Annotated in this window: 58 protein-coding genes, 1 tRNA gene, 1 other RNA gene and 1 pseudogene (1 of these 61 running past the window's edge); 24 read left to right on the plus strand and 37 right to left on the minus strand. The window is 59.2% G+C overall.

Annotated features, from left to right (window positions below; translation table 11 throughout):
• Positions 1–127: 127 nt before the first annotated feature.
• The 6 genes from AC2VNM_RS00445 to AC2VNM_RS00470 all read right to left on the minus strand — a co-directional run bounded on the left by AC2VNM_RS00445 (position 128) and on the right by AC2VNM_RS00470 (position 4902).
• Complete coding sequence (locus AC2VNM_RS00445; RefSeq protein WP_486912690.1) at positions 128–886, minus strand: MBL fold metallo-hydrolase; 759 nt, start codon at positions 884–886, stop codon at positions 128–130.
• Positions 868–1665: a TatD family hydrolase gene (locus AC2VNM_RS00450; RefSeq protein WP_483167224.1), complete on the minus strand. Its 798-nt coding sequence runs from the start codon at positions 1663–1665 to the stop codon at positions 868–870. Before AC2VNM_RS00450 ends, AC2VNM_RS00445 begins: the two co-directional genes overlap by 19 nt.
• Before the next feature lie 25 nt (positions 1666–1690).
• Positions 1691–2443, minus strand: coding sequence for a 23S rRNA (guanosine(2251)-2'-O)-methyltransferase RlmB (gene rlmB / locus AC2VNM_RS00455; RefSeq protein ID WP_486912691.1), 753 nt, complete (start codon positions 2441–2443; stop codon positions 1691–1693).
• Between the two features lie 65 nt (positions 2444–2508).
• A complete protein-coding gene (locus AC2VNM_RS00460; protein WP_483165981.1) occupies positions 2509–2925 on the minus strand; it encodes a hypothetical protein in 417 nt (138 codons plus the stop codon).
• A gap of 17 nt (positions 2926–2942) precedes the next feature.
• The gene (locus tag AC2VNM_RS00465) at positions 2943–4004 is read right to left on the minus strand and encodes an AI-2E family transporter (protein ID WP_483165980.1); all 1062 of its coding nucleotides are present in this window, start codon (positions 4002–4004) and stop codon (positions 2943–2945) included.
• A 19-nt stretch (positions 4005–4023) separates the two neighbouring features.
• Positions 4024–4902 (minus strand): PHP domain-containing protein, encoded by an 879-nt coding sequence (locus tag AC2VNM_RS00470; RefSeq protein ID WP_483165979.1) that lies wholly within the window; start codon positions 4900–4902, stop codon positions 4024–4026.
• 81 nt (positions 4903–4983) lie between these two features.
• On the opposite strand from AC2VNM_RS00470, the gene AC2VNM_RS00475 reads away from it, so the two are divergent.
• Genes AC2VNM_RS00475 through hemG form a run of 3 tightly spaced genes read left to right on the plus strand, consistent with a single transcriptional unit; the run spans position 4984 to position 8127 of the window.
• A complete protein-coding gene (locus AC2VNM_RS00475; protein ID WP_486912692.1) occupies positions 4984–5709 on the plus strand; it encodes a hypothetical protein in 726 nt (241 codons plus the stop codon).
• Positions 5710–5760: 51 nt separating this feature from the next.
• Positions 5761–6816, plus strand: a complete 1056-nt coding sequence (locus AC2VNM_RS00480) for an AI-2E family transporter (RefSeq protein WP_483165977.1) — start codon at positions 5761–5763, stop codon at positions 6814–6816.
• A 3-nt stretch (positions 6817–6819) separates the two neighbouring features.
• Positions 6820–8127 (plus strand): protoporphyrinogen oxidase, encoded by a 1308-nt coding sequence (gene hemG, locus AC2VNM_RS00485; RefSeq protein WP_483165976.1) that lies wholly within the window; start codon positions 6820–6822, stop codon positions 8125–8127.
• Between the two features lie 54 nt (positions 8128–8181).
• Here the strand turns inward: hemG and AC2VNM_RS00490 are convergent, their stop codons facing one another.
• The 10 genes from AC2VNM_RS00490 to AC2VNM_RS00535 form a co-directional block, all read right to left on the minus strand.
• Positions 8182–8949: a L,D-transpeptidase family protein gene (locus AC2VNM_RS00490; RefSeq protein ID WP_483165975.1), complete on the minus strand. Its 768-nt coding sequence runs from the start codon at positions 8947–8949 to the stop codon at positions 8182–8184.
• 141 nt (positions 8950–9090) lie between these two features.
• Positions 9091–9168, minus strand: coding sequence for a type II toxin-antitoxin system YoeB family toxin (locus AC2VNM_RS00495; RefSeq protein WP_483165984.1), 78 nt, complete (start codon positions 9166–9168; stop codon positions 9091–9093).
• A 13-nt stretch (positions 9169–9181) separates the two neighbouring features.
• Positions 9182–11233 carry an ATP-dependent DNA helicase RecG gene (gene recG / locus AC2VNM_RS00500; RefSeq protein ID WP_486912693.1) on the minus strand — a complete coding sequence of 684 codons (2052 nt, stop codon included), beginning with the start codon at positions 11231–11233 and terminating at the stop codon, positions 9182–9184.
• 4 nt (positions 11234–11237) lie between these two features.
• The gene (locus AC2VNM_RS00505) at positions 11238–11450 is read right to left on the minus strand and encodes a DUF1858 domain-containing protein (protein ID WP_483165973.1); all 213 of its coding nucleotides are present in this window, start codon (positions 11448–11450) and stop codon (positions 11238–11240) included.
• Entirely contained in the window at positions 11437–11838 is a 402-nt protein-coding gene (locus tag AC2VNM_RS00510) for a RidA family protein (RefSeq protein WP_483165972.1), read from the minus strand. The genes AC2VNM_RS00505 and AC2VNM_RS00510 overlap by 14 nt, the downstream gene beginning before the upstream one ends.
• 17 nt (positions 11839–11855) lie before the next feature.
• Positions 11856–14123, minus strand: a complete 2268-nt coding sequence (locus AC2VNM_RS00515; RefSeq protein WP_483165971.1) for a RelA/SpoT family protein — start codon at positions 14121–14123, stop codon at positions 11856–11858.
• Positions 14107–14382, minus strand: coding sequence for a DNA-directed RNA polymerase subunit omega (gene rpoZ, locus AC2VNM_RS00520; RefSeq protein ID WP_483165970.1), 276 nt, complete (start codon positions 14380–14382; stop codon positions 14107–14109). Before rpoZ ends, AC2VNM_RS00515 begins: the two co-directional genes overlap by 17 nt.
• Before the next feature lie 28 nt (positions 14383–14410).
• Positions 14411–15043, minus strand: coding sequence for a guanylate kinase (gene gmk, locus AC2VNM_RS00525; protein WP_483165969.1), 633 nt, complete (start codon positions 15041–15043; stop codon positions 14411–14413).
• Between the two features lie 8 nt (positions 15044–15051).
• Entirely contained in the window at positions 15052–15915 is an 864-nt protein-coding gene (locus tag AC2VNM_RS00530) for a YicC/YloC family endoribonuclease (RefSeq protein WP_483165968.1), read from the minus strand.
• 89 nt (positions 15916–16004) lie between these two features.
• Positions 16005–16547, minus strand: a complete 543-nt coding sequence (locus AC2VNM_RS00535; protein WP_483165967.1) for a Slp family lipoprotein — start codon at positions 16545–16547, stop codon at positions 16005–16007.
• Positions 16548–16754: 207 nt separating this feature from the next.
• Between AC2VNM_RS00535 and AC2VNM_RS00540 the strand changes: the two genes are divergently transcribed.
• The 5 genes from AC2VNM_RS00540 (at position 16755) to AC2VNM_RS00560 (ending at position 22213) form a co-directional block, all read left to right on the plus strand.
• The gene (locus AC2VNM_RS00540; protein ID WP_483165966.1) at positions 16755–18953 is read left to right on the plus strand and encodes a TonB-dependent receptor; all 2199 of its coding nucleotides are present in this window, start codon (positions 16755–16757) and stop codon (positions 18951–18953) included.
• A gap of 50 nt (positions 18954–19003) precedes the next feature.
• Positions 19004–19678 (plus strand): MotA/TolQ/ExbB proton channel family protein, encoded by a 675-nt coding sequence (locus AC2VNM_RS00545; RefSeq protein WP_483165965.1) that lies wholly within the window; start codon positions 19004–19006, stop codon positions 19676–19678.
• A gap of 5 nt (positions 19679–19683) precedes the next feature.
• Positions 19684–20088: an ExbD/TolR family protein gene (locus tag AC2VNM_RS00550; RefSeq protein WP_483165964.1), complete on the plus strand. Its 405-nt coding sequence runs from the start codon at positions 19684–19686 to the stop codon at positions 20086–20088.
• 180 nt (positions 20089–20268) lie between these two features.
• Entirely contained in the window at positions 20269–20805 is a 537-nt protein-coding gene (locus tag AC2VNM_RS00555) for an energy transducer TonB (RefSeq protein ID WP_486912694.1), read from the plus strand.
• Positions 20806–20824: 19 nt separating this feature from the next.
• On the plus strand, positions 20825–22213 hold the full coding sequence (locus AC2VNM_RS00560; protein ID WP_483165962.1) for an alkaline phosphatase D family protein: 1389 nt from the start codon (positions 20825–20827) through the stop codon (positions 22211–22213).
• Here the strand turns inward: AC2VNM_RS00560 and AC2VNM_RS00565 are convergent.
• Positions 22198–22890 carry a response regulator gene (locus tag AC2VNM_RS00565; protein WP_483165961.1) on the minus strand — a complete coding sequence of 231 codons (693 nt, stop codon included), beginning with the start codon at positions 22888–22890 and terminating at the stop codon, positions 22198–22200. The genes AC2VNM_RS00560 and AC2VNM_RS00565 overlap by 16 nt on opposite strands.
• 631 nt (positions 22891–23521) lie before the next feature.
• Here AC2VNM_RS00565 and orn point away from each other — a divergent pair.
• A complete protein-coding gene (gene orn / locus AC2VNM_RS00570) occupies positions 23522–24097 on the plus strand; it encodes an oligoribonuclease (protein WP_483165960.1) in 576 nt (191 codons plus the stop codon).
• A gap of 3 nt (positions 24098–24100) precedes the next feature.
• Here orn and AC2VNM_RS00575 read toward each other — a convergent pair whose 3' ends face one another.
• Positions 24101–24343: a hypothetical protein gene (locus AC2VNM_RS00575; RefSeq protein WP_483165959.1), complete on the minus strand. Its 243-nt coding sequence runs from the start codon at positions 24341–24343 to the stop codon at positions 24101–24103.
• Between the two features lie 15 nt (positions 24344–24358).
• Between AC2VNM_RS00575 and AC2VNM_RS00580 the strand changes: the two genes are divergently transcribed.
• Both AC2VNM_RS00580 and AC2VNM_RS00585 read left to right on the plus strand, forming a co-directional pair.
• The gene (locus tag AC2VNM_RS00580; RefSeq protein ID WP_483165958.1) at positions 24359–25444 is read left to right on the plus strand and encodes an LLM class flavin-dependent oxidoreductase; all 1086 of its coding nucleotides are present in this window, start codon (positions 24359–24361) and stop codon (positions 25442–25444) included.
• Positions 25441–26382 (plus strand): NAD-dependent epimerase/dehydratase family protein, encoded by a 942-nt coding sequence (locus AC2VNM_RS00585; RefSeq protein WP_483165957.1) that lies wholly within the window; start codon positions 25441–25443, stop codon positions 26380–26382. The genes AC2VNM_RS00580 and AC2VNM_RS00585 overlap by 4 nt, the downstream gene beginning before the upstream one ends.
• On the opposite strand, the gene AC2VNM_RS00590 is transcribed toward AC2VNM_RS00585, so the two are convergent.
• Complete coding sequence (locus AC2VNM_RS00590) at positions 26331–27233, minus strand: uracil-DNA glycosylase (RefSeq protein ID WP_483165956.1); 903 nt, start codon at positions 27231–27233, stop codon at positions 26331–26333. The genes AC2VNM_RS00585 and AC2VNM_RS00590 overlap by 52 nt on opposite strands.
• A gap of 134 nt (positions 27234–27367) precedes the next feature.
• Here AC2VNM_RS00590 and AC2VNM_RS00595 point away from each other — a divergent pair, with 134 nt between their 5' ends.
• Positions 27368–27721 carry a DUF4870 domain-containing protein gene (locus tag AC2VNM_RS00595; RefSeq protein WP_483165955.1) on the plus strand — a complete coding sequence of 118 codons (354 nt, stop codon included), beginning with the start codon at positions 27368–27370 and terminating at the stop codon, positions 27719–27721.
• A 77-nt stretch (positions 27722–27798) separates the two neighbouring features.
• Positions 27799–29634 (plus strand): ABC-F family ATP-binding cassette domain-containing protein, encoded by a 1836-nt coding sequence (locus tag AC2VNM_RS00600; RefSeq protein WP_483165954.1) that lies wholly within the window; start codon positions 27799–27801, stop codon positions 29632–29634.
• On the opposite strand, the gene AC2VNM_RS00605 is transcribed toward AC2VNM_RS00600, so the two are convergent.
• The 6 genes and pseudogenes from AC2VNM_RS00605 to AC2VNM_RS00630 all read right to left on the minus strand — a co-directional run bounded on the left by AC2VNM_RS00605 (position 29635) and on the right by AC2VNM_RS00630 (position 33351).
• A complete protein-coding gene (locus tag AC2VNM_RS00605; protein ID WP_483167225.1) occupies positions 29635–29913 on the minus strand; it encodes a hypothetical protein in 279 nt (92 codons plus the stop codon).
• Positions 29895–30206, minus strand: a complete 312-nt coding sequence (locus AC2VNM_RS00610) for a hypothetical protein (protein ID WP_483189649.1) — start codon at positions 30204–30206, stop codon at positions 29895–29897. Before AC2VNM_RS00610 ends, AC2VNM_RS00605 begins: the two co-directional genes overlap by 19 nt.
• A gap of 8 nt (positions 30207–30214) precedes the next feature.
• Positions 30215–31966: a peptidoglycan D,D-transpeptidase FtsI family protein gene (locus AC2VNM_RS00615; protein ID WP_483165951.1), complete on the minus strand. Its 1752-nt coding sequence runs from the start codon at positions 31964–31966 to the stop codon at positions 30215–30217.
• The gene (locus tag AC2VNM_RS00620) at positions 31963–32148 is read right to left on the minus strand and encodes a hypothetical protein (RefSeq protein ID WP_483165950.1); all 186 of its coding nucleotides are present in this window, start codon (positions 32146–32148) and stop codon (positions 31963–31965) included. The genes AC2VNM_RS00615 and AC2VNM_RS00620 overlap by 4 nt, the downstream gene beginning before the upstream one ends.
• A 57-nt stretch (positions 32149–32205) precedes the next feature.
• Positions 32206–32282: transfer RNA gene (locus AC2VNM_RS00625), tRNA-Pro, on the minus strand.
• A gap of 5 nt (positions 32283–32287) precedes the next feature.
• Positions 32288–33351 (minus strand): annotated as a pseudogene (locus AC2VNM_RS00630) (polyprenyl synthetase family protein).
• Between the two features lie 50 nt (positions 33352–33401).
• Between AC2VNM_RS00630 and AC2VNM_RS00635 the strand changes: the two are divergent.
• From AC2VNM_RS00635 to AC2VNM_RS00650, 4 genes are read left to right on the plus strand one after another with little or no spacing between them, the layout of a single operon-like run.
• Positions 33402–35756 carry a glycoside hydrolase family 15 protein gene (locus AC2VNM_RS00635; protein ID WP_483165948.1) on the plus strand — a complete coding sequence of 785 codons (2355 nt, stop codon included), beginning with the start codon at positions 33402–33404 and terminating at the stop codon, positions 35754–35756.
• Entirely contained in the window at positions 35753–36538 is a 786-nt protein-coding gene (gene fabG, locus AC2VNM_RS00640; RefSeq protein ID WP_483165947.1) for a 3-oxoacyl-ACP reductase FabG, read from the plus strand. Before AC2VNM_RS00635 ends, fabG begins: the two co-directional genes overlap by 4 nt.
• Positions 36539–36542: 4 nt before the next feature.
• Positions 36543–38054 (plus strand): GMC family oxidoreductase, encoded by a 1512-nt coding sequence (locus AC2VNM_RS00645; RefSeq protein ID WP_483165946.1) that lies wholly within the window; start codon positions 36543–36545, stop codon positions 38052–38054.
• The gene (locus AC2VNM_RS00650) at positions 38055–39203 is read left to right on the plus strand and encodes an MFS transporter (RefSeq protein WP_483165945.1); all 1149 of its coding nucleotides are present in this window, start codon (positions 38055–38057) and stop codon (positions 39201–39203) included.
• A 30-nt stretch (positions 39204–39233) separates the two neighbouring features.
• Here AC2VNM_RS00650 and AC2VNM_RS00655 read toward each other — a convergent pair whose 3' ends face one another.
• A complete protein-coding gene (locus tag AC2VNM_RS00655; protein ID WP_486912695.1) occupies positions 39234–40229 on the minus strand; it encodes an SLAC1 family transporter in 996 nt (331 codons plus the stop codon).
• A gap of 141 nt (positions 40230–40370) precedes the next feature.
• The gene (locus tag AC2VNM_RS00660; RefSeq protein WP_483165943.1) at positions 40371–41306 is read right to left on the minus strand and encodes a sulfur oxygenase reductase family protein; all 936 of its coding nucleotides are present in this window, start codon (positions 41304–41306) and stop codon (positions 40371–40373) included.
• 365 nt (positions 41307–41671) lie between these two features.
• On the opposite strand from AC2VNM_RS00660, the gene AC2VNM_RS00665 reads away from it, so the two are divergent.
• Both AC2VNM_RS00665 and AC2VNM_RS00670 read left to right on the plus strand, forming a co-directional pair.
• Positions 41672–43378, plus strand: a complete 1707-nt coding sequence (locus AC2VNM_RS00665) for a proline--tRNA ligase (protein WP_483165942.1) — start codon at positions 41672–41674, stop codon at positions 43376–43378.
• The gene (locus tag AC2VNM_RS00670; RefSeq protein ID WP_483165941.1) at positions 43375–43824 is read left to right on the plus strand and encodes a universal stress protein; all 450 of its coding nucleotides are present in this window, start codon (positions 43375–43377) and stop codon (positions 43822–43824) included. The genes AC2VNM_RS00665 and AC2VNM_RS00670 overlap by 4 nt, the downstream gene beginning before the upstream one ends.
• Here AC2VNM_RS00670 and AC2VNM_RS00675 read toward each other — a convergent pair.
• A complete protein-coding gene (locus tag AC2VNM_RS00675; protein WP_483165940.1) occupies positions 43821–44456 on the minus strand; it encodes an ABC-type transport auxiliary lipoprotein family protein in 636 nt (211 codons plus the stop codon). The two genes, AC2VNM_RS00670 and AC2VNM_RS00675, sit on opposite strands and share 4 nt — an antisense overlap.
• Positions 44453–45391, minus strand: a complete 939-nt coding sequence (locus AC2VNM_RS00680) for an MlaD family protein (RefSeq protein WP_483165939.1) — start codon at positions 45389–45391, stop codon at positions 44453–44455. The genes AC2VNM_RS00675 and AC2VNM_RS00680 overlap by 4 nt, the downstream gene beginning before the upstream one ends.
• A 73-nt stretch (positions 45392–45464) precedes the next feature.
• On the opposite strand from AC2VNM_RS00680, the gene AC2VNM_RS00685 reads away from it, so the two are divergent.
• Genes AC2VNM_RS00685 through AC2VNM_RS00695 form a run of 3 tightly spaced genes read left to right on the plus strand, consistent with a single transcriptional unit; the run spans position 45465 to position 48431 of the window.
• The gene (locus AC2VNM_RS00685; RefSeq protein ID WP_486912696.1) at positions 45465–46115 is read left to right on the plus strand and encodes a protein-L-isoaspartate O-methyltransferase family protein; all 651 of its coding nucleotides are present in this window, start codon (positions 45465–45467) and stop codon (positions 46113–46115) included.
• Positions 46116–46117: 2 nt separating this feature from the next.
• Positions 46118–46660: an isochorismatase family protein gene (locus tag AC2VNM_RS00690; RefSeq protein WP_483165937.1), complete on the plus strand. Its 543-nt coding sequence runs from the start codon at positions 46118–46120 to the stop codon at positions 46658–46660.
• Positions 46661–46667: 7 nt separating this feature from the next.
• Entirely contained in the window at positions 46668–48431 is a 1764-nt protein-coding gene (locus AC2VNM_RS00695) for a M61 family metallopeptidase (RefSeq protein WP_486912697.1), read from the plus strand.
• Here AC2VNM_RS00695 and AC2VNM_RS00700 read toward each other — a convergent pair.
• The 5 genes from AC2VNM_RS00700 to AC2VNM_RS00720 all read right to left on the minus strand — a co-directional run bounded on the left by AC2VNM_RS00700 (position 48416) and on the right by AC2VNM_RS00720 (position 50557).
• Positions 48416–49210: a TIGR00282 family metallophosphoesterase gene (locus tag AC2VNM_RS00700; protein ID WP_486912698.1), complete on the minus strand. Its 795-nt coding sequence runs from the start codon at positions 49208–49210 to the stop codon at positions 48416–48418. The genes AC2VNM_RS00695 and AC2VNM_RS00700 overlap by 16 nt on opposite strands.
• Positions 49207–49803, minus strand: a complete 597-nt coding sequence (locus AC2VNM_RS00705; RefSeq protein ID WP_483165934.1) for a 5-formyltetrahydrofolate cyclo-ligase — start codon at positions 49801–49803, stop codon at positions 49207–49209. The genes AC2VNM_RS00700 and AC2VNM_RS00705 overlap by 4 nt, the downstream gene beginning before the upstream one ends.
• Before the next feature lie 4 nt (positions 49804–49807).
• A non-coding RNA gene (gene ssrS, locus AC2VNM_RS00710) (6S RNA) lies at positions 49808–49989 on the minus strand.
• A gap of 8 nt (positions 49990–49997) precedes the next feature.
• Positions 49998–50315, minus strand: a complete 318-nt coding sequence (locus AC2VNM_RS00715) for a cell division protein ZapA (protein WP_483165933.1) — start codon at positions 50313–50315, stop codon at positions 49998–50000.
• Entirely contained in the window at positions 50312–50557 is a 246-nt protein-coding gene (locus AC2VNM_RS00720; RefSeq protein WP_483167226.1) for a hypothetical protein, read from the minus strand. Before AC2VNM_RS00720 ends, AC2VNM_RS00715 begins: the two co-directional genes overlap by 4 nt.
• Before the next feature lie 69 nt (positions 50558–50626).
• On the opposite strand from AC2VNM_RS00720, the gene mrdA reads away from it, so the two are divergent.
• Complete coding sequence (gene mrdA, locus AC2VNM_RS00725) at positions 50627–52471, plus strand: penicillin-binding protein 2 (protein WP_486912699.1); 1845 nt, start codon at positions 50627–50629, stop codon at positions 52469–52471.
• Positions 52472–52511: 40 nt separating this feature from the next.
• On the opposite strand, the gene AC2VNM_RS00730 is transcribed toward mrdA, so the two are convergent.
• Together AC2VNM_RS00730 and AC2VNM_RS00735 are read right to left on the minus strand one after the other, a co-directional pair.
• Positions 52512–52652, minus strand: a complete 141-nt coding sequence (locus tag AC2VNM_RS00730) for an IS66 family transposase (protein WP_483165930.1) — start codon at positions 52650–52652, stop codon at positions 52512–52514.
• 34 nt (positions 52653–52686) lie between these two features.
• A complete protein-coding gene (locus tag AC2VNM_RS00735) occupies positions 52687–54162 on the minus strand; it encodes a glycosyltransferase family 39 protein (protein ID WP_486912700.1) in 1476 nt (491 codons plus the stop codon).
• Between the two features lie 158 nt (positions 54163–54320).
• Here AC2VNM_RS00735 and rpsT point away from each other — a divergent pair, with 158 nt between their 5' ends.
• Positions 54321–54599 (plus strand): 30S ribosomal protein S20, encoded by a 279-nt coding sequence (gene rpsT, locus AC2VNM_RS00740; protein WP_483165928.1) that lies wholly within the window; start codon positions 54321–54323, stop codon positions 54597–54599.
• Between the two features lie 53 nt (positions 54600–54652).
• Here the strand turns inward: rpsT and AC2VNM_RS00745 are convergent, their stop codons facing one another.
• Positions 54653–55925: the 3' portion of a UvrD-helicase domain-containing protein gene (locus AC2VNM_RS00745; RefSeq protein WP_486912702.1), read on the minus strand. It continues 677 nt past the right edge of the window; the window shows 1273 of its 1950 coding nt (coding positions 678–1950); its start codon lies beyond the right edge, outside the window; the stop codon is at positions 54653–54655.

Consider the following 55925-nt stretch of genomic DNA (forward strand, 5'->3'; position numbering starts at 1 on the left):
TTTACTGAATAGATTTACCCTCTGCGACTGTATTGGAGAGTAGACCAGCACATTTCTTTCCGCAATAAGATATTGTTTCCGCGATACGGAATTTATAAGGATAAATGAAATAGAATAAAATAAAAAGCTATATTCGCCATTCCAGCCCGTCATACGCTGGGGCAATATTTTCCGGCAGAATGGAACAAAGTTTTTGATAATCTAGATCATGGGTCATATGGGTGAGGAGGGTTTGCCGGGCGCCGATCCGTGCCGCAAGCGCCAGAGACTCGGCAAGATTCACATGGGTCGGATGTTCTTCCTCGCGCAGGCAGTCGAGGATGAGAAGATCCAGATCTTGCAGCAGCGCGTAGCTTTCTTCTGGGATGGTTTTCAGATCCGTCAGGTAGGCAGCTCCACCAAAGCGATACCCATAAATGGGCAGGTTGCCGTGCAAAACCGGTACAGGCAAGACGGTGATCGTGCCCACCTGCTGCTTCGCCTTGATGACCATCATCGATAGTGACGGCTTTGCCCAACCCGGGTCGGGGGGAAGAAAACAATAGCGAAAGCGCTCTTCCAGCTCGTGCGCTGTACGTGCATCAGCGAAACAGGGAATCACCTGCTTGGCGAGAAAATTGAAGGCACGCAGATCATCGATTCCGTTGATATGGTCGGCGTGAAAATGGGTATAAAAAACAGCGTCCAAGTGCCGAACATCGGCACGCAACATTTGCATACGCAAATCCGGGCCGGTGTCGATGAGAATCCGAGTGTCCTGCTCTTCTACCAGAATGCTCGCCCGACTGCGTTGATTCCGGCTATCTGCACTGCGACACACGGCACAATCGCAGCCAATCTGCGGCGTTCCGGCGCTGGAACCTGTACCTAGGAAGCGAATGCGCATTCCGGCTCCGGCAATTTGAACAGATGACAAAAATTCTGCGAAGTCACCGCCGCCAGGCTGTCGCGATCTTCTCCGCGCAACTCCGCAAGAAAACTTGCGACATGAGCAACAAAAGCGGGTTCGTTGCGTTTACCGCGCATCGGCACTGGCGCCAAATACGGCGCATCCGTCTCAATCAACAGCCGCTCCTGCGGGATGAATTTGGCGACTTCCTGCAACTCTTTGGCGTTTTTGAAGGTAACGATGCCGGAGAACGAGATGTAAAACCCCAAGTCCATTGCCTGACGGGCAAAATCGAGGGTTTCGGTAAAACAATGGATGACTCCACCACAATCACGGGCACCCTCGCTGCGCAATAAGGAGAGGGTATCGGCAGCCGCTTCCCGGGTATGAATGATCAGAGGCTTGCCGGTTTCCCGCCCGGCGGCAACGTGCCGCGCCAAGCGCTCTTGCTGCCAGGTAAGGTCTCCCTCGGAGCGAAAATAATCCAGGCCCGTTTCGCCAACGGCGACAATTTTTTTATGGTCCAGGGCAGCGAGAAGATCTTGATAGCGCGGAGTCTCTGTGACCGGTTCATTCGGATGTACTCCGGCAGCGCCCCAGATCTCCGCTTCCGACTCTGCCAAGGTGCGCACTCGTCCCCAGTCCGGCTGGCGCACAGCGGCAATCAGAATCGACTCGACTCCCGCCTGCCGCGCGCGTAGCAAAACTTCCGCACGGTCAGCGGCAAAATCGTCAAAATCGAGATGACAGTGGGAATCGACAACGCTTGGGGACATGGGCTCTCCTATGCAGGGGCCCATTCTAGCGCGAATGCCGTGCCGATGCCTCCCCACTTCGTTGCCGCCTGGCTTCGAAGAGTACCAGCGCGGTCGCGACCGAGACATTCAAGCTCTCGATCTGGCCGGCCATAGGAATACGCAGCAGGTAATCGCAATGCTCGCGAACCAGGCGGCGGACACCCTTCTCCTCGCTCCCCATAACTAATACCAGAGGGCCGCGCAGATCCACTTCGTAGATGCTTTGTTCTGCATCTCCGGCAAGGCCAGCCACCCAAAAATTGCGTTGCTGCAGCTCCGCGAGCGTGCGGGACAGATTGGTCAGAAAAAACACCGGCACGCGGGAAGCGGCACCGGCAGCCACCTTGCGTACCGTAGCAGTAATGCCGCAGGCATTATCCTTGGGCAATAGCACGGCATCTACCCCCGCCGCTTCGGCACTGCGCAAGCAGGCACCGAGGTTATGCGGGTCCGTCACCCCATCGAGCATCAACAGAAAGGCATGCTCTGGAAGATGATCTGCAAAGGCTTTCCAATCCCGCGGGGGAAGCGGCAAAGCGCGGGCCACCACCCCCTGGTGCTGATCCGCATGGCAACGCCGTTGCAGGGCCTGCATTGGCTCTAGCGCTAGCGGAAGGCCATGGGCCTCGACGGCTTGGCGGATAGACGAGATTCTGGCATCGTCGGCCCTCTCCGCCGCCAGCCATAGACGCTCTACCTCTCCCGCCGCGATCGCCGCCTCTACGGCGTGGATGCCATAGATCCATTCTTCTGCCACAGTTCGCTCCAAGAAAAACGGCGGCCAAAGCGACCGCCGTCGGCTACTGACTGCCGGTGAAACAATCAGAACATATTGAAGATATCGTCGACGATGTTATCCGCGACGGCAAAACCAGCACCCAAGCCCAAACCGGTCATCACATTGCCCATGAAACCGCTGCCCATGCCGCCCTGCGCCGGCGCGTTCCAGGGACGTTGCGCCATGTTCGGATTCATCCCGGGCTGCCCGCCCATCTGCTGCATCTGCATCTCCAACTGCTGGATGCGCTGTCCCATCTGCTGCAACAGCATATTCACACTCTGCTGCTGGCTTTGCAGATTCATCGCCATGTTACGCAGATCGAGGATCAATTCCCGCGCCTGGGTGGCATCGGGAATCGCCGACTGTACCTTCTGCGCTACCTGCTGCAAGCCCTGCACGTTGTTCTGGGTCGCCTGAGCAATCTGATTGTACTGCTGATCAAACATCTGATAATCCATTCTGCACCTCCGGGAATTCAAAACTTGGACTGCGCCGCACCCGCCCCGGTTCCACGCTCAAGCAGCACCCGCCGCTCCCACGCCAGCCATACACTCCGTGCCAACAATACTAATATGGGGCCGATAATCAAACCAATCAAGCCAAAGGCAGCTGCGCCACCCAGGATACTAAAAAAAACCAGGAAAAAGGGCGCTTGGCTTTGCGACCCGGTGAGCAGAGGGCGGATGACCAAATCCGCAAGAGTGATGACGAAGAAACCCCAACCCAATACCACAAAACCGGCAAGCCAATGCCCGCCGAAGATCAGCCACAAGGTTGCAGCAGCAACCACCACCGTTGCACCAAAAGGGATCGGTGACAGAAGAGCCGTGACGACCATCCATAAGGGCCAGGCATTGAGACCAGCGACAGCATAGGCGACACCAATGAGCAAGCCCTCGATGACGCCAACGCCAATCAGCCCGATGAGAACCGAACGCGTCGCCTCCCGCGCGGCCCACAAGAAGCGATCTCCCCGCTCCGCGCCCCATAGCTGGGCCGCAGTCAGACGCAGGACTTCACTCAAGCGTCTGCCATGCAGACTGATGGCAAAAACCGTCAACGCGACAAAAAAGGTATGCAAAACAAAAAACCAGAGCTGCCCGAGGGAACTGGTGATAACCGCCGCATGTTCCGAAAAAAAGTGCGACAGATGTGCGCCATTCAACACCCGCAGATGCGCCGCGAGCCATTTTCCGAAATAGGGAACCTGCTGCAGCTCCCGCGGCACCCCAAGCAAGGGAGCCCCGCTCTGCCAACGTGCTACCACCTGCAGCAATTGCGGCAGGATGGATTCGACCACTAAAACAGCCGGAATGATGATAATCGCCATCCACGCCAGCGCATGGAGAAACGAAGCGAGCCAACGTGGCAAATGGAAGGAACGCTCGGCACGCAGTTGCCATGGCCAGCCCACGGTAGCGAGGACGGCGCCCATGAGCAGGGGTCCGGCGTAGGGGCTCAGGGTATACAGAGCACCCAGGTAGATGAGGACGAGAACCACCGTCCCCCAGCTGGCAAAGCGGATTTTTTCCCGCATTTGGGGCATAGAAATGCTGTCAGTGGACTGGTGAAAGGGGGAAAGGATGCCCGAGGCACTCCCAAACCGGCTGCACCCCAACGGGAAGGGGCGCCAATTGCCCAATCTCGGCGTGACCAATTTCCGGGCCATGAAAATCGGAACCCAGGGAGGCAGCAAGATTCAATTGCCGCGCCAATTTACCCAGATGTTCGCGATCAGCCGCCGCCTGCGAACCGGAAGAAACCTCGATAGCACCGCCGCCAGCATCACGGAACTCTACAAATAGCTCGCGCAGGCGCTCCGCACTCAGCTTGTAGCGCCCTGGGTGCGCAACCACGGCAATGCCCCCCGCCTGGCGAATCCAGGATACCGCGTCACGCATGGGAATCCAGTCACTCGGTACATAGGCCACCTGTCCCCGCCCGAGCCAACGTTGAAAGGCCTCTCCATTATCGCGGCAGTGGCCAGAATCTTTCAGCCAACGGGCGAAGTGAGTCCGCCCCACCATGCGGCTACCGGCCAGTTCCCGCGCGCCGGCTTCGGCACCAGGAATTCCAGCACTATCCAGCAGACGGCTGATTTCCGCAGCACGCCAGTCGCGAAACTCCATGATCCGGTCGAGGCCGGTCTGAAGCTCCGGATTTCGGATATCGATACCCAAGCCAACGATGTGAATGCCGATGCCATTCCATTCGCTTGATACCTCCACCCCAGGCAGAAAATCGATACCCAGACGGCCTGCCTCCGCTGCGGCCGTCGTAATTCCAGCAGTGTTGTCATGATCAGTCAGCGCCATCAAACCCACGCCGCGCGCGGCAACCCGCGCGACCAAGTCTTCTACCCGCAGGCTGCCATCGGAATGCAGTGAATGCATGTGGAGATCGACTGTGGAACGAGGGGGACTGGACTGTGGCATAGAGAAGCTCCCGACACACTGCGTCAGCAAAGTTTTCATGGTATCATCAAAGGCGAATTTTGGCACTTTGAGGAACCCGCCTTGCCTTCTCTCGCCGACATCGCCAGCGCCAAGGCTCGCTTCGAACAGCAGGTCCAGCCACTCCTCGCTCGCTTCGCCGAAAGCAAGATCGCCACCGGTGAGCAAGTCACCCCGCCGCAACTGGTGGATGCCCTGCGGCAGCTCTTCGCTGTGCTGGAGAAAGACACTACCGACTGGGATCCTTCACTGCCCGAAGACGAAGCAGAGCGGATTGGTGATCTCAGCATTGGCCTGCTCATGGATCTGGCGACCTGGGCGGACCGCCTCGGAGAGCGCAAGAGCAAAGCAGCACTCGAGGTGGTCAGTGTCAGTATCGCTGCCTGGCTGGTACAGGAGCAGCAGCCGATTCATACCCTCGACCCGGTGGTGAACGGCTTGGCAGTTTTGGCCAACGGCGAACGGGATCCGGCGGCACTTGCCAGCCTGGCGCGCCTAATGGGCGCGGTAGTCGCAGCCGCCGAAGCCGATTACGCCGCCGACCTGGAAAGCAACGATCCGCAGCGGCCCTGGCGTATCCTGCTGTTCAACTGGGGCATCACGGCCACCCGCGCACAAGCCCCGGAGCTGATGCGCGAGGCTTTTGCGGCCCTACAAAAATTCCTTCCCGCCGACGCACAACTTTTTTTCCAGGAAGGTCGACAGCAGGTCCTGCAAGGCGACTTTAGTCCTGAGGTACAGCAGGTCATGCTCGAGGCGGCGGAGGGCAGCGGCCATAATCTCCATTGAACCTGTCCTCCGACTCGGCCACCACCAGTTTCTTCGACACCAGCCCTGACCATGCCGCTGCGTTGGCTTCCCTGGCTCGTCCTGGCCCTGCTCCTGTGGCTGATCTACCTGCTTGGTCCCATTCTTTCTCCCTTCCTGATTGCCGGCGTACTCGCCTATCTGGGCAACCCCCTGGTAACGTTTCTGCAGCGCTGGCGCATTGGCAGGACACTCGGTACCACCCTGGTTTTCCTCTTCGCCCTCCTGCTGGCTGCCGCGATCATCATCGCTTTACTGCCCACAGTGCGTGCCCAGAGCCTGATTGCCATCGATTATCTCCAGCAATATGCCAAGCTGCTGCAGACGCAGCTCTTGCCGCAAATATCTCAGCGCTTGGGGATTCCCATCGACAGTCATACCCTGACGGCCTACGCCAGCAAAAACGCCAGCAAACTCGCCCATTGGGCCAGCAGCAGCCTCCAGGTCGCACTGGTTTCCGGCTCCGGCATCCTCTCGTTTCTGATGAACTTTCTGCTCATTCCGGTCATCACGTTTTACCTGTTACGGGACTGGCCGCGCCTGTTACAGCGCCTCGACGAGCTCATCCCGCGTCGCCAGCTGGCCCTTGTCCGGCAACTGGCCATCGATTCCGACCGGATGCTGATGGCCTTTCTGCGTGGGCAGCTCCTCGACATGCTCGCGCTGGGCGCCACCTATGCCATTGGGCTCAGCATCGTGGGCCTGAAAACTGCCCTGCTCATCGGTCTCCTCTCCGGACTCTTGAGCTTTGTTCCTTACTTGGGGTTTGCCAGCGGCATCATTCTCGCGAGTCTGGCAATGTATATTCAGGGCGGCACCCTACTCTCGCTGGCAGAAGTCTGGGCGGTATACGGCGTTGGACAAGTCCTCGAAAGCACCCTGTTCATTCCGATACTGGTTGGGGATCGCATCGGCCTGCATCCGGTGCTGGTAATTTTTGCCGTCCTTGCCGGTGGGCAGCTACTCGGCTTTGTGGGCCTTCTCATCGCCCTACCCGTCACCGCCATCCTGATCGCCCTGCTCCGGCACGCACACCGCTGGTATCGGCAGAGTCGCGCGTACGCTGCAAAACTACCGCAGGAGGAATAAAACGTGGACGTACTGCCCTATCTCATTGTTGGTGCTGGAATCACCGGCCTCAGTCTGGCTCTGCGCCTACAAGAAGAGGGAAAAGAATTTTTGCTGCTCGAGGCGCGCGAGACGGCGGGTGGCAATATTCGCAGCCGTAGCGAAGAGGGCTTTACCTACGACCTTGGCCCCAACACCTTGCTCGTTCGCGACCCTTTGGTGGCAGATCTACTGCGGCGTCTCGCTCTCGATGGTGTTACCGCCAACCCTCTTGCTCGTCGTCGCTTTGTCCTGAATCGGCACAAGCGACTGGTTGCACTTGGCCCTGGAGCCCTGCTCGGCGGCAAGCTCTTGTCTCCCGGTGCCCGTCTACGCCTTCTTGGTGAACCCTTCCGCGCCCGCGCGGCGGCGGAGGAGTCCGTGGCAACATTCGTGCGCCGACGCCTGGGGCCGGAAATACTGGACTGGATGGTCGACCCCTTTGTCTCCGGGGTTTTTGCTGGCGATCCCGAGCGTCTCTCCCTCGCCGCCAGCCTCCCTCGTCTGGCGCAGATGGAGAAGGAGCATGGATCCTTGCTGCTCGCCGGCTTGCGCCGCAAGCGCCCGACCATGCGCAGTCGCCTGCTATCCTTTGCCGGCGGCATGCAGGACCTGCCCCGCGCCGCTACCGCAAAACTGGGCGATAGACTGCGCTGCAATGCGCCGGTGACCGCCATCCTTCCCGTCGATCAAGGCTGGAGAGTGGAAAGCAGAACCGGCGCTCTGCTGGCAAAACAGCTGTTTCTCTGCCTCCCCACCGATGCAATCATTCGCCTTCTGCCTGCGACCGCACAGCCATTACGCGATCAGCTCGCAGAAATTGAATACCCCGCGGTCGCGACGCTTGCCCTGGGTTTTCCGCGCACACAGGTAGAGCATCCCCTGGATGGCTTTGGCGTGCTGATCCCCAGGCGCTTGGGTATTCCCACCCTGGGGGCACTATTCTCTTCCACCCTTTTCCCGAAGCGTGCGCCCGATGGCCAGGTACTGCTTACCGTGTTTCTGGGCGGCGCGCAGGAAGCCATCCCGCAAGAAGAAGCTCTCCTCTTTCGCCAGGCACTGGAAGATCTCTCCCCCATCCTGGGCATCCAGGGTCAGCCCAGTTTCCAGCGGGCGCAACTTTGGCCGTGCGCCATTCCGCAATATAACTTGGGACATGCCCAACGCCTCGCCGCCATAGACAGCGCCCTAAGCGACTGGCCGGGCTTGTCACTGCTGGGCAACTGGCGTGGCGGCGTGGCGCTGGGCGACTGTATCCGCAACGGCTGGGAGGCAGGGCGAATAGAAAGGTAGAAAATTTTTGCCGACCGATCTTTTACCATCGGCATCATAACGGGATCTGCAAGATCACTCGTTCTGCAACTTTTGGGGTGACTGTCCGGCGGCGGAGCTACCGAATGTCAGCCCTCTATCCGCCACGTGATGGTATTGAAAAGCCAAACGCCCGCTTTGATTGATTTGCTCCGGATAACTCGCCACCTGTCCAATAATTTCTACAGGTGTGCCGGGTTGAACCATACTCGCAATATTTTGTGCGTCGTGATTGGAGAGCGCCACACAGCCTGCCGTCCAGCGGCCTGGGAACACTCTGGCAGTACGATCGTACGAAAAACTTGGCCCCATGCCGTGGATTCCGATGTACCCGCCCAAGGGCGTGTTCTGCGGCGGCACCTGCCCAGCATCGATGGCCGACACAATCGCGTGATACTGGCTCTGCGAGATGATCCCTTCACGTAAGCCCCATTCGGCGTCGTGCCGATTAGGATAGGTGAGAAGCATGAAGGGTCCGTATTGGGTTCCCCAGCGTACATACCCTATGTGATAGTGTCCGATGGGCGTTTTGTTATCACCGCGAATCCGGCGCGGGGCCGAACCGCCAAAGCCAATAGCGACCGGATAGCTGGCCAACAGCGTCGAGCCGCGATATAGATACAGCTTGCGTTGATCGGTATTAACGATGATGTGCAAAGTCACATCTTGCGGCGCAACGGACTGTACCGGTGCCGTGGAAATCGCAGGACTGACCGGAGGCGGAGGAATGCGCGCCGCGTAGTAGGCAACCGAGTGGACCTTGGTCGGTGGGAGCTGCGAAGTACAGCCGCCCAGAAATACCATACCAACTACCGCCACAGACCAGTGATACCAACGTCCCACGCGTAATTCCTCGCGCTAATATAAAATTTTTCGAAGAATACTCCAGCCCATTCCTGACTGTCTACCGGAACACCTTCGCCAGCGCCTTTCCGTTGGCTGCGGTCAGTAGTGGTAGCGTAACTGAGCGATCAGAATCGAATCATCCAATGTCTTGTAGACGATCCGATGTTCATCGTTGATTCGCCGCGACCAATCAGCCTATTGCCGCATAGGCGGTGGCTGAACCCAACCAGCGCTGGATGAGCACATCAATCGCCTCCGGACAGTCCCGCTCCAGGCGTTCGGCAAGCCCTGGAAGAAGGGGCAATAGCGCTTCATCGCGCAACAGATCGGCGATACGCAACTGCCGCTCACCGCTCTGCCGCACCCCCAGAAACTCCCCCGGTCCCCGCATCTCCAAGTCCTTGCGCGCAATGACAAAGCCATCCTGCGACGCACGCAGGGTCTGCAGTCTTTCCCGCGCCTTGGCCGAAAGGGGTGCGTGATACATCAGGATACAAACACTGGCCTGCGCGCCCCGCCCCACTCTCCCGCGCAACTGATGCAATTGCGCCAATCCCAGACGCTCGGCGTGCTCGATCACCATCACCGATGCATTGGGAACATCCACCCCTACCTCGATCACCGTCGTCGCCACCAATATTCGCAGCTTCCCGTGCCGGAATGCTTCCATGATCTGCGCCTTCTCCTCGCTACGCTGGCGCCCATGCAGCAAGCCGATGGGAATTTCCGGCAATACCGCCTGCAAATCGGCATAACTGGTCTCCGCTGCCTGCAATTGCAGGATCTCGGATTCCTCGATCAAAGGACAGACCCAATAGATCTGGCGCCCAGCGGCAAGCAGGTGATGCAGCCGCTGGATCAATTCCTCCCGCCGCTCATCGGCCAGCACCAGCGTGTCGATGGGTTGCCGCCCCGGCGGCAATTCATCGATGCTGGAAATATCCAGATCGGCGTGCAGGGTCATGGCCAGAGTACGCGGGATCGGCGTCGCGGTCATTACCAGAAGATGGGGCATGTCGCCCTTTTCCAGCAGCCGACGACGTTGCTCGACGCCAAAGCGGTGCTGCTCATCAATGATCACCAGCCCCAGACGGGCAAACTCCACATTCTCCTGGAATAACGCCTGCGTCCCACAAACTACCGACAGGCTACCTTCCTGCAAATCCGTCATGGTAGTGCGTCGCTGACGCAGTCCCTGGCTACCCAGCAAGAGCCCAACCGCCACGTCCAGCGAAGACAACCAGGACTGCAGACGCTCATATAGTTGCACTGCCAGGATTTCCGTCGGCGCCATGACGGCAACCTGTTTACCCGCTGCTACCACATGCAAGAGTATCGCAACCGCCACCAGGGTTTTCCCCGAACCGACGTCACCCTGCACCAGCCGCCGCATCGGCCGCTGGCTCGCCAGGTCGGCTACCGCCTCGGCAATCACCCGTTCCTGCGCAGACGTTGGCGAAAAAGACAAGGTCGTACGCAGCCGCTGCCAAAGACTGGGATCAGGCACAGATTCTACGAGTTGCGGAGCACTTTTCCGACGTTCCCGGCGCAATGCCAGATGATGCGCCAGGAGCTCCTCCAGGGCGACTCGTTGCCACTCCCGATCCGCGGCCATGGGCGCACGCTCCCCTCCCCGGTGCAGGTAGCGAATACTGTCGGCCACGCTCGGCCAGTCCGGGAAATATGCCTGTAAGGGATCTACGAGGCTTGGCAACAATTCCTGCGCGGCAGCAATGAAACGCCGCCACTGCTGTTGGTGGATGCCCTGGGTGCTGGGATAGAACGGTGTCAGATGCTCGGGAGGCCGAAAATCCGCTCGATCGGCGAGCTGCCACTCGGGATGCACCATCTCCAGCCCCTGCAGACCCGCGCGCAATTCGCCAAAGCACCAGAGCCTGCGTCCGCTGTGCCATTGCTGGCGCAAAGCCGGACTCAGGTGAAAGAATCGCAGGCGAAGGGCTGTCCCACTTGCATCCGCAAGGCGCAGCAACCACTGCTCTCGCCGGCCGGTCTGGCGCTGCAGATCGACGATTTCCCCCAGTACCGCGCATTCCATCCCTGGCCGCAGAGAAGCAATCGGCAAGAGGCGCCGACGATCCTGAAACCGCAAGGGGAAATGAAAGAGCAGGTCCTCGATCCTGGTGAGACCGAGGCCCGCCATGCGTCCAGCAAGCGCCGGCCCGATGCCGGGCAACGCTGCCAAGGAATCCTGCAGACGCAGCGCTGGACGCGATACAGCCATACCTTCAGGCGTTGGTGTCTTGCGCGCGGCGCCTTTCCCAGTCCTGCAGCAACGACTGTAGATCGAGATGATGCATGGCAGCTACGCCAGCCAGGGTTTCTCGCTCGGCGACGAAACACTCATTGCAGTGGATTCCCCTTTCTTCCAGCAAGCCACGCAATTCCGGATAGCGTTGCAGAAGAACGCGAACCGGCTGCTGCAGATCAGCCGGTAGCATGATCCGCCTCAGCCAGGGCTACAATCCCGTCGATCTCCACCACCGCATTGCGCGGTAAGGCTGCAACCTGTAATGCCGCACGCGCCGGATATGGAGGGGTAAAAAATTTCTCCATGAGCGCATTCACCGTCGCAAAATTGCTCAGATCACTCAGATACACCTGTAATTTCACCGCCCGCCGCAGGTCGGTGCCCGCCGCCACACAGACGGCTTGCAGATTATCCAGGACCTGTTGCATCTGCGCAGCAAAGTCTCCCTGCACCAGCTCTCCCGTTTTCGGATCGATTGGGATCTGGCCAGAGAGATACAGCAGATCGCCATGGATCATGGCCTGACTGTAGGCGCCTATGGCCTTTGGGGCTTCTGCACTGTGAACGGGTTTGGGCATAGCAATCTCCTGAGAATTCATCCTTTCACGCGCTGCACCCGCGACACCGAAGGCAGGGAGCGTAAATTCCGCACCACCTGAGCCAGGTGATCGCGGTCGCGCACCGTGATGGTAAAGGTAATACCGGTATAAAGGCCATCCTGGGGTTCGATATCGACATGATCGATGTTGGCATCGGCCTGGGCAATATGGGTTGCCACCCGCGCCAGGACCCCGCGTCCACTCTCCGCCACGACCCGCACCAGGACCGGGAACTCGGCATGCACTTCGGGATCCCACTGCACGTCCACCCAGCGGTCACGACGCTTGCGCCATTCCCGAATGTTGTGGCAATCGTGGGTGTGCACCACAATCCCTTTACCCGCCGTGATAAAGCCGAGGATCGGATCCCCGGGAATGGGACGACAACAGCGCGCCAGGGTGACTGGCATTCCCTCGGTACCGCGGATCAGCAATGGCTGCTTGTGTCCCGCCTCGCGCCCAGGCCGCCCCGGTAGCAAGGAACTTACCGCCTGCCCCAGTCGGCGCGCCGTTTGCGCCAGACGCCCACGCTCTTCCTCGGGTACGAGCTTTTGCGCCACCACCAGCGGAATGATCTGACCGATGCCGATCGACACCAACAAAGCGCTACGGTCCGCCACTTGAAAGGTGGGATAGACACGCCGAAAATCTTCTTCCGTCAATGCCTCGAGAGAGGTTCCCAGACTACGCAGGGCCTTGTCGAGCAGACTGGCACCCAGTTGTTCCGCGTCGCCGCGCTGGATGGTCTTGAGGTAAGAGCGGATATTGGCACGCGCTTTGGCGGTGACCACGACCTCCAGCCAACCGGCCTGGGGATGTGCCGACTCAGCGGTGATGATCTCCACCTTGTCACCATTGTCGATGATGCTGCGCAACGGCACATAGATCTCATTGATTTTGGCGGCCACCGCGCGATTACCGATATCACTGTGCACGGCATAGGCAAAATCAATCGCTGTAGCACCCCGCGGTAGACCAAGAATTTTGCCCTTCGGGGTGAACACGTAGACCTCATCAGGGAAGAGATCCATCTTCAGGCTTTCGAGAAATTCTTGCGAATCGCCCCCCTGGGCCTGCAACTCCAGCAGACGCTGGATCCATGCGCGCGCTTGCGCCTCGGCATGTGCCCGCTGAATTCCGCTTTTATAGAGCCAATGCGCGGCCACTCCGGCTTCCGCCACCCGGTGCATATCCTCGGTCCGAATCTGGACCTCCACCGGATGCCCAAAGGGCCCTAGCAGGATCGTGTGGAGAGACTGATAGCCATTCGATTTCGGGATGGCGATGTAATCTTTGAAACGCCCAGGAATGGGACGAAACAGACTGTGGACGATACCGAGCACTCGGTAGCAGGTATCGACATCATCGACGATGATGCGAAAGGCATGGAGATCGTGAATGGCGGAAAAGGGCAATCCCTTGCGCTGCATCTTCCGATAAATGCTGTAGACGTGCTTTTCCCGCCCGCTCACCTGGGCATGGATTGCCTCCTGCCGCAAACGCTCGGCAATCAGCTGTCCAATTTTCTGTACGCCCTCTTTACGATTACCCCGGGCTGCCTTGATAGCTTGATTCAGGGCATGCCAACGTTTCGGGTAGAGATGCGAAAAGGCGAGTTCTTCCAATTCGATACGAATAGCGTGGATACCCAGACGCTGGGCAATTGGCGCGTAAATATCGAGGGTCTCGCGGGAAATGCGCCGGCGTTTGTCCGCCGTCATCACCCCCATGGTGCGCATGTTATGTAACCGGTCGGCAAGTTTGATCAGCACGACGCGGATATCACGTGACATCGCCAGGAACATCTTGCGGAAGTTTTCCGCCTGCGCCTCTTCCCGGGTCTCGAAGCGCACTTGGCCGAGTTTGCTGACGCCATCCACCATCTCGGTGACCTCGGCGCCGAAGCGTTCCGTCAGCTCGTCTTTGCTGATGCCACAATCCTCGATGACATCATGCAACAGTGCTGCCTGTATGGTGGCGACATCCAACTGGAGTTCTGCGAGGATGCAGGCAACTGCTACCGGGTGATGAATGTAGGGTTCACCACTACGACGCCGTTGCTCCCGATGCGCCAATGCCGCCAGCTCGTAGGCATCGCGCACCTTCTGCACATCCTCTGGCGACAGATAGCGCTGCAGGAGAAGACGTAGCGGCGCACAAGGATCATCCAAAGCCGGGGTTACCGGCGAGAGCTGTAACACCTCGGCAGCCTCCGCCAGAAAAACGGAGTCTGCCGGGTTGCTGAGTTCAGTCGCCGCCGACATCCTCGATACCTGCGGGTTCCCGCCGTGCGGCGCCAGGGAAACTGGCCAAAGGTGGTGGTGCCGGCTCGTCGAGGATGGTGCGACTCACCTTACCGGCGGCGATTTCGCGTAGCGCAACCACAGTATTTTTATCGCGATCGACGGGCACCAGTGGCTGCGCACCACTGGCGAGCTGGCGGGCACGCCGCGCCGCCACCAGGGTCAGCTCAAAGCGGTTATCCACCTTCGACAAACAGTCTTCTACAGTAATACGAGCCATGACGGCAGTTCCTCACTATTTTGCAAAATCACGCCAAAAGAGTACGCAGACGCGCGTGTTCCTCGTGCTGCTGGCGATTGCGCCGCAGATGCTCGGCACGCACGATACAACGCAAGTCCTCCAAAGCGCGCTGAAACTCCTCATTTACCACCAGATAGTCAAACTCATCGTAATGTAGCAGCTCTTCCCGCGCTGCCGCCAGTCGTCGGGCAATCACCTCGTCACTATCCTGGCCGCGACCCCGCAAGCGCTCAGCGAGAACGGCCAAGGAGGGTGGAAGGATGAAAACGCTGACGACATGCTCTGGCAAGCGCTCCCGCACCAGGCGAGCGCCCTGCCAGTCGATTTCCAGCAAGCAGTCCACCCCGGAGAACAGCTGCTTTTTCACCCACGATTCGCCGGTACCATACCGGTTGCCGTGTACCAACGCATGCTCCAAGAATTCTCCGCGCTCTGCCATTCCGGCAAACTGCTCTGCCGAGATGAAGTGATAGTCCTGACCATCGACCTCTCCCGGACGCGGAGCGCGCGTGGTAAAAGACACCGACGTACGTAGGGCCGTCGTTTCCTGCACCAAAGCACGAGACAGGCTGGTCTTGCCGGCGCCGCTGGGCGCCGAAATGATCCAGAGAATCCCTGCATGATGGGCGTGATCACTCATAATTATGGCTACTCCACATTCTGGATCTGCTCACGCAACTGTTCGATCAGCACCTTGAGCTCGATGGCGGCCCGACTGACCTGTGGATCGCCGGCCTTGGAGCCCAAGGTATTGGCCTCCCGATTGCATTCCTGCACCAGGAAATCCAGACGTCGTCCGACGGCCTCGTCACGTTGCAGCACTTGGCGAATTTCTACGAGGTGCGTTGCCAATCGTTCCATTTCCTCGGCCACATCCTGCCGATGCAAATAAAAGACCAGTTCTTGCTCCCAACGACCGGGCTCCACCTGTTGCCGCAGATCGCCCAGGCGTCGTTCCAGGCGTTCTGCCAGCCGCGCTTCAATGCCGGGAAGTTGCATGCGCAGGGATTGCAGTATCTCCTCCATAGCCTGGAGCTTTTGCAGGAAAATTTCTGCAAGCGCGCTGCCCTCCCGCAGACGCGATTGCTGCAGCTCCTGCAAGGCATCATCGAGATGCGTCAGCAACGCCTCAGGCTGAATTTCCTCTACTTCTCGGCCCTGCAGGACACCCGGCCAACGCAACAGCTCGAGGGGATCGGGTCCCGGGAGTGGAGCGTCCCACAGCTCTGCAATCTCACCGACGGCGCCACGCAGTTCAGCCAGCAACGCGGGGTTGATGCGAATACTCGGCTGCTCCTCCTGGACAGAATGTCGTAGCCACACTTCGACCCTGCCGCGCTTGATCACCTGCGCGACCCGCCGGCGCAATTCCGCCTCGATACCAAGGAGACTGTCGGGAAGGTGCAGGACGATCTCCAGGAAGCGATGATTTACCGCACGGACTTCCCAGGATCGCCCATCTTCCGCCCCGCCCGTCACCACCCGGGCATACCCCGTCATACTCCGAATCATTTGCGCCCCACCCGTAAAGACGGGAGTTTAGCACGCAGACATCCGCAGGACACGTCCTCTCTGGACAGTCCTCTCTGGACGAGATCAGGTCACCAGGGATACATCCAGCCAAAACGGGGACCAAACGGACCGTAATAACCCGGCCAGCCCCAGCCCCACCCACCACCCACGACAACGGTGCTCATGCGCGGTTCCGGCTCTGGCAAGGGCCAGAGATAGACCTGACTCGCACTCAGGCGCGGATAGGGATATTCGAAGCCCCCCACTTTTTTGGTCACAATGCCTTGCACGGTACCAATAAACGTCATCTCGCGTCCCGGCGCATAGAGCGTTGGATCGTAGAATCCAGGCGCACAGGCGAGAAAACGACCGACATCCGCTGCCTGACGACCGAGTACCGGGCGGCCCTCGGAGTTGAGGGGGAAACCCAGCACGGTGAAACAGGTCTGCTGGGCCTCGGGCTCGGCCTGGATCAACTCGCCGCCCCAGCGTACGAGTTTGCCATTCTCGGCCCCGCTTTGCGCCTGGCGGGGTGTGATATTGGGAAAGTTTCCCGCCACCGGCGACACCGTAGCGCAAGCCGAAAGAGCGAGAGGGAGGAGGAGTGTGACCGCAAACCTTGCATGGGACATGACTAAATACCTCCGCAGGATCAACGAGGTACAATGTAGCACAATTTTCTGGCCAGAGAGGAACGAGAATGTCATAAAAGTGACACAAAAGATTCATACAAATGTAACATTTCTCTGATAAGGTTCCTTTCACATAAGGTCTGACCCATGCAGGTGAGACCAAGAGCCGCGGCAAAAGTGACTCATCATCGATAGGAGCGTATCAGAATGAAGACCAGAAAACCCCTGTTGCTGTCCGTAGTAGCCGTCATTGGCGCTTTGGTACAAATCAATGCCCATGCCGATACCCAGTCTCTGGGTACGGTTACCGAAACTGCCAGCAGCGAGTCCGGTTTTTTCGGTGCCGCCCCCAATCTGAACGTGGGCCAGACACCCAAGAGCGATGTCCAGCGCGTGCAGAAGTTTGACAAGACCGCCACCCAGCAGGAGACCACCATTACCAAGGGGCAGTTTGAGATGATCAGCCCCACCGATTCCTACACCCAGGTACTCAACACCCTGCCCAACGCCATGGTCGTCAGCAGCGGCGACAGCATGGATGGCGATGACGTCTATATCAACGGCTTCGGCAAGTCGCTCATCAACTTCACCCTGGATGGCATCCCCCTCAACGACAACGACAGCTATTCCTACTACACCAACGAGTTCATCCCTTCGGTACTGGTAGCCGGAGCCAGATATTATCCCGGCGCCGAATCGGCCGCCCTACCCGGCCTGGCGGCCTTCGGCGGCGCCTTCGCCACCTATAGCCTCAAGCCCTCGCCTTTCCCCATCGTGCGGCCCATTGTCGGCGCCGGCAGCTTTGGCAAGTACAACTATGGTGGCTTGATCAATACCGGGCTCTTTGCCAAGAACATCGCTCCCACCTCGGCCTGGATCTATGTCAATCAAACTGAACGCGATGGCTATTTTCAGAACAATGGTGCCATTCAGACGCAGTTTCTCTTCAAATCTCTTACCCACATCGGCCCCGGCAACCTGACCCTGTTCTTCACTCAGAACAACCAGCGTTTCAATTACTACAATGGCGCGACTGCGGCGCAGATTGCCGAGTTTGGCCGGGATTACAACAGTTATACCAGCAACCTGCTGAATCCCAATGGCACGGTGAACTACCTGTATTCAGGTTTCAACTACAACAATTATCTCAACTGGCTGGGCTACGCCAAATATGAAGGACATCTCGGACGGGTTCGCTTCTCGGATCAACTATATTACTACTATGGCAATGGCTTTGGCGCCAGTGCTACCACTTATAGCCAGACGGTGCTGACGCCGACCGGGGCCATCGCAACGGTACGGCCAAGCTCTGGAGAGGTGTTGCTGCGCAATAGCGTCAACAATACCCATCGCTGGGGCAATATTGCCAAGCTGCTCGTGCCGCTGGGGCCGGTGGATAGCGAACTGGGCTTCTGGTTCAACCACAACAACACCTTGCACGATTCACGCTATCTCAGCATGAGCAATGTCTACTTGGGCTCCAGCTACTACGAACCGGTGGTCACGAACACCTATGAGCCCTTCCTGGTGCTCAATTACAAGCCCATCGATGCACTGAAATTGACGGTCGGTTTCAAGTATCTGTACGTCAGCCGCAGCTTTGTCGATGACGTGGCCTTGGCGCGCGGGCGCCCTGGCAAATTCGATGTGAATTTCAGCTCGGTGCTGCCCTCCGTCGGCGCCAACCTGCGCATCCTGCCCAACTGGCACGCCTATGTGAATTACAGCGAGAATAGTAATCCCCCGGGCTACAACCAGTTCTATACCGGCACCTACAATGCCAACCTGCAGCCCCAGCGTGCCAAGACCTACTCGGTAGGCACCAATTGGGAAATTGGCCCCTGGTCTTCGCAATTGCAGGCCTTCCGCGTGGATTTCAGCAATTACATCCTGAGCACCACCATCCTGCTAGGTTCCTTCAATCAGACGGTGCTGGCCAACGCCGGCAAGGCAATCAACCAGGGCATCAGTTGGCAGAACAATGTGGTGCTGAACGATATCTTCAGTGCCTACGCCAACGTCGGTATCCTCGACGCCCGTCTGAGCTCCGCCGGACAGCCATTCCCCTATGCCCCGCACCACACCGAAGCGGTGGGCTTCATCGCTCGCTACCACGGCTTCCGCGGGACCATCTCCTTCCATGAGATGGGGAACTCCTACTACAGCCTTGGTGGTAAATTCTTGCCCCTGGGTAGTCGCTTCTACAGCAACATGAGTCTGCGCTATACCTTCCACAACGCGCCCCTCAGCGATACCCTCGGCTTTAAGAAGGTGACTGCCGCGCTCAATCTCAACAATCTTTTCGATCGCAGCTATATCGTCAGTTACAGCGGCAGCAGCAGCAATCCTTATCAAAAGCTGAACCTGCCTTTCAACGTCTACGCCACAGTAGATGCCACTTTCTGAGCCATGATCTGGGCCGCTCTGGCGGCCCCTTCCTTTGAGGATTCCGTACCATGAATTTTACCGAGCTGTTCAAGATTGCCGCCGAGTCCGGCGGGATCCTTTTCATTATGCCCATCCTCTTGCTTATCGTCCTCTGGGTGAGCTTCGAGCGTTTTCTGTTTCTGAACCGCATGACCCATCTGGGCGAACAATCCGCGCAGAGTCTCGATCAATTGCCGGATCTGAACGCCCACAATCTGCGCCCTCTTGCCGAGAGCACGCCGGCGCCCTTCAAAGCCCTGCTGGAAGTGCCCTTGCGCTATCCGAACATCCGCGACAGCGGACGCATGGCGGAAATTCTGCAGGAAGTGGTCATGCGCCAGGTTCCCACCCTCGATCGCGGTTTATGGATTCTTGACACCACTGTTACCTTGGCGCCGCTGCTCGGACTGTTGGGGACCATCGTCGGCATGTTCCATGCCTTTCAGGTGCTCGACAGTGTCAGCAACCATCCCACCGCCATAACCGGCAATGTCGCCGAGGCCCTGTTGGCGACTGCCGCCGGTCTGGTCATCGCCATCATTGGTCTGATCACCTTCAATGGCCTGCACAATCGCATGCGCCTCGTGGTCCACCAGATGGAAACCCTGCGGACTATGCTCGTCAATCGCCTGGAGGGACTAGAGCAGCACGAACTCGGTGCGAGTTCGGCAAAGCCGGTCTACTACGCGGCGCAGGAGGCCTAAGCACCATGCAATACCTAGAGGTAAAGAAAGGCCGGGTAGAGATCATTCCAATGATCGATATCATGTTGTTTTTATTAATTTTCTTCATCATGATCACGATCCACATGATTCCCGACCAGGGACTGCCCGCAAATATGCCGGGCTCCAGTACGGCGCAACCGCTACCCAAGCCCAAGATAGTGGTGAACCTGTATCCTGACGGTCACATCGAGGTAGAGGGCAAGACCATGACACTGAGCGCCCTGAGCGATTACCTGCACAACCATGAACCGGGCGAAACCCAGGTGACCATCGCCGCTGACAAAACAGCGGACATTCAGGCCCTGGTCAAGGTCATGGATGCCTGCCGCAGCGCCGGTGTGACGGCCATCGGCCTGGCGGCCAAAGCTGGAGGAGTGGGCGGCGCATGAGTACGGACCTACGCGGCCTAGGTAATCTGATCCAGGCGCAAAGCCCGCGACCCGCAGGGGGACGCGCTCTGCTGTTGGCGGCGGTGGTGGAAGCCGTCCTCATCGGCGTAATTGTCTGGGAAAGTGCGCAGCAGCGGACGCCGCCCCCCCCCGGCTCTGCCGCCCATGCAACTGCAGCTGTTGAAAGAAGAGCCCCCCAAACCGACGCCGCCGGCACCGAAACCACCAGTACCTACGCCCCCGAAGCCCACGCCCAAGCCGACGCCGAAACCCCAGCCGCGTCCGCTCCCGCGTCCGGCACCTCGCCCGACACCGGCACCGGTTCGCGAGGTTCTGCCCCCCAGCCCTTTGCCCAGCCCGGTGCAGGCGCCCCCGGCGCCGCCGGTCACGCCTACGCCACCACCACCGGCACCCGCCAATCCAGCGGTCAAGGCGGATTATCTGGCCCAGGTCAAGGGCGCCATCCAGGCCGCCGTGCACTTTCCGGAAGCAGCGCGGATGCTGGGTCAGGGTGGGCGGGTGCAGGTGGAGTTCACCCTTCAGGATGGGGTAATCACGGGTCTGCGCATATTGCAAAAAGACAGTATGGATTCTTTCAATAGCGCTGCCCTGAGCGCCGTGCGCGAGGCACGCCTCCCCGCCCTTCCGCCAGAACTCAAAGGCAAACGCTTTCAGCTGGAGCTGTGGGTAGAGTTCCTCCTGCACAACAACGACTGAACGATAGACAGAGGCAAACATGAAAAATCAGATGCAACGTCGCGATTTCCTGCGCAGCAGTCTCGTAATTGGTAGTGCCGGGATGCTTCCCATGCCGCTATGGGCCATGAATCTCCCGGCTTCGGCCACCCGCCTCCATGCCGGGCCGATGCTGAGCTATCCGGCCTATCGCTCGGCGACGGTCTGGGTGCAGACCCTCGGACCCGCGCAAGTACAGATCCGTTACCAAGCACAGGTCGGCAAGGGAGCGGTGCAGCACAGCGAAACGGTACAGACCAACGCAGGGAATTTCTATAGCGCCAATATCGTTCTGGATGAGTTGCAGCCAGACACCCGCTATCAAACCCAGCTCCTCCTCAACGATCAGGTCTTACCCAGTCCAGGGCCCCTGCTGCGTACCCCAAGTCTATGGAAATTCCGCGCCCCAGCGCCGGATTTCAAGGTTTTGACTGGATCCTGCGCCTACATCAACGATCCTCGCTATGATCGTCCGGGGAAGCCCTATGGTGGTGGCTATGAAATCTACGAACCCATGCGACGGGAACAGGCAGACCTGATGATTTGGCTCGGTGATAATCTGTATTTTCGTGAAGCCGACTTCGCCAGTCCTGCGGGAATGGCCCTGCGCTACTGGTCTGATCGTGCTTTTACCCCGCTGCAACGGTTTCTGAACAGCACTCCGCAGATCGCCATCTGGGACGACCACGACTATGGCCCCAATGACAGTGACAGCAGCTTTATTTTCAAGGAGGCGGCACTGCGACTCTTTCAGTCCTACTGGCCCAACCCCAGCTTCGGCTTACCCGGCACGCCCGGCGTATTTACCCAGCAATCGGTCTACGATGCCGACTTCTTCCTACTCGACGACCGCTGGTATCGGGATGCCGATGCGGCTGCGGCATCCCGCGGCAAGGTCATGTTTGGCAAGATGCAACTGGATTGGCTCAAAAATGCGCTGTTGAGCTCCCATGCCCGTTTCAAATTCGTCGCGGCAGGCGGACAGATGCTGAATGATGACGACGCGTATGAGGGCTGGAATCTCTACCCGGAAGAACGGCAGGAATTCCTCGACTGGCTGGCAAACAACCAAATTCGCGGGGTGATTTTTTTGTCGGGCGATCGTCACATTTCCGAACTCATGCGTCGCCCGCGCCCGCGCTACAGCGGCAAGCATGACTACCCCCTCTGGGAAATCACCAGTTCCCCCCTCAATTCCGGGCCTGCCAAGGGCGATCACAATCCTTACCGCGTACCTGGAACTCTGGTGCAGGAGCGCAATTACTGCTCTCTCGGCTTCCACGGTCAAGGCCGTGATCGCCAGCTCCTGGTGAGCTGCAAAGACGTCCATGGACGCACACTGTGGCAACACCGCATCACCAGTCGGGATCTCGGCTACGACTCTGCCTGACCGGGTTCGAAACGGTAGCCGATTCCCCGCTCGGTGAGCAGGAAACGTGGCTGTTTGGGATTATCCTCGATGATCTTACGCAGCCGCGTGACCCGCACATCGATACTCCGGTCAAAGCGGCCATCCTCCTCTCCCCCAAGAATTTGCAGCAAGGTATCGCGACTGAGAATTCGGCGGGGCCGCTGGGCAAAGACCAGTAGCAGTTCCATTTCGGCCGGATTGAGGTCCAGTTCCTGCCCATCGGCGAACAGGCGTCGGCTGGCAAAATCCAGTCGGAAACGCCCAAATGACAGGCTGGAGCTGGGCTCCTCGCGTCCCTGTCGACGCAACAAGGAACGCAAACGAGCCACCAACTCCCGCGCATTGAAGGGTTTGGCGAGGTAGTCATCGACGCCGCTTTCCAGGCCACTGATGCGATCATCGTCATCCCCTCGTGCCGAGAGCATCAGCACCGGCGGGGCGTTCTTGCCACGCAACTCCTTGACGAGGGCTATACCGTCTTTGCCGCCGGGGAGCATCCAGTCGAGGATGAGCACGTCGATCGCGCCGTGGGAAAGCTGCTGCCACATCTCCGTGCCATTGCCCGCCAGGAGTACACCAAAACCCTCTTTCTCCAGAAAACCTTTCAGCATCTGTGCCAAGCGCAAATCGTCGTCGACGATCAGAACCACAGCCATGAATCGCTCACTCTTCAGCCCCTCAGGAAATAATTCTGAAACAATTCCCTTGCAGAATCCAGAATATTGAATGTGGGTGCGATTCCGCATCTGCACTCTAGCGGTTGTTTTGCGGCTATTAGACGGGCAGCTCGCCCGTCTTTTTTTATCCCGAGCGCCATCGCTACTCCAGAATATTCCAGCGCACACCCGGAAATATTCTCGAAACATTACCCCGGCATTCTACCTTTCAAGGAAGGCGATCTACCCAAGCCTCGGGAGTTGGAGCGTACCATTCAGGGCAAACAGGCCAAGACCTGGCAGCCAAAAAGTTTGTAGCGGTTGTTTTGCGGCTATTAGACGGGCACCTCGCCCGTCTTTTTTTATCCTGAGCGCCATCGCTACTCCAGAATGTTCCAGCGTACACCCGGAAATATTCTTGAAACATTACCCCGGCATTCTACCGCTCAAAGAAGGCGATCTACCCAAGCCTCGGGGAGTCGGAGCGTACGATTCAGGATAAGCAGGCCAAGACCTGGCAGCCAAAAAGTTTGTAGCGGTTGTTTTGCGGCTATTAGACGGGCACCTCGCCCGTCTTTTTTTATCCGGGCGAGAGCATGGTACCATGCCGCGGTGATCATGAGGAGAGCCAATGGACCCCAAAAGTCAGCGCCTAGTCTGGATCGACCTCGAGATGACTGGTCTACAGCCGCAGCAGGATCAGATCCTGGAAATCGCCAGTATCATCACCGACAACCAACTGCGCGTTATCTGCGAGGGTCCCGTGTTGGCAGTCCACCACGAGGAATCCGTGCTGCGCGCCATGGACGACTGGAATCAACGCACCCATGGGGCTTCTGGGCTGATTGATCGCGTGCGCGTCAGTCGCCTCGACCTAGCCGCTGTGGAAACGCAAACCCTGGATTTTCTCTCCGCCCACGTCACTCCTGGCACCTCCCCTCTCTGTGGCAATAGCGTCTGTCAGGATCGCCGTTTCCTCGCACAGCACATGCCACGCCTGGAGCGATTTTTCCATTACCGTCTGATCGATGTCTCAACCCTGAAGGAATTGAGCGCCCGCTGGTATCCCAAACTTCCCCGCTTCCAGAAGTCGGAACGCCATGAGGCCCTCAGCGATATCCGTGAGTCCATAGAGGAGCTACGCTACTATCGCAAGACCATCCTGAGTGATCCGGATTGGGAAGAGGAGAACCCGGAGTTTGTTTGACGTCTATTTGACTGGGGTTGGCAGGTTCTGGATCAGATCGACGCGCACGCGAATCTCCGTGTCGTCCTCCAGCACCCGACAACGCAGGTAATCGGCACTTTCCCCCGCCTCCACGGCAAGGGGCAGAACCACTGTCATGTAGTGGGTCTGATCCTGCTCATCGACCCAGTGCAGTCGCATCTGCTCTGATGTTAGGATGGCAATTTCCAGACGCTCGGCGATCTGTCGTGGCGTATGAGTTGACATGGAGTCTCCCGAATCATGCAGGTGGATCTCTTCTACGAACTGGCGGTACCCGCCCATCTTCCGCGTAGCGAGCTACAAGTCTATCACGAAACCCTGGAGGAGCTCGCGCTGGCGGACGCGCTGGGCTTTCATGGCGCCTGGTTGGTAGAACACCACTTCATGCGCGAGTATTCGCATTCCAGCGCCCCTGAGGTCTTTCTGGCCGCCGCTAGTCAGCGTGCTCAGCGGCTGCGTCTTGGCCACGCCGTCATCGCCCTACCCTACAACAACGCCGTGCGGGTGGCAGAACGCGTTGCGGCACTCGACCTTCTCTCTAATGGCCGCCTGGAGGTGGGGATCGGCCGCGGCTTCTCGCCGCGAGAATATGCTATCTTTGGCGCCGCAATGAGTGACAGCCGCGCCCATCTGCAAGAGGGCTTGGCGATTCTGCGTGCCGCGGGAGGGGGGCCGGTGCAGCACCAGGGCAAGCTGTACCAGCTGGAAAACATCGATATTCTACCCAAACCGCTACAACAACCCCATCCGCCGCTCTGGGTCGCCGCCGTCAGTCCGCAAACCTTTAGCTGGGCCGCGCAGGAAGGCATCGGCGTGCTCAGTGGTCCATTCAAACCGTGGTTTCTGATCAAGCAGGACCTGAAAGCCTACCGCCGCGCCGTGCAAGCAAGTTCGTATGCCGCCATGCCCGGCTTCAATCCGCATTTTGCCATGACCATTGGCTGCCTGTGTCTGGAAGATGGCGCAGAAGCGCGGCGCTTGGCCGAAGGCTTCACCTGGTATTATCAGCGTCTGCTCGATCAGACCCGGCCCGTGCTGGCGCAGTTACGTGAAAGTTACGAGTATTACCATCGCCTGGCATTTCTCGAACCGCTACTGCGAAAAGGCCTGAGCCTGCGCCTGCTGGAGACCATGGGCATGGTCGTGGTGGGCACCCCCGAGCAGTGCCGCAAAGGGCTGGCGCGCTATGCCCGGGCAGGGGTGGATCGCCTGCTGCTGGCGGTAGGTGCGGGTATGGTTTCTTCCGATGTTACGCGGCGCTCCCTCGAACTCCTGGCCCACGAAGTCTTGCCCGCGCTGAACGACTCCCCTGCCGACGCGGCATGAGCCGCATTCTGCTCACCGGGGCGGCTGGCCATACGGCAAGCGTCCTGCTGCCACGCCTGCTGGAACACCCAGACAGGCCCGAGATCATCGCCTTCGATCTTCTGCCTGCCACAATGCGGCACCCACGCCTGCACTGGCGGCAGGGTGATTTGCGTGCAGTCGACTGGCAACCCATTCTGGCGGGCGTGGACAGCGTCATCCATCTCGCCTTTGTGGTGCTCAGCCCGCGTCTAGGTCGGCAGCGCCATTGGCGGGCAGAGATGGCTGAAATCAATCGCGAGGGCAGCGGGCGCTTGCTGCAGGCAGCGAGTAGCGTCGGGGTCGAGCGCTTCGTGTACAGTAGTAGCGTGGCGGTCTATGGCGCTTGGCCAGATAATCCAGAAGGCATCAGCGAGGACCAGCCGTTGCGTCCGCCGCCGGGCTTTGCCTACGCAGAAGACAAGACTTCCGTCGAAGCGCTGATGCAGGAATACAGCCTGCGCCATCCAGAATTGCGACTCAGCCGCTTGCGTCTGCATGCCATAGTCGGGCAACACGCCCAGCCTCTGGTGAATGCCATCGCCTGCTCACCAATTGGCCTGCGCCTCCCCAATCCTGATCTGCCCATTCAATGTCTGCATGAGGAAGACGCCGCTGCCGCCATCCTGGCCGCCTGGGAGCGGGGCGCGCACGGGGCTTTCAACATCGCCGCGCCGGAGCCCGTGGCCTGGTCACAAATTCCGCGACGATGGCAACTCCCTGTCAGGCCACGGCAACTACACTGGCTGCACCAAAGACTGCGCCCCTTCACTCGGCGCCTAGGGGACCCGGGTTGGCTGCTGGGCTTGCAATATCCCCTGATTGTGAGCTGTCAGCGCGCGGAAGAGGAATTAGGCTGGCACCCCGGCTATACTGTGGGCGAAGCCTTGGCATCGCTCCCCTGTGGCAAGTCCGCGTAGGTTTGCAGAGCCAGTTTGAGATCTTCCCAGACCTTGCGTTTTTCAATGGGATTCCGCAGCAAATAGGCGGGGTGATAGGTAACGATGAGGGGAATATCGCCGTAGCGTTGCACGAAGCCGCGTAAACTCGCGAGCGGCTCGGCGCTCTGCAGCAGACTCTGCGCCGCGAAACGTCCCATGGCCACGATGATGCGCGGTTGCAGCAAAGCAATCTGGCGCTGCAGAAAGGGCAGGCAAGAGCGCACCTCGGGGCCGAGAGGGTCGCGATTCTGCGGCGGGCGGCATTTCAACACATTCGCAATATAGACCTGCTCCTGCCGACTGAGCCCCATTGCTCCGAGCATGGAATCGAGCAACTGTCCAGCACGACCGACAAAGGCCTCACCGCGGCGATCTTCCTCGGCCCCAGGCGCTTCCCCCACAAAAAGCCAGGGGCTCGGCCGAGTACCCGCACCAACAACGGCATTCTTCCGGGTTTCGCCCAGACTGCAGGCGCGACAGGCATGGATACTCGCCTCGAGCACGGCCCAATCCATGCGCGCGATGCGTGCGACACGATCCTCTTCTGGAGCTGGCTCAACATCTGTCGGTGTCGCGGTTTCAACTGCTGGGATTGCCGGCGGTTGCGGTCCTGCGCCAGCATCGGCCAAGGGATCCTCCGCGGAAAGCTCTGGAATGTCCTCGATCGCCCTCACGGGAGGCGTGGCGGGCATGTCTGACAAACGGGTAACGGGCACCAAACGGGCCTCTTGCTGCTGAGATGTCGACTGTCCCTCCATGACCTCTGGCAGGGCCACCTCGAGCAACTGCAGATAGACGATTTGCGCTGGACTGAAAATCTTGCTGATCATGCTGGGATGATAGCCCCTCTCTGAATCACAAAGAAACCTGCTCGGAAAGTCGACGCGGTGAAGTAACGCCAGAGGATAGACAAGATTTTCCGGTAACATTATAATTTCTATGAAACAACACAAGGGAGCGTCACATGTCGGAATCTACTACTGTAGTACCAGAAAATCCTAACGAAGATCGCAACATTGCCACGCTCGTTCATGCGGGTGGCATTCTCTTTGGTTTTCTTCCCTCGCTCATTGTCTACCTGCTGAAAAAGCAGGAGGCCAACGCCTGGCTGCTAGGGCAGCTCAAAGAAGCCTTGAACTTCCAGATCACCATGCTGATTGGCTACGTGATTGCCACCATCCTCAGCTCTTTACTGATTGGTCTGTTTATTTTTCCGCTTCTTCTCATTGTCAACCTGGTGTTCTGTATTCTGGCGGCAGTAAAGACGAGTAGTGGTGAAGCCTACCGGTACCCAGCAATTCTGCGTCTGGTAAGCTGATCAGCGTCCGGCTCTTGTCGGGCAACACTGCCCTCCCCTAAGCTTAGCTGCTCATCTGGTTAAGGGAGGGTAACGTCTTGCCCGTTCTGGAGTTGCATGATGCCCTCATCGAGTGGGGCGGCAGGGTACTACTGGATCACGCCGATCTGCGCGCCGAGGCTGGCGAGCGCATCGGTCTGATTGGCCGCAATGGTGAAGGCAAATCTACCTTGCTTGCGGCACTCGCCGGGCAATATCTGCTGGACGGGGGCAGTTTGTGGATTGACCCGGCCCTGCGACGCGCGTTTTTGCCGCAGGAGCCCGAGCTTCCGGAGCAGCAGACCGTATTTGCGTACCTACTGGCCAGCCCCCAGGATAGCGCCAGCGGTGAGGCCCTTCACGACGACGCGCCAGAGCGATGGACCCTCACGGCGCGAGCCGAGGCGCTCTGCGACAGCCTGGATCTGCCGCGCGAGCGGCAAATCAACGGCCTGTCCGGCGGGCAGAAAAAACGCTTGGCCATTGCCAGCACCCTGATTCACGGGGCAGAACTGCTATTTTTGGACGAGCCCACCAATCACATGGATCTGAGGGGTATCGAGGCTCTGGAAAAAACCTTGTTGCGCTATCGCGGCACGCTGTTCTTCGTGACCCACGACCGTCGTTTTCTGGAGTCCCTGTCTACTCGCATCATCGAACTCGACCGCGGCAAGCTGCGCAGCTTCCCTGGCCAGTTTTCCGTCTACCAGCAGCGCAAAGAGGAACTGCTCGCCGCCGAAGAGGCGGATCTCGGCCGCCTTGAACAACAACTGGCCAGTGAAGAGGCGTGGCTGCGGCAGGGCGTCAAGGCTCGTGCCAAACGCAACCAGGGTCGCCTGCGCCGACTGGAGCAACTGCGCGAGGAGCGCAAGCGCCGGCGGGGCCGGATCGGTGAAGCACAGATTCATATCCAGCAATCCGAACGTTCTGGCAATCTCGTCGCCGAGCTTGAGGGGGTTTCTCTGCGTTTTGGCCAGCAGCAGATTTTGCGCGGCTTTTCCACCCGCATCGAACGCGGTGACCGGGTGGGGATCATCGGCCCCAATGGCGCCGGCAAAACCACCCTCCTGCGCCTGATCCTGGGGGAGCTGAAACCTGACAGTGGCAGTGTCCGTCTCGGCACGCGACAATCCATCGCTTACTTTGATCAGTTGCGCGAGCAGCTCGACCCGGAGACCCGGGTCGTCGACGTAATTGCCGATGGCAATGATTTCATCGATATCGATGGTGAGCGTCGACACGTACTCGGTTATCTGCAGGACTTTCTCTTTGCGCCGGATCGTGCCCGTGGCCTGGTAAAGGGGCTTTCCGGCGGGGAACGGGCCCGCCTGCTTCTCGCCCGCCTCTTTGCCAGACCTGCCAACATCCTGGTCCTGGACGAACCGACCAACGACCTCGACCTGGAAAGTCTAGAGGTCCTGGAGGATCGTCTGTTGGCCTTTCCTGGCACGGTCCTGTTGGTCTCTCACGACCGGGATTTTCTCGATCATGTAGTCACCCAGAGCATCGTCAGCCTGGGCGAGGGTCGCTGGCTGAACACCGCTGGCGGGCATCAGGAATTTCTCGCCTGGCAGGCGACACAAGCTATCCCGAGCGACGCCGAAAAGGCCAAGGGCCAAGAGGGCGCCAAGCCGCAGAGAGCAGCACGGCGCCCAAAATCTCTCAGCATGCGCGAGCGCAAGGAACTGGACGAGTTGCCGGCACGGATCGAGGCCCTGGAGCAGGAGCAGGCGAGTCTCGCAGAACTGCTGGGCCAGCCCGAGACCTATCAGAGCAGCGAAAAAGCCATAGCCCTGCAGGCGGAAGCGGCGCGCATCAACGCCGAGTTGGAGGCCACTTATGCGCGCTGGGAGGCGCTGGAGACCAAGGAAGCAGAACTCAGTAATACCGGGTAATCAGGGCAGTCGCAGAATTCGAATCACCAGGTAATCGGCAGCAGCCGGAACCAGCGTGGCGAGGACAGCAAGCCCCATCGCCAGCCATGGCGTGGGGATCTGCTGGGGACTGGGTACCCAACCATCCCACTGCCAGGGGGTTCCGGTAATGAGGTACGCCAGTAGCAGTCCGGGGATCAACAACAAAACGTCCACCAACAGTCCCAGCAGCACGGCGAGGAGCACCAACACGATTTGCACTAGGCCACGCAGGATGGGCATCAACCGCGATAGACCCATAGCAACACATCATGACGCGGCAACCGGACACTTTTACCCGAGGAAAAATACAGGGTGGCAGTCGATGAAAAGGCGGCATTGCTGGCCAAGGGTTTGACGCGATAGGCGCCCGGCCAGTCCGGCGCAGCCTCCACCAGGACTCCAGCATGCCGCAGAATTTGCGCGCCTTGGGCGTTGATTTCGAGGTGTGAGAGCGGCACGCGGGCGAACAGAGCGACGAGCAGAATCCCGAGCAGAATCAGCGCCACGCCGCCGGCCAGGATGCCTGCCATCCAACGGTCTACCCTATCCATGCTTTTTCTCAATTTCCGCCTCCTTCCGCCCAGATCTCTGCCTGCGCCTGCGTGATCTGCTTAGTGGCCGAGGCGCAAGGGTGCGTCCCACACCAACGCGGTGCGATTCCCAGTTGCTGCAGGGCATGGTGCATGGTCACGCGAAACACCGGTGCCGACTCCACACCACCAAAGTTCCAATACCGAGTACTGCCGCGCAAGGATACCGCCATCACCAGATCGGGCGCAAAACCGGGGGCAAAACCGACGAAGGTGGCATTGGTCTTGTTCTTCTGGAAACCATCCTTGCCATTGGCGAGGTTGGCGGTACCGGTTTTGCCCCCCACCACGTAGCCAGGAATGGCGGCGAGAATGCCGGTGCCATTCGCGCTACAAACTCCCTCGAGCCAATGGCGCAAGTGCTTGGCGATCCCTTCTGCCATGATGCGATCGCGACGGGTGGGTTGTCCGGCAATCAGGATCGGTTGCACATGCACGCCGCCATTGGCGATGGCGGCATAGCCCTCGGCCAGCTGCAGGGTCGTCACTGATACACCGTAGCCCAGGGCGATGGTGGCATGGCGTGCCTTGTCCCAGGTGTTGGGCGGCGGCAGGACCCCACTGGTACCCCCGTCGAAGCCCAAGTCAGGGTCCTGCCCAAAGCCGGCCTTGCGGTACATGTTGTAGATAGCGTCCGGTGCGGTGCGCAAGGCGATCTTAGCCGCGCCAATGTCACTCGAATATTTGAGGATGTGAGCCACATCGAGTTCCTGGTGGACGACATCGTCACGCAAACAGAAACCCCCGATAGGCAGGCAATGCGATACGTTGAAGCTTTCGTCCGGCTGAATGCTGCCAGTAGCCAATGCGGCAGCGACGACAAAGGGTTTCATCACCGACCCCGGCTCAAAGGCCTGATGCACTGCATTGTTCACGTAGTCGTCAGGACTGGCACAGCCATTTTGCATATTCGGATTGCAGGACGGCACGCTGACCATGGCGAGAATCTGGCCGGTGTGCACATTCATGACCACCGCCGAACCGTTCTCCGCGCCAAAGTGCTTCTGGGCAGCGCGCAAGGTCATATAGGCCCAGTACTGGATCTGCGGCTGAATGGTGAGGTGCAGGTCATGGCCGTTCTGCGCCGGCTGCGTCTGTAATACCCGCAGGATGTCACCCTTGCCATCCACGAGCACCTTTTCCCGCCCGGGCTTGCCCTGCAACCAACTGTCAAAACCGCGTTCCAGTCCCGCTGCACCGTGATGATCCAGATGCACCAGACCGAGCAGCGGGGTCGTTACCGAACCCAGAGGGTAGTAGCTGCGGCTGGTTTTTTCGACGTAGATACCAGGTACATGCAGCTTTTCCAGTTCCTGGCCCAGCTGCGGATGCACCTGACGCAGAAGATAGACAAACTGCGCCGACCCCCGCTGGAGGCGGGCTTCCAGCTCATTTCCCGAAATCTGCAGTGCCTGGGCGACGGCTGGCCACTCTTTGCGGTAGTGCTGGAAGATTCGCGGATCGGCCCAGATGGTGACAGCGGGGACATTGACCGCCAGGGCCTGCCCGTTGGCGGCATAAATGATGCCGCGCTGGGCTGGCAAGGGACGCTCCTGCACGTAGCGCATCTCGCCTTGCCCACGTAGCAGGTGCCTCTGCAGGAACTGTAATTCGGTATCGCGGCCCAACACCAGGGCCAAGCCGCCAAGGATAAGCAGAATCAGGAGGCCGGCACGCCAGCCGGGCAGGGATCGAAAGCGCGGACTGGGTTCCCGGCTCATGGCTTGCGCGGGCAAAGCGGGTCGCTACAGGGGATAGCTGATCGCGGCGGAAAGTAGCGCGCACAGCGGCGGCATTGCTGCAGATCCTGCATCATTGGCTGTCCTCGCTGCAGATGCCTTGCCCAGCGCCAGCGCCACACGCCATAGGCAGCAATGGCAATCAGGATGAGATATTTCCACATCCGACCAGCGGTCTCCCTTATAGAAAAAACGCCTGCTATGCAAGCAGGCGCTGTTGTTGGTCGGGGCGAGAGGATTCGAACCTCCGACATCCGCCTCCCGAAGGCGGCGCTCTACCAGGCTGAGCCACGCCCCGATGCGTTAGTGATCACGATGGACCGCAAAATCTGCCAAAAACCGTAGAGCTTCCTTCTCGGAACACTCTGGAAAGTCCTGCAGGCAATCGCGTGCCTGACGGGCGATTTTTTCAGCAGAGCGCAAAGTGTATGCAATGGCATCGGTCTTGGCAATGATTTCGAGAACCTGAGGGAGATGCTGACGCGTTTCATCAGCGAGAGCAGCGCGCAGAATGGCTTGTTCCGCCGGGCTCGCCTCACGCATGGCGTGGATGAAAGGCAAGGTGGCCTTGCCATCGGCTAGATCGTCACCGCGATTTTTGCCCATGCGTTCGGCAGCGGCCTCATAGTCTAGGGCATCATCCATGAGCTGGAAAGCCGTTCCCAGGAGCCGACCATATTCGGCCAGGGCATTTTCCTGCTCGACAGACATCCGATTGACAATGGCTGCCAGACGCGCGGCGGCCTCAAAAAGCTTGGCGGTCTTGGCGGCGATTCGGCATAGTAACTCTCGGGATCGAGGTCGGCATCGTTGGCGTTTTCCAGCTGCGCCACCTCGCCTTGCGAGATGACACTGGTAGCCTCAGCCATGGTCGCCATGATCCGCATGTCGCCATCTTTGACCATCATCTCGAAGGAGCGGGCATAGAGAAAATCACCGACCAGAATCGCCGCGGCGTTGCCCCAGATCTGATTGGCGGTGGCATTACTGCGCCGCAATTCGGAACCATCCACCACATCGTCGTGCAACAGGGTGGCGGTGTGAATGAACTCCACGACCGCTGCCAGGGGAATGGGTCGGCCACTGCGATCTCCTCCCAGGCGCGCCGCGAGCAGAAGGATAATGGGGCGTAGACGCTTACCGCCGGCATTGACAAGATACGCACCCATGGCAGGGATGGTGGGCACGCCAGATTGCAACTGTTCCTGGATGATGCGGTTCACTGCCAGCATGTCGGCCTGGACAAGCTCTTTTACGCCAGCAAAATCCATTCTGTGCTCTCTCCCGCTATGGCGCGAACCCCATGACTCGCGCAAATTGTGGCAATTGTCGGTAGCCGGGCGCTTCTTTGTCAAGGCGATTTCCATCTTCGTACCCTATACTTGTATGCAACGTTACCCGGGAAGGAGTGTAGCCGATGTCTCATGCACCATCGCCCAGCTGGCGCCACCCCGTCTGGGCCACGGCCCAGAAAAGTTGTGTTGGCGTTGCTCCCAAAAACAGCCGCGTGTGGTTTACCGTAGGGCGGGGAATCCTGACGGAGGTTTTCTACCCCCGCATCGACATCCCGCAGATTCGCGATATGGGCTTCATCATTGCCGATGATCAAGGCTTTTGGGTGGAGATCAAAAACCTGGCCAACGACGAATTTCAACTCGAAGATCCGCAAATCCCACTACCCCGAATCATCCACCGTCATAAACGCTTCACCTTCTCCCTGCGCATCTGCCCCGACCCAGATCGCGACGTCCTGCTGCTGGAATATTCCCTGGAAGGTGACGAGAAACTCCGCCCGTATCTGCTCTGTGCCGCCCGCCTGGGAGGGGACGCCACACAGAATCAAGCTTGGTGTGGCAGCTGGGAGGGGCGCGAATTGCTTTGGGCCGAACAGGGACCTTTTGGCCTGGCCCTGCTCTGCCAAAACCAGGAGGGACTACCGGGCTATTTCCGTCGCTCCGTGGGTGAGGTCGGCGCGAGCGATCTCTGGCAGGACTTCAATCAGAATGGTCGTATGCTTTGGCACTACGACAGCGCCGGGCCCGGCGAGGTGGCTTTATCAGGTGAATTACCACGACAGGGGCATCTGGCGCTGGGTCTCGGCAGCAGCAAAGAAGCGGCTGCCACCAATGCCTGGGCCTCGCTCGTCTGTGGCTTCGCGCAAATTGCCGAGGAATATCAGACGGCCTGGCACAATTGGCATCGTCAGCATCCCTTACCACGCAGCTTCGCACGCAAGATTCCCGAGGATCTGCATACCCTTTATGCCCGCTCGGTCAATGTCCTCAAAGTGCACGAGGATCACACCTTTCCCGGTGCCCGCGTGGCGAGTCTTTCCGTGCCCTGGGGCGAGGCCAGCGACAGCCGTGGCGGGTATCACTTGGTCTGGTCTCGCGATCTGGTGGAAAGTGCCGGCGCTCTGGTAGCCATCGGTGCCCTGGGCGAGGCTCGCCAGGTATTGGCCTACCTGATCAGCACCCAACAGGCCGACGGGCACTGGCTACAGAATCAGTGGCTGGGCGGCAAACCCTTCTGGCAAGGCATTCAGCTCGATGAAGCCGGCTTCCCCGTGTTGCTCGCCAGCCTGCTACAGGAACGCGAGGCCTTGCAAGACATGGCGGTCACCGACATGATCCAGCGCGCCCTGCAATTCATCGTGCGCGAAGGGCCGGTTACCGGCCAGGATCGCTGGGAAGAAGATGGTGGCATCAATGCTTTTACCCTCGCCGTCGCCATCGCTGCATTAGTCGAGGGGGCGTCCTTTCTGGAAGGCAAGGCGGCGGAGTGCGCCCTGATGCTCGCAGACTATTGGAATGTCCATCTGGAAGAGTGGACCTTTACGCGTGGTACCGATCTCGCCCGGCGTTTTCAGGTATCGGGTTACTTCATGCGCATTGCTCCAGCCGACGTCCTTACCCATGACGGGGCCAAGGATGAATGGATGCTGATCAAGAACCGCGCTCAGGATCCGCACTGGTCCGCCAACGAACAGGTGGCTACGGACTTCTTACAATTGGTGCGCTATGGTTTACGTGCCGCCGACGATCCGCATATTCAGGATTCGGTCAAGGTCATGGATGGCTTGCTCAAGAGCGACACACCCAGCGGTCCGGTCTGGCACCGCTACAACGGCGATGGCTACGGCGAGCATCGCGACGGCAGCCCCTTCGACGGTACGGGCATCGGGCGCGGCTGGCCGCTGCTCACTGGCGAGCGCGGCCATTATGCCCTCGCTGCCGGGGAAGATCCGCTGCCCTACCTGCGCGCCATGGCGACCATGACCGGCGCGGGCGGTCTGTTACCGGAACAGATCTGGGAAAGTGATCCGATTCCCGAAAAGGGGCTGTTTCCAGGTAAGCCCAGCGGCTCCGCCATGCCCCTCTGCTGGACCCACGGCGAATTTCTCAAGCTCTGCCACAGCACGATCAAAGGGCATGCCGTGGATCGTCCAGCGCAGACCTGGAAACGTTACGCGGGCAAGAAGCCGGAACTGGACTACCGCATCTGGCGTCTACGCCATCGGCCACGCAAATTGCTCGCTGGACAAGAGCTGCGCATTCTCCTGGCTGCCCCTTTCCGTATCCATTGGGGCATCGATGGTTGGCAGAAGGTACAGGATCTCGATGCCGAAGACTGGGGTCTGGGATACCTGGCCTGCCTGCCTACCCGCAAATTACGCCCCGGGCAGAGCCTACAGTTCGCCTTGTATTGGGCAGACAGCCAGAGTTGGCAAGGAGAAGACTTTTCCGTGCAGATTATTGGAGGTGTAGCATGATCAGTATCGACCTGGCCGGCAGAACGGCCTTGGTGACGGGTGGTAGCGGCGGATTGGGGCGCGCCATGAGCGAGACCCTGGCTGCGGCCGGGGCAGAGGTGGCGGTGCACTACCGTAAAGGACAGGAAGAGGCCGAAGCCGTGGTACGCAACATTGAGAAAGCGGGGGGCAAAGCTCGGGCCTTTGCCGCCGATATTTCCGACCCGGAGGCAGTGGAACAGCTCCTGAGCAACGTCGAAGGCGCGTTTGGTGGCCTGGATATCCTGGTCAACAACGCGGGGATGGATGGCCCCCATGCCCTGGTAGGGGACGACGACCCGCAAGCATGGGAAAAAGTCATCGCAGTGGATTTGCTGGGTCCCTATTACTGTGCCCGCGCCGCCATCTCCCGAATGGAGAAGAAAAAACACGGCGTGATTCTCAACATCACCTCGGTACATGAATTCATTCCCTGGGAGGGCTACAGTGCCTACACCAGTGCTAAGGCGGGCCTGTCGATGTTCACCAAGACCTTGGCCCAGGAAACTGCCGACAAGGGCATTCGGGTGGTCGCCCTCGCCCCCGGTGCCATCAAGACCCCTATCAATCAGTCGGTCTGGGACGATCCGGAATCCCTCAAGGACCTCGACAAAAAAATCTCCATGGGTCGCTTGGGCAAACCGGAAGAGGTTGCCGCAGTCGTGGCCTTTCTGGCGAGCGATCTGGCCAGTTACATCACCGGTACCACCCTCGCGGTGGATGGCGGCATGCTGATCTATCCCGATTTTCGCCACGGAGGCTGAACCCATGGACGTCGACGTCCTCATCGTCGGCAGTGGCGCTGGTGGCGGCACCCTCGCCCGCGCCCTGGCCGACAGCGGTTTGCGCATCCTGATTCTGGAGCGTGGTGATTACCTGCCGCGCGAATGGGGCAACTGGGATCCACAAACGGTCTTTGCAAGTTACCGCTACCATACCGAAGAAACCTGGCGGGATGGCGACGGCCAGCCTTTCCATCCGGTGACGGGCTATCACGTGGGTGGCAATACCAAGTTTTACGGCGCGGCCATCCTGCGGCGGCGTCCCACGGATTTCCGGGAGCGTCGCCATGTCGACGGGGTGACGCCGGCGTGGCCCATTTGTTACGAAGATCTGGCGCCCCATTACGATACTGCCGAGCACTGGTACTTCGCCCATGGCGCAGCCGGGAGCGACCCAACCGAGGGAGCCCGAGGCCCCTATCCATTTCCCCCCATGCCCCACGAGGAAGACATAGCGCTGGTCGATACGGCCTTACGCGCCCAAGGATATCATCCTTTCCCCCTGCCGCTGGCGTTGCACCGCTTGGAAGACGACCCTGCGCAGAGTCCTTGTGTGCGCTGTCCCACCTGTGACGGCTTTCCCTGTCTCGTTCATGCCAAGGGCGACGCCGAGCTCTGTGGGGTACGACCGGCCCTGCAACACGCCAATGTCACCCTGCTTCGCAACGAGCGAGTACGCAGGATCCTTCTGGCAGAGGACGGCAGACGGGTATCCGGGGTGGAGACCGATCAGCACCGCTACCATGCCCGTGTCGTGGTCCTGGCGGCGGGCGCGGTCAATAGCGCCGCTCTGCTCCTGGCCTCCCGCAGCGAGACATTTCCCAATGGCATCGCCAACAGTAGTGATCAGGTTGGACGCAACTATATGTGTCACCTCAACAGCGCCTGCATGGCGATCAAGATCACCCGCGAGAACCGCAGTATCTTCCAAAAAACCCTAGCTCTGAATGATTTTTACGAAGACTCTGGCGATCCCGATTACCCCTATCCCCTTGGCCATATCCAGGGCCTTGGTAAGGTGACACCGGCCCTGCTGCATGCGCAACGTCCGCGCTGGCCAATTCCCATGACCGCCTGGGCGGCCAGCCATTCTGTCGACTGGTGGCTGACAACAGAGGATCTGCCAAGCCCCGAAAACCGCGTCACCGTGGATGAGCGCGACGGCATCCAGCTGCATTGGCAACCCAAAAATCGTGAGAGCCATCGCCGTCTCTGCGCAAAATGGCAAGACATTCTACAGAAGATCGGCTTTCCCCTGGTGTTCTTTCAGTCCATGGATATCTCCGCTACCGCCCACCAGGTGGGAACCTGCCGCTTTGGCGATGACCCGCAGACGAGTGTTCTCGATCGTAACTGCAAGGCCCATGATCTCGACAATCTATATGTGGTTGACGCGAGCTTCATGCCTTCCATCAGCGCGGTGAACCCCTCTCTCACCATCATGGCCAACGCCATCCGCGTAGCCAGCGTTCTGCGCGAACGACTGCGGAGCAGTTGAGTGAAAAAGGGCACGACAGCGGTATTTGCGGCGGGGTTTCTGCAGGGTTCGGCCTTCGTGCTGATCCCGGCGCTGGGGAGTATCCTGCGCAGCGCGCCGTACAACATGAGCAATAGTACCTATGGCATGTTGTATTTTCCGGAGATCATTGGTGCCGTCATCGCCGCCCTCGCCGCCGGGAGCATCCATAGGCGCCTCGGTGCGCATGGACTCTTTCGTATTGGCATCTTGAGCAACGCAATCGCCATGGGACTGCTGGTCCTTGCCTACTTCAGCGGGCATGGTTCCGTAGTTTTTCTGCTGCTCGCCGAAACACTGCTTCTTGGCGTCGGTTTTGGTCTGACCAACGCTGCCATCAACCGAGCTTCTACCCTGATCTTTGCCGGTAGCGCCACGGCGGCCGTCACCATCCTGAATGCCGTGATTGGCGGTGCCACGGCAGTTTCCCCCATGCTCCTGCATCTGTCCTCCAACTGGCTGACCTGGGTACTGTGGCCCGCAGTCATCCTCCTGCTCTGGCTGCTGGTCTTGCTCCTGCCCCAGGCCCAGGAAGAACAACAGGGACAGGAGATCGGTGGCTTGCGCGCCTGGAAAAAATCCATGATCCCCTTTGCTGCCGCAGTCCTCATCTACGCCATCTGCGAGGGTAGCTTTGGCAGTTGGGCGAATATTCTGGTCAGCGTCGATCATCATTTCCCGCGGGCAACGGGTGCTGCAGCCCTGTCCCTGTTCTGGGGCGGCGAGACCGTCGCGCGCTTTGTCCTCGGATCCATTCCCGACCACTGGCTTTCGCGATGCTGGGTCTATCGTGCCATACCCTTGGGAATGGCTGCCTGCTTTCTGATCATTCCGCAGTTGCAAAGCGCCGAATCTCTGCTCTTGTTCTTTGCCTTGGCGGGGATAGCCTGTGGCGTCTATTACCCCTATAGCATGGCGTTTGGTGTTGCCCGTCATGGCAAGGAGGGAACACAAATGGCAGGACTACTGGTGGGGGCATTGATGGTCGGTGAGGGCATTGGCTCGACCGGACTGGGGCCCCTGCAATCCTTGTTGTCTCTCAACCAGATTTATCAGTTCTCCGCTTTGTGGGCCATTCCCCTCCTATGGCTGGCTTGGCGTAATAGCACGGGACAGAAGCCAACGCACTAGAAAAATCGAATTTTTGTGCCCAATCGACAGTCAGCGTATCTCCTTGGCGAAATAGCCCGCTGTGACTCTGCGCCACAGCTCCCAGAAAATACTGGTAAACCAAAAGAGTAATGCGAAAAATCCAGCCACAATCCCCAAGCAGTGGAACGCGGGGATGGAAAGGATTGATGCCGACTGCAGGCAACTCAGCGCGAATACCGACGTGGAGAACGTGGGAGGCCAGGCAACGGGGTTGCGGAAGGCGCAGTTACGGAACAGAAAAATGGCGCTGCGAAAGGCTATTGGAAAGAACAGAACGATGGCGACAATTTCCGCCAGTATGATCAGCATGGCGAGCGCATGGTGTGCTGCAGGGGTCAAATTCTGCCAGGCCCAGGCATGCCCCAGAGCCAGGGCGGCGAATCTGGCACAGCCCATGGCGATCCACCAGGGGGCCTGCGGTACGCCATGCAAGCCAAACCGACGAATGCGCAGGACTGCTAGGAACGCGATGGCAGCATATAGAATCCCACCCAGCAGGGCACCGGCAACGACGACAAGGTTCCAATCGCTTTGCGTCGATGCGACGACATCTCCACTAGCAACGCTGGCTCCCAAGACCGCTGCCGGCACCAGGAACCATGCACCACTCACCCGTTCCAACGAAATCCCGAACCGGTATAAAGCCAGGAAGAATTGTGCTGCACAAAGAAGTACTAGCAGCCAACTGAGAGCGAGCAGGAACTCTGCCAAGCCCAGCAATGCTGGTATGCCTTCCACATACCCAAAAAACGCCATCCCCGAGCTTAATACCGCCAAACCAAGGGGAATGGTGTGGGCGCCGACATACTGATCAGCCGACCTTTGGGCAAAGTGGAAGCTCGGTGGCATCGACAGGGATCGACGCCGGAGCCAAATCCAGGTCAATGGAATGTACACTGCCTGCAGGCAGGCCAAGGTGAGCAAGGTTGTGGCCAGCAGCCAATAATCAGCCGCTGCCACCATACTTGCCGTTCCGCCGGTGGCCATGACCACCGCGTAGGGCATCGCTGTCGGTTTCCAGTCGGCTTTTCTCTTCACAAAAAGTATCGCAAATTCCGTAGCGTTGCATACAGCAGAAAAGGAGCGACCGCTCCGAAAACCGATTTCTTTTTCATCACCAGTCTGGTAACTTAACTCAGTTCCCCGCTATTTTACCAGTCTTTTCCGCCACTGCCCTTGTTCCATCATCGGCGCGAAAATCTGGTAATAGGGGCCTTTGTCGAGGTGTGCCAATACACCATCGTTGTGAATCTGACGACACTCATAGTCGAGCATCGCGTGGGCAATGCCCATGTGAGCCGCCTCTGGCGATTCCCACTCCATGTGTACCAGATATTGAACTGGAGTTTGCCCAGGAATTGGTGGCGTACTGGGGATCGCGCTGCCGCGATTGGTATTATATTTTGGCGGATTGGCTCCCAGAGTTGCCTTCAACATTCCTTGCGGATCGAGCTGGAAGGAACCAATGGCCGAAACACCGAATTGCTTTAGAATCATCCAACCAATCATTCCGGGAATGTTCTCTTTGAACCAACTGAGCGTACGCTCTGCCCCCTCCTCAAACGCCGTTTCATGCCCATCCATGACCCAGTGATCACCAATCGCAATGGCCCGCTTGGCAGCCAGTGCTACCTTGGGAACAGCCTCTTGCTTGGCAAAGGCTCCGCCCAAGGCAGCGGGAACGTCGGTTATGGCAATGATCGGTGGCAAATCCGAACGGACGATTTCATAGTATGGCTCCCACGGTCCCTCGATCACCATGTCCAGACAATCACCGCAAAGCTCATAAATTTCCTTGAAATTATCATGATGCATTTCTTCGTGGGATTTTACGTCTTTCCATACGGTGTACTGAAACATGCCAATAGGATTGAGCGTCTCGCGCATATCGATAGCGCCGCCGCCGTAGCGCCCCGCCATGGGATGGATTCCCGTTTGCAGCAATTGTTCAAAGCCCAGGAATCCGTGGTGAGATGCCGTAGTAATGCAAACTTTTGGGCCAATTTTCATCATCGTCTGATAGCTTTCTGGACGATTGGCAACTTTTGACTGATTGATAGCAATAATAGGGTTATTACTCATTCCTCATCTTCTCCTTTTTCCGTTGCAAGACAGAAATTATGACCAATCAAATAGGACAAAGTTCAAAATATTGTAGAAAAAATATATTTTGAGATAACTACATACAAATAAATGGACAGAAAATTACAAAACAATTCGCCGATTGTGTCATCGATGAAAGTAAAATCTCACTGATATACAGCCGCCAATAAAAAACTGCTGCCGCATGATCACCGGCGCGCTCCGCGGCGCAGCAACGAAATCATGCGACCTACCCGACGCATGGAGCGCGGGGACATGGGTTACCCTACAGCTCGCTCCTCCCCCTTTTGCGTGGCCCTGACTTTGCCTACACTGCACCATCTTTCTGTAGTCATGGATCGGGTATGCGCGCTAGTCAATTCTTTCTTCCCACCCTCAAGGAAACCCCAGCGGAAGCCGAGCTCATCAGCCATCAGATGCTGCTGCGCGGCGGTTTCATCCGCCGCCTCGCTTCGGGCCTCTACACCTGGCTGCCGCTGGGCCTGCGCGTACTGCGCAAGGTGGAGGCGGTAGTACGCGAGGAGATGGAACGCGCTGGTGCTCAGGAAGTGCTGATGCCAGTGGTACAACCGGCAGAGCTGTGGCAGGAGTCGGGGCGCTGGGAACTCTATGGCCCCGAGCTGTTGCGCCTAAAAGATCGCCATCAACGCGATTTCTGCCTGGGACCGACCCACGAGGAGGTGATCAGCGATCTGGCGCGGCGGGAGATCCGCTCCTATCGACAACTACCGCTGAACCTGTATCAAGTGCAGACGAAGTTCCGCGATGAGATTCGTCCGCGCTTTGGACTCATGCGTGCACGCGAGTTCATCATGAAAGATGCCTATTCCTTTCACATCGATCAAGACTCCCTGAGGGCCACCTATCAGGAAATGTACGACGCCTACCACCACATCTTTACGCGCCTGGGCCTGGAATTTCGCGCCGTCGATGCCGATTCCGGGGCCATCGGTGGTAAGGCCTCCCATGAATTCCATGTGTTGGCGGATTCCGGAGAAGATGCCATCGTGCATTGCTCGGCCTGCAACTACGCGGCCAATCAGGAGCTGGCTCGTAGCCGTCCGCTGCCGGACAGCAGCGATCCCCTTCTACCTGCCGAGCAACGGGCTACTCCGGGGATTCGCACGGTAGAAGAACAGGCGAAGATGCTCGGCGTCAGTCCTGCTCAGGTGGTCAAGAGTCTTCTGGTCTTTGCCGATGACAAACCCATGCTGCTTCTGCTACGGGGAGATGATGAGCTGAACCTGATCAAGGCGGCGCGTGTGCTGGACGCGGACACACTACGCCTCGCCAGCGCCGAAGAGACCCAGGAGCTGCTCGGCGTGCCCTTTGGCTTTCTCGGCCCCAAGGACTTGCCGGCCCCCCTGCCCATCGTCGCGGACCAGCGGGTTCTAGTCCTGCGCAACTTCAGTACGGGCGCCAACATTGGCGGACAGCACTGGCTGAATCTCAATTGGGAACGCGATCTGCCGCACCCACAAGCAGCGGACCTCCGTAATGTTCAGGTAGGGGATGCCTGTCCGCACTGTGCCACGGGTAGCCTGGGCATTCGCCGCGGCATCGAGGTGGGGCACGTTTTTCAGCTGGGCACCCGCTACAGCGAGAAGCTGGGCGTACGCGTCCTCAATGAGTCCGGGAAAGAGCAGGTCGTGCTCATGGGCTGCTATGGCATTGGTGTATCGCGCATCGTCGCTGCCGCTGTCGAACAGAATTTTGACGAACGTGGCATCTGCTGGCCACCCGCCATGGCGCCCTTTGACGTTGGCATCGTCGCCATCCAGGCCAAGAAATCGCCGGCGGTGCTGGCAGCCGCCGAAGCGATGATGGCGCAGCTCGAGGCAAAAGGACTGCAAGTCTTCCTCGATGACCGCGACGAACGTCCGGGGGTACAGTTTGCGACTATGGACCTGATTGGCCTGCCCCATCGCCTAGTCATCAGTGAAAAGACTCTGGCGCAGAGTCTGTGGGAATACCGCGGCCGCCGCGACAGTGAAAATCGCCTGCTCAGCGAAGCAGAGGTGCTGAGCATCCTGCAAGGAGAACCCAGATGAGCTACCACAAAATCCTCGTCGCCGTCGATTTCAGCGGAATGGCCAGCACGGTCCTTGCGCACGCAGGCGAGGAGGCGCGCCTGCATCAGGCCGAGCTCACCCTGCTGCACATCCTTGATACCCAGATCATGGACCTGCAGCTTCCGGAGGAGCTGCTACCGAGTTCTCTGGAGATGATGCAGCGCCTGCGTTCGTTGGCGCAGGAACGACTGGATGCCCTGCAAAAATCCACCAGTGTTCCGAGCCACGGTTTACTTCTCGAAAAAGCGGGTGGCATTGGCCGGAATATCTGCGAATATGCGGCAGAAGGGGGATATAACCTGATCGTCATCGGCAGTCAGGAGCAAGGGGCGATTGGTCGCCTACTATTGGGTTCCGTGGCCAGTGCCGTGGTCCACCACGCACACTGTCCGGTACTGGTGGTCAAGGCTCCTGCAGCCGCTTAGTCTGCGGCGGGACTGTGTTGCGCCGCCCAATCGCCGATCTGCGCCACCAGCTCCTGAGCGGCCCGGTTCATGGCAGTGGCACCCGCAGCGGGTCCAGTACTTGGCAAAGGTGCTTGGACGGCAAAACTTTTCTGCGCCAGAACGCGATAGCCCCGAGCGGCCAGCAGGGTAGCGGTACAGGAGATCTGCGCCTCGCCCGCCGTGGCATTGCTGTAATGCACGGTAAAGTCTTGCAGCCCCAATTGCAGCAGCAAGGCCGGACGGCCCGCCTGCGCCGGCCCCAGGACGGCGCGCCAGTCGCCCTGCTGTCGCAGACGTTGGCTCAGTAACAGGGTCAGCATCTGGCCCGGCGCCGCCGCCCAGCGCGCATCGTTATAGGGTCGCAGGGCCTGGGGACTGGCATACTGCAAACGGTAGAGGTACTCCTCGCCCGCCAACCAGCTCGGCGCCGTGACGGCTTCCAGACGCAACACGCCGGCCTGGTGTTGCCTCACGGGCTGAGTATCCGGCGCAGCAGTCAAGGCGTACGGCTGCTGCCAGGCCGGCGCACTGGCACAAGCCGCCAGGGCCAAGCTTGTCGACGCCAGCGCACTGCCCACGAAAACGCGCCAGAAACTTGACTTTCCCTTCATGAGTTTCCCCCGGCAAAGCCCGACTGTCCCGGACCGGGCGGCGGTGCTCCACGCCCATACAGGAGCGATTGCGGGTTTTGCCGCAATTCACGACTCAGGGCGCCCAAGTCCTGACTGCTTTGCAATAGACTCTGCGTCAGGGCATTGAGCTGCGGGAGCGTCTGATCATTGAGGACGGCGAAACTCTGCTGACCGGAACTCGCTAACTGGTGCAAGGCGACACTGGTACCGTTGAGCTGTTGCAAAGGTGCCTTGGCGGCAAGTGCCAGATCATCCAGGTGACGCACGAGTTGCTGACTGGACTGCATGGTCGAGCGTGTCGCGGCGATGGTCGACGGCAACTCCCGCAGAGCTGGCTGTAAAGCGGCCTCCAGCTCGGCCAGCTCAGCGCTGGCCTGGTCCAGGTGCCGCAAGGTCGCCGTGAAGTGCTTGCGGTTCTCCTCATCGAGGAGGTCGTTCATGCGCAAGGCCAATTCATTGCCCTGCTTGACCAGGGATTCGCCACTGCGGGATAGCACCTGAATGAAACTGGGATGCATCGGAATGTCGGGAACCTGCCCTGGCGCATGCGCCAGCGGAGAAAAATCCGTGCCGGCATCGTTGAGCGACAAATAGCTCAGTCCCGTCACCCCCTGCGGTTCCAACTCGGCAAAGGTCGCTTTGGTGATGGGGGTATTGGCGTCGACACTGACTTGCACTCGCACCATACGCGGATTGCGTGGATCGAAACCAATGGACTTCACCTCGCCCACGCGCACGCCTTTGAAACGCACCGGCGCTTGCACCGTAAGACCCGTCACACTGTACGGGGAGATGACATTGTAAAGCTTGCCGACCGGCGCTGAATGGTGCATCCAGAGTCCGGCCACCGTGAGTGCTGCCCCTAACACGACAACGAAGACCAAGGCAATCAAAGCGTGCGCCCGACTTTCCAATGATCGACCCCCGGAAAAATTGACTTGCCCTAGACGGCGTGCCTAAATGTAGCAGGTATTTTGGATGATTCCCATGCACTTCGACAGCCTTCGCCAAACCATGATCGACACCCAGATTCGCACCTGGGATGTTCTTGACCCCGAAGTTCTGCAAGTTCTGCAACGCGTCAAGCGGGAACAGTTCGTGCCTACGCAGCTGCAGGAGCTCGCCTTCGCCGACTTTGAAATCCCCTTGGGGCACGGCGAACGAATGTGGACACCAAAGATGGAAGCACGGGTTTTGCAGGAGCTGGAAATTCGCCCGCAAGACCAGATCCTCGAAGTTGGCACCGGTAGTGGCTACTTTACCGCCCTGTTGGCCAGTATGGGCAAGCTCGTCCATAGCGTTGATGATCGCGCCGATTTCATTCACGCCGCCGAAGGGCGTCTGCAAATGCAGGGCGTTACCAATGTACATCTCCACGTGGGTGATGCTTCGGGCGGCTGGGCCGCATCCGGCTCTTGCGACGTTATCGTCCTGACCGGTTCTCTCCCGCAGCTCCCCAAGGCCTTTCTCGAGCAGTTGAACCCCGGCGGGCGCCTCCTCGCCATCCTCGGCGAGTCTCCACTTTGCAAGGTGCGCCGCTATCGCCGCGCCGCCGACGGCAGCCTGGGTAGCAAGGACCTGTTTGAAACGGATATCCCCGCGCTACGCCACCCCACCAACAAGAAATTCCAGTTCTGAAGATGCGGGTTCGGGCAGCACGCAGCCTCATCCTGGCCATCGACCTGCAGGACAAGCTACTGGCCATGCTGGGGGACGAACGCAAGGAAACACTCTTGCACAACGTCCGTCGCTTCCTGAACAGTGCCAGAGCCTTGGACCTTCCCATTCTGCTCTCGGCCCAATATCCTATAGGGCTCGGCGCGATCGATCCCAGCCTCCACGATTTCGGTCCGACGTTCGAGAAAACCGAGTTCTCCTGTCATGCCAACCCCGCCTTGCGCAATGCCCTGCGTTCCCGGCTGGATCGCCGGCAGATCTGCCTGCTGGGAGTAGAAACCCACATCTGCGTGCTGCAAACGGCCCTTGACCTGCAGGCCCAGGGCTGGCACGTGCTTGTCCCCATCGATGCGGTAGCCAGTCGCGAGCCCCGGCAGAGCGAGTGGGCACTCGAACGTCTGCGCCATGCCGGTGTCATCCTCAGCAGTACCGAATCCATCTTCTATGAATGGATGGAGGACGCCGCCGATCCACGCTTTCGCCAACTGGCGCCCGCCTGGCGCTGAGGCATTCATGAATCTGCAATACCATATCCGTCTTCAAGAAAATGCCCACCTGATTCAGGTAGATCTGCACCTTGCCGAGCCCGACCCAGACGGTCAGATTCTCGCCCTGCCCGCCTGGGTACCCGGCAGTTATACCATCCGTGATCTCGCCCGCCACATCGTCAGCATGCGGGCAACGGCGGGCGGACGGAAATTGCCGGTGGAAAAATTCCGCAAGGATCACTGGCGCCTGGCTCCCTGTAACGGCCCGGTAACCATTTCCTACCAGGTTTATGCCTTTGACCGATCAGTGCGCACTGCCTATCTCGATGACCGGGGCGGGTTCTTCAATGGCCCGGCAGTATTTCTGCGGGTACTTGGTCAGGAGCAGCAAGAACATACCTTGCAAATCAGCGGTCCCGCCGACTGGCAACTGGCCACCAGCATGGAAGCGATCTCTGACAGCGCGTGGTCCTGGGGCGAGTTTCGCGCCCCCGACTACCGCAGCTTCTGCAATCATCCCTTGCTCTTCGGCCCCCTGCATCGGGTGGATTTCTGTGCCGGAGAATTACCTCATCACCTCGCTCTGTTGGGCCACGACAACCCAGAGTTACTCCGCCTGGGCGAGGATCTTGCCAGAATCTGTGCTTGCCAGCAGCAGTTCTGGGGCGGCAGCCCCTTCTCGCGCTATCATTTTCTGTGCATGTGTGGGCAAAACGCCTATGGTGGCCTCGAGCACTCGGCATCCTCTGCCCTGTTGTGCAACCGTAGTGATCTCGACGGCACGGATCCCAAAGGCTACCGTCAGTTTCTTGGACTCGCCAGCCACGAGTATTTTCATTCCTGGCTGGTCCAGGGTATCCGTCCGGCGGCATGGAGTGACAGCTTCTGGGAAACAGAGATAATCAGTCGCGATCTCTGGGTCTTCGAGGGTATCACTTCCTACTACGACAGCCTGCTTCTGTGTCGCGCAGGCCTATGGTCTCCGGCACAATACCTCGAAGAACTGGGACAGGAAATCACTCGCCTCGCCCGGCGTCCCGGGGAAAGCTATCAGAGCCTGGCCGAATCCAGCGCCGACGCCTGGACCAAGCTCTATCATCCGCATCCATCCGCGGCCAACTTCGAGATCAGCTATTACAACAAGGGCGCCCTTGCCGCCCTCTGTCTCGACGCGCGGCTGCGGCAGCGTGGCTCCAGCCTCGACGCGTTTCTGCGCCGACTCTGGCAAGACTATGGAGAAAGGCAGCGGTCCCTGCCAGAAGGCGAAATTTTTGCCCTCCTCAAGCCTGTCCTGGGAAATGCTGGGGTCGACGAAGTGCGACAGTGGGTTGCCGAAGCGCAGCCCCTGCCCCTGCAAGAATGCCTGCAGATTCTGGGTGTTGATCTGCTCTGGCGTGCCGCCCGCGACGAGCAGGACCGTGGCGGTGTGGAAACGGAAGGTCGACGCTCCGATCTCGGTGCAAACTGGGAAAAGGCAGCGATTGGCGTGGAACTGACTTTCGTGCGTGCTGGCGGAGCGGCGGAACAGGCTGGTCTTTGTCCGGGGGACCGTCTGCTGGCCCTGGACGGAGAGGAAATCTTGGCCGAGCGTCTGCAGTCCCAAATCGATCGACTGACTCCAGGAATCCCTCGGCACCTGCACTTTCTGCGCGATGGCAGGATGCGCGAGTGCGACTGCATTCTGCTTATTCCCCCGCTGGATACTGCCTATCTACAGATCGGCGATGGCGGAAACCAGCGCTGCAGCGACTGGCTCAGTGGGGCTTCAGCAGCTCAATCCGCGGGGTAGCCCCGGCGAATCCGCTCCACCTGCACTGCCTTCCCCGTCTCGGTGTCGATTTCTGCCAGCAGACCACAGAGGCTCGCCACGCCATCGACCACCGGCGCCTTGGCAGGCATAGCGTCGATGAATCGGCGTTTGGCAACTTCCCGATCCACGCCGATGATCGAATCGTAACAACCGCACATGCCGGCGTCACTTTGATAAGCCATACCCCCGGGGAACACCCGCTCGTCCGCCGTAGGAACATGGGTATGGCTACCGACCGCCATGCTGACTCTGCCGTCCAGATGCCAGGCAAGGGCATATTTTTCGCTGGTGGCCTCCGCGTGCAAATCGACGAGGATCACATCACAGCCGGCTAGTTCGTCGCCCAGGGCGACGTCCGCGGCACGGAAGGGACAATCGTAGAGCGGATGCATGAACAGGCGCCCCATGAGGTTGAGCACGCCGAGGCGCCAGCCATTTTTTTCGATCCGCAGCGCTCCGCGCCCCGGCGTACCGGGAGGTGCGTTATAAGGACGAAGTAGACGCGGCTCCTCCACAATAAAGCTGATCGTTTCTTTTTGATCCCAAATATGATTTCCCGCTGTGACCGCATCGATGCCCCAGGCGAAAAACTCGTCCAGGATCTTGCGCGTGATTCCCGCACCACCAGCGGCATTTTCGCCATTGACCACTACCGCATCCAGAGCTTTTTCCACGCGCAGATCGGCCAGCCCTTGCTGCAAGGCACGGCGTCCAGGCGCTCCCATCACGTCGCCCGCAAAGAAGATTCGTACGTTCATCGTCGAAAACTCCGGTATTCTCGTTCCGTAGCAATGGCATCCAGCGGGATATCCCATGGCTCCGTCGGCAATTCTCGCACTTCCTGAAAGGCGTGGGCTACCCCCACCAGACGGGGGCGACGCCAGTGACGGCGATGCCGCAATGCTGCCAGGCTGCGATCATAGAAGCCCCCCCCCATACCCAGGCGTTGGCCAGTGGCATCGAAGGCGACCAACGGCAACAACAACAGGTCCAGCTCTGCGGCGGATTTCCAGTAACGACGCGGCACCTCGGGCTCGGGGATTCCCAGACGGTTTTTGCTGAGGGTTGTACCTACGGAAAACGGCGCAAAACGCAACTCAGTCGCATGCAAGCCAGCCAGAACGGGGAGAAAGAACCGTTGGCGATGCGACCATGGTAGTTGCAGGATAGGCAGGGCACCAATCTCCCCGCGCATAGGCCAATATAAAGCAATGGTACGCGCCTTGCGGAGAATCGGGGAATTTCGCAATTGGCGAAGCAGGCCACCCTCCGCTTGACGGAGATCGGCGGCACTCAGGGCCGCGCGGCGTTGCCGCATGCTACGACGAATATCGATTTTGGATACTGACAAAGAAAAACTCCCCGCTTGGGTCGTGGCGCCCGCTATCCCACGAACCTGATGACCAGGTCGGGAGCCCGGGAATCGTATCAGGCTACTCCGCAGCGGAGCGGCACACCAACGATATGGACCAAGGCCCCCTGGATAGACAATGTTGGTTCAGGAAATATCCCGGAACCACGAGCCCCGCAGGGAGTAGCTCCAAGCTACTCCGCGCCCTGACCCATGTCAACCAAGTTCTGCAATCGGGCAGTCACGGTCTCCAGAGTGTTCTGCGCCTGTTGCAATTCACCCTGGCTGCGCTGCAGGTCGGCAGCGAGATTCAACGCAACCATGAGCAGGGCGCGCTCCCTTTGGACGCCCACGCCCTGACGCACCTTGGCTGCCTGCAAACGCTCCTGCAGCGTGACAATGGCCTGCCCAAGCAGATTCCGTTCCTCGGGCGAGCAGGTGATTTGATAGGACTGATTGAGAAACTCTGCGGCGATCAGCTCGCGCGCATCGGCGGCATTGCCCTGACTCATCGCTGATACTCTTCCCGTTCCCAGATGGAGATTTGCTCCAGTAGCCGATCCAGACGCTCGCGAATGTCTTGCTGCTGCCGACGAAGCTGCAGATTTTCTGCCTCCAGGATCTCTTTTTCCCGACGTAGCCGCGCAAGCTCGGCAATCTGACCCACTCCCCGCACCTGGCGGCGCAGAGCGTGATAATCGAGTATCATGGCTTCGACTTGACCCAGGAGAAATTCGACCCGAGATTCCCGCACGCTTACCCCCGGCTTCCGTGTGGCAAGGAGTGTACGAAGGGCGGCAGGCATTTGCAAATCGATAACCCCATGAAAAAGACCTCCACCCCTCTTGTTTCCGGACAGAATTTTCGTAACCGGCTCGGCCTTGCTGCCATCGTGGTGCTGCTGCTATTGCTGGTCGTGCTCGCCCGCCTGCTCGACCTGCAGGTATTGCATTATCAAAAATTCCGGCAACTGGCCCATGACAACCATGTTGCCCTGGTTCCCGTCAACCCACCCCGCGGCTTGATTCTTGCCGATCATGGCCAGATTCTTGCAAAAAATCAGCCAACCTACGCGGTGGAAGTCACACCAGATCAGACCAGCGACCTGCACAGCACCCTTGATCGCCTGCAGAAGCTGCTCGATCTTTCCGACGGTGACATGGCCCGTTTCGACAAAAGCATGGCAGCCAAGGCGAGCTTTGATCCCATCATCCTCAAAGCGAATCTCAGTCCCCAGCAAGTCGCCGCCCTGGCGGTGCGCAAGGCAGAATTTCCTGGGGTGCGCGTTACCGCCCTGATGCATCGCAACTACCCCTTCGGCACCCTTTTTTCCCACATCGTCGGCTATGTGGGGCCGATCACCGCTACTGATCTCAAACGGCATCAGGCAGAGAACTACCGCGGGCGGGACTACGTCGGCAAAACTGGTCTGGAAAGCTACTATGAGCAACGATTGCGTGGCCAGATGGGGTATCAAATCAAACAGATCAATGCCGAAGGCTTGCAGGTCGGCACGCTGGAAGAGCAAGAGCCGCTGGCTGGCGACAACCTTGTAACCCATTTACGGCTACGGGTGCAGGAAGCCGCTGCAAATGCCCTCGAGAGCGATCATTATCGGGGTGCCGTCGTCGCTCTTGATCCCAACAACGGTCATGTACTTGCCATGGTCAGCAGCCCCAGTTTCGATGCCAACTGGTTTGTGGATGGCATCAGTACAGCGCACTGGCGCAGCCTCCTCGATAATCCTGGCCATCCGCTTACCGACCGTGCCGACAATGGCCTCTACCCGCCCGGCTCCTGCGCCAAACCCTTCTTCTCCATCCAGGCCATTCAGTCGGGGGTAATAGGCCCGGATTTTCGGACCTATTGTCCGGGCAATTTTCAGCTTGGCGGACACACTTACTGGGACTGGAACCGCGGTGGTTTTGGTGAAACCAATCTCACCAAGGCGCTGGCCTGGTCTGTGGATGTCTTTTATTACAAGCTGGCGGTGAAGATGGGCATCCAGTTGCAGGATCAAACCCTGTGGCGCTTTGGCTTTGGCAAGTCTCCCGGCATCGATTTACCGGGCGGTTTAGCGGGCTTGGTTCCCACTCCGCAGTGGAAGCGGGCCCACCTGCACGCCCCCTGGTACACCGGCGATTCGGTCATTTTGGGCATCGGTCAGGGCTATCTCCTGGTTACCCCCCTGCAACTCGCGCGCGCCGTATCCGCCATTGCCAATGGCGGCTATCTGGTGCAACCACAGGTCGCCAAGGAATGGGTCAATTCCAGCACTGGAGAACGGAGTCCGATCCCCAATGCGGTACCGGAAAACCTGCATATCGACCCAGTGGCATTGCATGCCGTGCGCCAGGGAATGGAGGCCTGCGTCAATACCGGCACCTGTCATACCGTCAGCATCCCCGGCATCAGCATCGCCGGCAAAACAGGTACCGCACAAATTCCCGAGGGCTACGCCTATGGGCGGACGATTTACAATAACGACTCCCTGTTCATCGGCTGGGCACCAGTCGATCACCCCAAAATCGCCGTAGCCGTGGTCGTCGAGAATGGCGGGCACAACGCCTGGCAAGCCTTGCCGGTGGCCCGTGCCACCATCGCCGCTTACTTGCAACCCGACCGCGACCCGGGCCCGCCGCTAGCACATTTGCACCTACAGCATTGAACTCGCGATTGTGACGACATCTTGGACTCCTCCCGAGCGGTTACGCAGCTCCATTGTTGTCAATACTGAGGTGGCCGCTGTCGAGGTAGCTGGTCAGGGCCGGCCAGCGCTTCAGGGCATACTGGAGCGCTGCTGGACACGGGAATGGCAGAAACTTCGCCCTGAGCAGGGAATACAGCACTACTATCGTCTGATTTCACACTCCGGCCCTCCTCCTACGGTCCCTGATAATCCTCACAGACCACCAAGGTCATGCGATGCCAGTTCACCCCTTCGGAGCGCGCCGTAAAAAAGACGGGCTGCCGGCAGCTGGCAAAATGGGCCCGCCAGGAAGTGGGAATATGGCCGATGTCGCCGCACAGGACGAGGATGGCATTCTGGCCGCGGCGCCCGGCGTAACCGGGCCAGAGGGCATACTGGTTGCCCAGCGCCGGTCGGGGGCCGAATGACTGATAGTATACGAAAGGCTGCCCCGCCAGGTAGAAGTTCAGGGTGGCGCTAACCTGATAGAAATCCGTGACCACAAAATAGGGCGCCAGCCCCCTGCCGGCCCGATCTACGGCCGCAGCGATCTCCGACCAGCCCCGCATTTGCTTGAAAGGCACATACCAGCGCGTCGGCAAGGGGACATGGGCGCGGTGAAGAAGATTGGCGGACAATACCAGACCGATGAGCAACACCGACAAGGCCAGACCCGCCGCCGTCCAGCGCGCCCAGACCCGCTCGGAAAGGGGCCCCGCCGCCCACAGGAAAAGCCCTACATAGCTTGCCACCGGCCAGTTGACATCCACTTGGCCGGTCCATGCCTTTTGCAGGTAAAAAGTCAGGGCCAACAGGCTCGGCCAAACGAGAATGCCCATCTGCGGCGTAAGCCGGCGACCACGCATCGCGAGCGCGGCGAAGATCAGGGCGAACAGGACCGGGCTGACGACACCCGCCTGCCCGGCCAGGAACGTCAGCCAATGTTCCCAACCACCGCGGCCACCGGTGACATTGCCCCAGGTAGCCTCCATGGTTACCCAATGATGGTGGCTGTTCCACCAGAGGTTGGGTGAAAAGACGGCGAAGGCCAGCAGGGCCGCCAGCCAGGGATGGGGGCTGGCCAGGGTCTTGCGCCAATGCCGGGAGGCGAGCAGATACACCAGGATCGCCATGGGCAAGACACCCATGTTATATTTGCTGAGCAAGCCAAGACCCACGGCCAGACCGGCGGCGTACCAGGCCCAGGGCCGCTCCCGCACCAGCGCCCACCACACTGCCCAGAGGGCGAGAAACCAGCAGGTCACCATGGGGATGTCAGTGGTCATCACCTGCCCGCCCAGAAAGAAGATGGGCGTAAGGGCAAAGAGCAGGGCAGCCACCACACCGGCCCGATAGCTGCCATGGATCTGCCGGGCAAAGACATACGCCATGGCGGCCAAGGCAAAGGCAAAGAGGGGCGCAAAAAAGCGCACTCCGAGATCCGTGTTGCCGGCGATGCGCGTCCCGAGGGCGATGATCCAGGCGATGATGGGGGCTTTCGTATAATAGCCCCAGGCGAGATGGCGCGACCAGGTCCAGTATTGGGCCTCGTCACCCGACAGGTGCAAGAGGCCCAGCACAATGATGGCATAATGGATGGCCAGAATGGCAAGCAAGACCAAGCCGATGCCTACGGGCTTCCAGCGTGTTGGGCGCGAGGAATTCTTCATGAAGAGGCAAAGTGTAGTGTCTTTCTTGCCACAAAGCCAGGGGCCAATGTGGGGAAGAAGAGGCTACACCTTGACTTTGGTGGTGAAACTGCGCAGAATTTGCACATCTGTTGTCCCAGAAATGGGGACTTCCTTTTGCATGTATCAGGAGTGGTAGCGTGGCGAATTCGGCTCAGGCGCGCAAGCGCGCAATTCAGAATCAAAAGCGGCGGCTGCACAACGACAGCTTGCATTCCCGTATGCGCACGTACGTGAAGCATGTGCTACGCGCCGTCCGTGAGGGCAACCAGGAGCAGGCTCGCAGTGCGTTTCACACGGCTGAGTCGATCATCGACAAGACCGCCAGCAAGGGCGTCATTCATCGTAATGCTGCAGCGCGTACCAAGAGCCGCCTGTCGGCACGGGTGAAGGCAATGGGAGAGCAGGCTTCTGCCTGATCGTATCCTGTAGCGAGCACAAGAGGCCAGTCATCCGACTGGCCTTTCGCTTTTCAGCTGTCGAGCAGGGCGCGCAGGCGCGCGAAGGCGTCCTCGGTTTCCTCCGGGGCATCAGCTGTGCTCACACTACGCTGCCAATCCAGGTGCTCGGCGGGGATCTCTTGCAAAAATCGCGATGGCTCGGGATTCAGGGTTTCACCATAGCGTTTGCGCTTCTGGCAAAAACTGAGCTGCAAGCGAAAGCGTGCCCGGGTCATTCCCACATAGAACAAACGACGCTCCTCGGCGGTCTGCTCGGGCGTCTCGCTATTGCGATGCGGCAATAACTCCTCTTCCAGCCCCACCAGAAATACCTGCGGAAATTCCAGTCCCTTGGCTGCATGCAGGGTAGACAAGCGTACGACGTCGCGATCGTCGTCCTCTTCCCTCTCGAGCATGGTGTAGAGCATGAGACGTTGCAGCAGTTCACCGAGATCTTTGGGACCGTCCTCCTGCTTCAGCAGACGGCCCACCCAGTCCAGCAATTCCTGCAGATTCTCCCAGCGGCGACGGGCGCCACGCTCATCTCCCTCATCCAACAGATATTGCCAGTAGCCAATCTCTTCCGGGATGCTTTGCAGGACGGGAAGCAATTCCGCACAGCGCTGTACTTCATCATTTTTCTGATTGATCCAGTTGGCAAAATCTTCCAAGGCGTTGCGGCTACGCGCCGGCAACTCCAGCTCTTCGCTAAAGATGCTGGCGAAGAAGGACTGCCCTTGGGCCCGCGCATGTTGCCCCAGACGTTCCAGACTTTGACTGCCGATTCCCCGGCGCGGCGTGTTCACGGCGCGCAACAGCGCTGGATCGTCGTCGGGATTATGGATCAAGCGACAGTAGGCGAGAAAATCCTTGATTTCCGCACGCTCAAAAAACGAGATTCCGCCGGAGACCTGATAGGGAATCCGCGCAGCGCGCAAGGCCGCTTCCAACGGGCGGGACTGATGATTGCTACGGTACAGCACCGCGTAGTCACGATACGCTCCATCACGTTGAAAGCGGTCACGCAGGATGGCGTTCGCTACCCTCTCGGCCTCATCGCTCTCATCCGCACAGGCATGTACCTGTATACGCTCGCCCTCCCCCAGATCCGACCACAATCGTTTTTCGAATAAATGCTCGTTCTGCGCGATGACAGCATTAGCAGCCCGCAGAATACGGGCGGTAGAACGATAATTCTGCTCCAGCTTGATCACTTTGAGGGTGGGGAAATCCTCCGCCAGACGATGCAGGTTGTCCGCAGCGGCGCCACGCCAGGAGTAGATGCTCTGATCATCGTCTCCCACC

The sequence above is a fragment of the Acidithiobacillus sp. TH-A67 genome (genome assembly GCF_057473545.1).

Excerpts from the sequence above, each read along its gene's own strand:
- AC2VNM_RS00505 (WP_483165973.1), bottom strand. The coding sequence starts at position 11,450 with ATGCTACCGGCTGATCTGCAGCAGCCGGTTCGCGTTCTTCTGCAACGC.
- AC2VNM_RS00580 (WP_483165958.1), top strand. The coding sequence starts at position 24,359 with ATGCAGGTGGATCTCTTCTACGAACTGGCGGTACCCGCCCATCTTCCG.
- AC2VNM_RS00470 (WP_483165979.1), bottom strand. The coding sequence starts at position 4,902 with ATGCCACAGTCCAGTCCCCCTCGTTCCACAGTCGATCTCCACATGCAT.
- AC2VNM_RS00445 (WP_486912690.1), bottom strand. The coding sequence starts at position 886 with ATGCGCATTCGCTTCCTAGGTACAGGTTCCAGCGCCGGAACGCCGCAG.
- AC2VNM_RS00670 (WP_483165941.1), top strand. The coding sequence starts at position 43,375 with ATGAGCTACCACAAAATCCTCGTCGCCGTCGATTTCAGCGGAATGGCC.
- rpoZ (WP_483165970.1), bottom strand. The coding sequence starts at position 14,382 with ATGGCTCGTATTACTGTAGAAGACTGTTTGTCGAAGGTGGATAACCGC.
- fabG (WP_483165947.1), top strand. The coding sequence starts at position 35,753 with ATGATCAGTATCGACCTGGCCGGCAGAACGGCCTTGGTGACGGGTGGT.
- AC2VNM_RS00660 (WP_483165943.1), bottom strand. The coding sequence starts at position 41,306 with ATGAGTAATAACCCTATTATTGCTATCAATCAGTCAAAAGTTGCCAAT.
- AC2VNM_RS00560 (WP_483165962.1), top strand. The coding sequence starts at position 20,825 with ATGAAAAATCAGATGCAACGTCGCGATTTCCTGCGCAGCAGTCTCGTA.
- AC2VNM_RS00715 (WP_483165933.1), bottom strand. The coding sequence starts at position 50,315 with ATGAGTCAGGGCAATGCCGCCGATGCGCGCGAGCTGATCGCCGCAGAG.
- AC2VNM_RS00695 (WP_486912697.1), top strand. The coding sequence starts at position 46,668 with ATGAATCTGCAATACCATATCCGTCTTCAAGAAAATGCCCACCTGATT.
- AC2VNM_RS00545 (WP_483165965.1), top strand. The coding sequence starts at position 19,004 with ATGAATTTTACCGAGCTGTTCAAGATTGCCGCCGAGTCCGGCGGGATC.
- AC2VNM_RS00530 (WP_483165968.1), bottom strand. The coding sequence starts at position 15,915 with ATGATTCGGAGTATGACGGGGTATGCCCGGGTGGTGACGGGCGGGGCG.
- AC2VNM_RS00605 (WP_483167225.1), bottom strand. The coding sequence starts at position 29,913 with ATGGGTCTATCGCGGTTGATGCCCATCCTGCGTGGCCTAGTGCAAATC.
- AC2VNM_RS00585 (WP_483165957.1), top strand. The coding sequence starts at position 25,441 with ATGAGCCGCATTCTGCTCACCGGGGCGGCTGGCCATACGGCAAGCGTC.
- AC2VNM_RS00595 (WP_483165955.1), top strand. The coding sequence starts at position 27,368 with ATGTCGGAATCTACTACTGTAGTACCAGAAAATCCTAACGAAGATCGC.
- AC2VNM_RS00620 (WP_483165950.1), bottom strand. The coding sequence starts at position 32,148 with ATGTGGAAATATCTCATCCTGATTGCCATTGCTGCCTATGGCGTGTGG.
- AC2VNM_RS00615 (WP_483165951.1), bottom strand. The coding sequence starts at position 31,966 with ATGAGCCGGGAACCCAGTCCGCGCTTTCGATCCCTGCCCGGCTGGCGT.
- AC2VNM_RS00685 (WP_486912696.1), top strand. The coding sequence starts at position 45,465 with ATGCACTTCGACAGCCTTCGCCAAACCATGATCGACACCCAGATTCGC.
- AC2VNM_RS00450 (WP_483167224.1), bottom strand. The coding sequence starts at position 1,665 with ATGTCCCCAAGCGTTGTCGATTCCCACTGTCATCTCGATTTTGACGAT.
- mrdA (WP_486912699.1), top strand. The coding sequence starts at position 50,627 with ATGAAAAAGACCTCCACCCCTCTTGTTTCCGGACAGAATTTTCGTAAC.
- recG (WP_486912693.1), bottom strand. The coding sequence starts at position 11,233 with ATGGCTGTATCGCGTCCAGCGCTGCGTCTGCAGGATTCCTTGGCAGCG.
- AC2VNM_RS00610 (WP_483189649.1), bottom strand. The coding sequence starts at position 30,206 with ATGGATAGGGTAGACCGTTGGATGGCAGGCATCCTGGCCGGCGGCGTG.
- orn (WP_483165960.1), top strand. The coding sequence starts at position 23,522 with ATGGACCCCAAAAGTCAGCGCCTAGTCTGGATCGACCTCGAGATGACT.
- AC2VNM_RS00590 (WP_483165956.1), bottom strand. The coding sequence starts at position 27,233 with ATGATCAGCAAGATTTTCAGTCCAGCGCAAATCGTCTATCTGCAGTTG.
- AC2VNM_RS00635 (WP_483165948.1), top strand. The coding sequence starts at position 33,402 with ATGTCTCATGCACCATCGCCCAGCTGGCGCCACCCCGTCTGGGCCACG.
- AC2VNM_RS00565 (WP_483165961.1), bottom strand. The coding sequence starts at position 22,890 with ATGGCTGTGGTTCTGATCGTCGACGACGATTTGCGCTTGGCACAGATG.
- AC2VNM_RS00700 (WP_486912698.1), bottom strand. The coding sequence starts at position 49,210 with ATGAACGTACGAATCTTCTTTGCGGGCGACGTGATGGGAGCGCCTGGA.
- AC2VNM_RS00465 (WP_483165980.1), bottom strand. The coding sequence starts at position 4,004 with ATGCGGGAAAAAATCCGCTTTGCCAGCTGGGGGACGGTGGTTCTCGTC.
- AC2VNM_RS00675 (WP_483165940.1), bottom strand. The coding sequence starts at position 44,456 with ATGAAGGGAAAGTCAAGTTTCTGGCGCGTTTTCGTGGGCAGTGCGCTG.
- AC2VNM_RS00550 (WP_483165964.1), top strand. The coding sequence starts at position 19,684 with ATGCAATACCTAGAGGTAAAGAAAGGCCGGGTAGAGATCATTCCAATG.
- AC2VNM_RS00515 (WP_483165971.1), bottom strand. The coding sequence starts at position 14,123 with ATGTCGGCGGCGACTGAACTCAGCAACCCGGCAGACTCCGTTTTTCTG.
- AC2VNM_RS00575 (WP_483165959.1), bottom strand. The coding sequence starts at position 24,343 with ATGTCAACTCATACGCCACGACAGATCGCCGAGCGTCTGGAAATTGCC.
- AC2VNM_RS00510 (WP_483165972.1), bottom strand. The coding sequence starts at position 11,838 with ATGCCCAAACCCGTTCACAGTGCAGAAGCCCCAAAGGCCATAGGCGCC.
- AC2VNM_RS00540 (WP_483165966.1), top strand. The coding sequence starts at position 16,755 with ATGAAGACCAGAAAACCCCTGTTGCTGTCCGTAGTAGCCGTCATTGGC.
- AC2VNM_RS00490 (WP_483165975.1), bottom strand. The coding sequence starts at position 8,949 with ATGGTATTTCTGGGCGGCTGTACTTCGCAGCTCCCACCGACCAAGGTC.
- AC2VNM_RS00655 (WP_486912695.1), bottom strand. The coding sequence starts at position 40,229 with ATGCCCTACGCGGTGGTCATGGCCACCGGCGGAACGGCAAGTATGGTG.
- AC2VNM_RS00480 (WP_483165977.1), top strand. The coding sequence starts at position 5,761 with ATGCCGCTGCGTTGGCTTCCCTGGCTCGTCCTGGCCCTGCTCCTGTGG.
- AC2VNM_RS00460 (WP_483165981.1), bottom strand. The coding sequence starts at position 2,925 with ATGGATTATCAGATGTTTGATCAGCAGTACAATCAGATTGCTCAGGCG.
- gmk (WP_483165969.1), bottom strand. The coding sequence starts at position 15,043 with ATGAGTGATCACGCCCATCATGCAGGGATTCTCTGGATCATTTCGGCG.
- AC2VNM_RS00645 (WP_483165946.1), top strand. The coding sequence starts at position 36,543 with ATGGACGTCGACGTCCTCATCGTCGGCAGTGGCGCTGGTGGCGGCACC.
- AC2VNM_RS00665 (WP_483165942.1), top strand. The coding sequence starts at position 41,672 with ATGCGCGCTAGTCAATTCTTTCTTCCCACCCTCAAGGAAACCCCAGCG.
- AC2VNM_RS00690 (WP_483165937.1), top strand. The coding sequence starts at position 46,118 with ATGCGGGTTCGGGCAGCACGCAGCCTCATCCTGGCCATCGACCTGCAG.
- AC2VNM_RS00535 (WP_483165967.1), bottom strand. The coding sequence starts at position 16,547 with ATGTCCCATGCAAGGTTTGCGGTCACACTCCTCCTCCCTCTCGCTCTT.
- AC2VNM_RS00735 (WP_486912700.1), bottom strand. The coding sequence starts at position 54,162 with ATGAAGAATTCCTCGCGCCCAACACGCTGGAAGCCCGTAGGCATCGGC.